We start from the raw sequence: 54786 nt of genomic DNA, 5'->3' as shown, positions 1-54786 counted from the left end.
CCCCGACGTGAAGATGAACTACCTCGCGTCGCCGCCGCTGGTCATCGCCTACGCGCTGGCCGGGACGATGGACTTCGACTTCGCGAACCAGCCGCTGGGCCAGGACACCGACGGCACCGACGTGTTCCTGAAGGACATCTGGCCGTCGCCGCAGGAGATCCAGGAGACCATCGACTCCTCGATCACGCAGGAGATGTTCACCAAGGACTACGCCGACGTCTTCGACGGTGGCGAGCGCTGGAAGGCGCTGCCCACCCCCGAGGGCAAGACCTTCGAGTGGGACGCCGAGTCCACCTACGTCCGGAAGCCCCCGTACTTCGACGGCATGACGCCGGAGCCGGCGGCGGTCACCGACATCTCCGGCGCGCGCGTGCTGGCGAAGCTGGGCGACTCGGTCACCACCGACCACATCTCCCCCGCCGGCGCGATCAAGCCGGGCACCCCGGCCGCGCAGTACCTCACCGAGCACGGCGTGGACAAGAAGGACTTCAACTCCTACGGCTCGCGGCGCGGCAACCACGAGGTGATGATCCGCGGCACCTTCGCGAACATCCGGCTGCGCAACCAGCTCCTGGACGACGTGCAGGGCGGCTACACCCGCGACTTCACCCAGGACGACGCCCCGCAGGCGTTCATCTACGACGCGGCGGAGAACTACGCCGCGGCCGGCACCCCGCTGGTCGTGCTGGGCGGCAAGGAGTACGGCTCGGGCTCGTCGCGTGACTGGGCGGCCAAGGGCACCTCGCTGCTGGGCGTCCGCGCGGTGATCACCGAGTCGTTCGAGCGCATCCACCGCTCGAACCTGATCGGCATGGGCGTCATCCCGCTGCAGTTCCCGGCGGGCGAATCGGCCGCGTCGCTGAAGCTGGACGGCACCGAGACGTTCGACATCTCCGGTATCACCAAGCTGAACGACGGCGAGACCCCGCGCACCGTGCACGTCACGGCCACCAAGGCGGACGGCAGCAAGGTGGAGTTCGAGGCGGACGTCCGCATCGACACTCCGGGTGAGGCGGACTACTACCGCAACGGCGGCATCCTGCAGTACGTGCTGCGGAAGATGACGAACGCGTAAGGGGTTTCCCCGCTTTCCGAAAAGGCCTCCCCGCTGGTTCCCGGCGGGGAGGCCTTTTTTCGGTACCGTGGCCGGCATGGGGGAACGCATCGACCTCGGCGACGGCCACCTGTCCTACGACGAACGCGGCGAAGGTCCGCCGGTGGTGTTCCTGCACGCGGGCGGGATGACCCGCGCGATGTGGGAAGAGCAGTTCAGCCGCTTCGCCCGCGACCACCGCGTGATCCGCTACGACGCCCGCGGCGCCGGTGGATCGTCGGACCCGTCAGGTCCCTTCTCCCATCGCGAAGACCTGGAAAAGCTCCTCGACACCTTGGCCGTGGAGCGCCCGGTGCTGGTCGGCTGCTCGCTCGGCAGCCGGGTGTTCCTCGACTTCGCCCTGGCCCACCCCGACCGGGCCGCCGGGCTGTTCCTGACCTCGCCGGGGATCAGCGGGATGGAGTTCCAGGACCCGTACGTCCTGCGTCTGCTGGCCGAAGCGGGCGCGGCTGCTCAGTTGGGCGACGGCGCCGCGGTGCTGGAGTGCGTCCTGCGGTTGTGGGTCGACGGCCCGCACCGCACGCCCGCGGAGGTGGACCCGGCGGTCCGCGCGCTCTGCCGGGACATGCTGGTCGCCAACTTCTCCCGGGGGCACGGCGCTCCCGCTCCGGGTGCCGAGCTGGGCGCGATCGGCCGGGTGCCCGAGATCGGGACGCGCGCGCTGGTCGTCACGGGCGACCTGGACTCCACCGACATCTTCGCCGTCGCCGACCTGATCGAACGCGAGGCACCGCACGCGCGCCGGGCCCGGGTGCCCGGCGCCGCGCACCTGGTGAACCTCGACCGCCCCGACCGGTTCGGCGAGCTGCTCGAGGAGTTCCTCGCTACACCGTGACGGCATCCCAGCGCACGCTCGACACCGCGGGCTCCAGCGACAGCCGGGACACCGCCGACTCCATCTGGGCGTCGTCGCGCTCGTCGGCGGCGAGTTCGGCGCGGACCTCGACCGTGCGGTCCTCCGGGCGGTCCGTGCTCAGCACCGACAGGAGACGGAAGTCCGTGCGTGCCAACGCTTGGACGAGCAAGGCCCGGACGTGGGCCTCGGAGTCGTCGCGGGTCACGGCCTGGAACTCGTAGCGGGCCGGGGTTTCGTCGCCCGAGTCCGGGCGGCGGTCGACGACGCGGCCGAGCGGCCGCAGCACCACGTTCACCCCGACCACGACCGCCGTCCCGGCCAGGGCCACCGCGTACAACCCCGATCCCGCAAGGGATCCCACGGCCGCCGAACACCACAGCGTCGCCGCCGTGTTGAGGCCGCGGACGTTGAGGCCGTCGCGCATGATCACGCCGGCACCGAGGAACCCGATGCCGGAGACGATCTGCGCGGCGACCCGGGTCGGGTCGGCGTCGGCGCTCGTGCTCAGCCCGCCGAAGCCGTGGGCGGACAACAAAACGAACAAGGTCGCGCCGACCGCGACGAGGGCGTTGGTGCGCAGCCCGGCCATCCGGGCGCGGAACTGGCGCTCGAACCCGATGACGGCACCCAGGCCGACGCCGGCGCCGACGCGCAACAGCATTTCGAAGATGGTCATGATCCGGCTCTTTCCGGCGTGCGCGCACTGCCGGACAGGAGGAGACCGGACGGGATCAGCCCAGCCGGAAGCCTCCGGTGAGCGCACGCCCGGTCGTCCGTTGACTGTCCGCTGGCATGTGCCGCTCACCTCGCTTCCGTTGCTCGTGGTTGATCAACCGCACCACTGTAACCGAGGCAGGCGGCCCCGGGCTGTGATGATCACTACGCCCAGTGCCGGCGCAGGTGCGGGACGAGGTCTTCGGGCCGCTCGTCGGGGAAGAACAGCTTCGCGCCGGGCACCTCGACGACCTCGGTGACGCCCGGGACGGCGTCGCGGAACCGGTACGCCCACTCGATCCCGAAGTTCGGGTCGCCGGTCCCCCACACCAGGAGCGTCGGCACCCGGAACTCCTTGAGGAGCGGCTCGATCGCGTCCAGCTCCTCGCCCCGGACCGACGTCAGCAGGCGCTCGAACTGCCGGGCCGCGTCGAGGGTCCCGAACACCGGGCGCGCGAACGCGTCCAGGACCTCGTCCGGCACCTGGTCCGGCCGCTCGTAACCCCCGCCGAGCGCCCCCGTGCGCGCCCGCCGCGGGTCCGCGGCGAGCCGGACCGCCAGTGGTGCGAGCTGCCCGCGTTCGGCCAGCTCGACGACCGGGCGGAACGCCTCGGGCGGCAGGTTCCCCTGCGTGTCGCAGTTGGTCAGGGTGAGCGTCCGGAGCCGGTCGGCGTGGCGCACGGCGAAGACCTGCGCGACCGCGCCGCCGGTGTCGTTGGCGACCAGGTCGAGCTCGCCCAGCTCCAGCGACTCGCAGAAGTCTTCGAGGAGCTGCGCCAGCCCGTTCAGGCTCAGGTCCTGCTCGGGCGTCACCGGTGAGGCGCCGTGGCCCGGCAGGTCGGGCGCGACGCACCGGCGCTCCCCCGCCAGCTCGGCCATCGCCTTGCGCCACAACAGGTTGTTCGTTCCCGCGCCGTGCACGAAGAGCGCGACCGGCCCTTCGCCGACGTCGGTGTAGCTCACGTCGCCGGACGCCGTCGACACGCGTCCGCGCTGGTCCTCCCAGGTTCGCAGATCCATCGGTACAGTCCCTCCAGAAGTAAACCGACTGACGGTCTAGTATGAACAGACCGTCAGTCGGTTTGTCAACGACGGAGGCTGCCGACCCGCATGAACAAGAAGATCGACCGGGGCCAGGCGACCCGCGAGCACCTCGTCGCGGTCGCCACCGGCCTGTTCACCGAACACGGCTACGACGGCACCTCGATCGAGGCCGTCCTGCGGGCCGCCGACGTGAGCCGGGGCGCGCTCTACCACCACTTCCCCGGCAAGGACGCGCTGTTCGCCGCGGTCCTGGACACCGTCTACGACCGCGTCGAAGCCGAGGGGGCGCGGGCCATCGAGGGCATGGACGACCCGGCGGTGGCGTTGCGCACCGCCTGCCTGACCTGGATCCGGAGCGCCGCGGACCCGGTGGTGCGGCAGGTGATGCTCATCGACGCGCCCGCCGTGCTGGGCTGGCAGCGCTGGCGCGAAGGCGACGAAGCCCGCACGCTCGGCAAGCTCAAGGCCGCCCTGCGGTTCGCGGCCGCCGAGGGCCGGATCGCGCCGATCCGCGTCGACTTCTTCGCGCACGTGCTGCTCGCCGGGCTGAACGAGATCGCGATGCTGATCGCCCGCGCCGAGGACCAGGCGAGCGCCGCCGCCGAGGGGGAAGCGGCCGCCGGGGACCTGCTCGACCGGTTGCTCGGGAAATGAAGAAGGGCCGGGGCGACCACCGTCGCCCCGGCCCGTTCTTCGTGGTTTACGCGGTTTCGAACGGCTGGACGTTCGGCTGGAACACCTGCCCGTTGGCCGGGACCTTGAGGTCGGTCAGGTAGTCCGCCACGGCCTTGTCGACGCCGAGGGCGTCGCCCAGGATGCAGTGGCCGAACGCGTCGACCGACAGCAGCCGGGTGTTGCCGAGCTCGGCCGCCATCCGCTGCGCGAACTTGTACTGCGTCGCCGGGTCGTAGTAGTTGCCGACCACGACCACCGGGACGTCGGTCTTGGCCCGCCACGGGCCGCGGTAGACGTCCGGCTTCTTCGCCGGCCACACCGGGCAGCCCGCCGTGTCGGCGAACGCCTGGTAGCGGCCGAAGGTGCGCGACTCGCGCTCCCACTTGGCGGCGATGTCCGGCACCTGCTCCTGCTTGATCTTGAACGGCTTGTCGGAGCAGTTGACGGCGAAGTACGAGTCGTCGCTGGTGTAGGGGCTGTCCGGGTTCTGGTCGGCCAGGCCCTGCTTGCCGCCGGTGAGCACCTTCAGCTGCTTGGCCCGCAGTGCCTGCGCCTGCGCACCGGCCGGGTGGATGACCTCGTACAGCACCTGCAGGTCCTCGGCCAGGCCGGGGAACGCCGCCGGCGAGTACAGGACGCTCGAGACCCCGCCGGTGAACGAGTTGATGTCCACGGAGCCGCCGCCGGGCATGGTGATCGGCTGCTTGCGGAGGTACTCGCGCAGTTCGTCGAACTTCGCCCGCGGGGTGCCGTCGCTGAACGCGCACTTCGCGCCGGCCTGGTCGCAGCGCTTGAGGAACCCCTCGAGCGAGATCTCGAAGCCCTGCGCGCGTTCCCGGTCGTACTGCACGCCGTCGCTGGTGCGCAGCGCCGGGTCGACGTTGCCGTCGATGACGATCGCGCGGGACTGCTTCGGGAACATCGACGTGTAGGTCGAGCCGATCAGCGTCCCGTAGGAGAAGCCGACGAAGGTCAGCTTCTGGTCGCCGACCGCCGCGCGCAGCGTGTCGAGGTCGCGCACGACGTCCTTGGTGGACATGTGGTTCAGCAGCGAACCCGCGTTGTTCTTGCAGAACTTGCCGTAGTCGCGGTAGCTGGCGAGGGTGCCGGAGATCTCGGCGCGGCTCAGCGGCACCGGGATCTGGGCGCCGAAGACCTCGTCGGCGTCCTCCTGCGTGGTGAAGCAGCGCAGCGGGTTGCTCTGGCCGACGCCGCGCGGGTCGAACCCGACGAGGTCGAACCGGTCGAGCACCTGCGGCTGGAAGTAGAACTGGCCGCCGATCGGCATCCGCAGGCCCGAGCCGCCGGGACCACCGGGGTTGAGGAACAGCGAGCCGACGCGCGCGTCCGGCGTGCGGGCGGCGCGCTTCAGCAGGGCGATGTCGATGGTGCCCAGCGTGGCGTTGTCGTGGTCGATCGGCACGCGGTAGCGCGCGCAGCTGTAGAACTTGACCTGGTCCGCGGGCACGCCGGCGAGGGTGTCGCTCGAGCAGGTGCCCCAGTTGACGGCGGCGGTCGCCCCGACGACGGCGGGCTTGGCCACCGCGTCTTCGGCCGCCGCGGCGGTACCGGCCGTCCCGGCCAGTCCCACGCCGGCCACGAGCGCCGCCACCAGTGCGAACGACCGCACCCGGCCCTGTGTGGATCTCGGCAAGACATCTCCTCCCTAGGTCACGCACATCGCCGCGCGATCAAGACATCACGGCGCGTTACCCGGGAGAGACTGGCACAAATCGGTGAAAGCCGTCACCGGCCGAAAGGATGGTGGGAACCTACCGAACGAGGTGAGTGAGTAGGAAAACGGGCAACGGCCTGCCCGCTTCCTTCTGCTCCATCGCATACCCCGGCCAGAACTCCAGCAGCTCCCGCCACATCGCGGCGTACTCCTCGCCCTGCAGCTCGCGCGCGACGACCTCGACCGGCTTTCCGGCGCGCGCCACCTGGCACTTCGGGTTCGCGCGCAGGTTGAGCGCCCACGCCGGGTCGTTCGGGCGGCCCCAGTTGGACGCCGTCAGCACCAGGTCGTCGCCGTGGGGGAAGCAGAGGAGGTTCGTGCTCCGGGGCAGGCCGCTCTTGCGACCGGTCGTCGTGAGGCGGAGGGACGGCAGCCCGGCGAGCGCCACGAGGCTCACCCGGCCGCCGAACGCCCGGTGCAGTTTCTTGTCCGCCCACACGACGAACCCGGCCGTGCGCATCAGCCACGGCTTGGTGCCGACGGCCCGGGCGAGCGCCCGGAGAGGATTAGCCACGCACAGATCTTGCCAGGCTCACCCCGAACCGCTGCTGCGAGTCGGTCCACCAGCGGTCGAGCGCGAACCCGGCCGCCGCCAGCTCGGCTTCGACGCCGCCCGGGCGGAACTTGGCCGAGATCTCCGTGCGGATGTGCTCCCCCTCGGCGAACTCCACCGTCAGGTCCGCGCCGGGGATCTCCACCGAAAGCGCGCGCCGGGCCCGCAGGCGCATCTCGATCCACTCGTTCTCCGCGTCCCAGTGCGAGACGTGCTCGAACTCGTCGACGTCGAAGTTCGCGCCCAGCCGGGTGTTGATCACCCGCAGCACGTTCTTGTCGAACTCGCCCGTGACGCCGGCCGCGTCGTCGTAGGCGCGCTCGAGGATGGCGGGGTCCTTGACCAGGTCGGTGCCGAGCAGCAGCCACTCCCCCTCGTCGAGCACCTCGCGCACCGACCGCAGGAAGGCCCCGCGCTCGGCGGGCAGGAAGTTGCCGATCGTGCCGCCGAGGAAGGCCACCACCCGCGGCTGGCCGCCGGGCAGCAGGGCCAGGTGCTGGGTGAAGTCGCCGACGACACCGCGGACGGCCAGCCCCGGGTAGTCCTTCGAGATCGCCTCGGCGGCCTCGGCGAGCGCGGACTCCGACACGTCGAGCGGCACGAACGCCTCCAGCGTCCCGTGCCCGGTGAGCGCGTCGAGCAGCAGCCGGGTCTTCTCGCTCGACCCGGACCCGAGCTCGACGAGCGTGTGCGCATCGGTCAGCTCCGCGACGTCCTTGGCGTGCGCGGCCAGCACCTCGCGCTCGCTGCGGGTCGGGTAGTACTCCGGCAGCTGGGTGATCTTCTCGAACAGCTCGCTGCCTTCGGCGTCGTAGAACCACTTGGGCGGCAGCCACTTCCGCTCGGCGGTGAGCCCGGCGACGACGTCCGCGCGCAGTTCCGCGGTGACGGTGTCGCCGGAGCGGTGGTGGTCGAGATCGACTTCGGTCATGGGTGAATGCCTTCCAGGGTCAGGGGAAGCAGTTCGACGCCGGCCGCGGTGGCGCGCACGGCGTGGTGGTCCGGGACGGGTTTCCAGCGCGGGTCGCCGTCCAGGGGTTCGGACGCCAGCAGCACGCCCGCCGGGGTCTCCAGCAGGGACAGCGCGTGCGTCCAGGCGGTGCCGATGAGGGTCGAGCCGTCGGTCAGCAGGAAGTTGAGCCGGGAGCCGGGGGCGGCCGCCTCGACGGCGGTCGTCAGCCCGGCCACCGCCGTCAGCGGGTCCTCCCCCGCCGCCAGCCGGGCCCGCAGCAGGGCCCAGAGCACCGCCGAATCCGTCGGCGCCTCCAGGGTCAGCAGTTCGGTGACGGGCAGGGTCTTGGCCTGCTCGGCGAGCGAACCCGGCCAGCCGCGGACGACGCCGTTGTGGCTGAACAGCCACTGCCCGGCGGTGAACGGCGCCGCGGCCGCCTCGGTCACCGGCATGCCGGTGGTGCCGTTGCGGACCGCGGCGACGAACGCGCCCGAGGCTACCGACGCGGCCAGCGGCGGCAGCGTCTCGTCCGTCCACAGTGGAGTGGACCGCCGGTGCCTGAGCGGCCCGGAGCCCGGGCCGGGGTACCACCCCAGCCCGAACCCGTCGGCGTTCACCGAGCCGCCGCCGCGCATGTCCGCCGGCGCGTAGGACTGCACCAGCAGCGAATGCGGCGCGCGAAAGAGCGCCTCGGCGGGCGGAACCGGCTCGCCGAGGTAGGCGATGTGCCTGCACATGGCGCCTAGCCCACCTCGCCGGGTGCCGCGTCGCGAGCCGTCCGGAAGCCGGCGAAGATCTGCCGCCGGATCGGGTAGTCCCAGTTGCGGAACGTGCCCCGGACCGCCGCCGAGTCGGTGCCGAACGAGCCGCCGCGCAGCACCTTGTGCTCCGGCCCGAAGAAGACCTCCGAGTACTCCCGGTACGGGAACGGCGCGAAGCCCGGGTAGCCGTGGAAGTCCGTGCTCGTCCACTCCCAGACGTCACCGATCAGCTGGTGCACGCCGGTCGGCGACGCGCCGGCCGGGTACGCCCCCGCCGGCGCCGGGCGCAGGTGCCGCTGGCCGAGGTTGGCGTGCTCGGCGGACGGCTCGTCGTCACCCCACGGGAACCGCCGCGAGCGGCCGGTCGCCGGGTCGAACCGCGCCGCCTTCTCCCACTCCGCCTCGGTCGGCAGCCGCCGCCCGGCCCAGGCCGCGTACGCCTCGGCCTCGAAGTAGGAGACGTGCACGACCGGCTCGCCGGCCGTGACGCGCTCGTAGGCCCCGAACCGGGTCCGCCACCAGCCGTCCTGCTCCCGCTTCCAGAAGCGCGGCGCGGTGATGCCGCTTTCGGTCCGGTAGGCCCACCCGGCCGGGCTCCACCACTGCTCGTCGTCGTAGCCGCCGCTGTCGAGGAACTCGGCGTACGCCCCGCAGGTCACCGGGGTCGTGTCCAGCCAGAACGCCTCGACGGCGATCTCGTGCGCCGGGCGCTCGTTGTCCAGCGCCCACGGCTCGGCCGAGGTGCCCATGGTGAACGCGCCGCCCGGGACCAGCACCTCGGCGGCGAGGGTGCCTGACCGCGCGGGCGGCGGCTCCGGCGCATGCAGCACCGGGTCGCCCTGGCGCAGCTGGTGGGTGGCCAGCATGGTCTCGTCGTGCTGCTGTTCGTGCTGGGTGATCATGCCGAACGCGAACGCCTGCTCGGTCAGCCTGCTGCCTTGCAGCGGGACGCGTTCCAGCACGTCGAACGCCTTTTCGCGGACCTGCTTGACGTAGGCGCGCGCCTCGGCCGGGCCGAGCAGCGGCAGCTCCGGCCGGTCGGCGCGGGCGTGCTGGAAGGCGTCGTAGATGTCGTCGATGTCCGGACGCAGCGGCTCCCGGCCGCCGACGTCGCGGACCAGCCACAGCTCCTCCTGGACGCCGATGTGCGCCAGGTCCCAGACCAGCGGCGACATCAGCTTGGAGTGCTGGCGGACCAGGTCCTCGTCGTCGACCGCGTCGGTCAGCGCGACGCTGCGCGCGCGGGCCCGGGTCAGTGCTTCGGCGGCCCGGGCGCGCAGGTCCTGCGCGCTCAGGCCGGCAAGTGCCTCAGCTGTGTTCGCTTCGGTACTCATGCTTCGCTCCTCGATCGATACGCGCGCCCCTGCACGCTCTCGCTGATCTCGGTGATCGACTCCTCCGCCAGCCCCGTCGCGCCCAGCTCGGCGCAGCCGAGGTCGGCCAGCGCCGCCGCGGTGGCCGCCAGAGCCGGGTCCGCCAGGCCGCGCCGCGCCGCCGTGGTCCAGCGGCCGGCGACCGGTGCGCACAGGTCGCGCACCTTTTCCACGGTGGACGGACGGGCGAGCAGCGCGGTGACCAGGGCCACCGGTGGCAGCCACTCGCCGGGCGGCTGCGCGTCGAGGTACCGGATCTCCAGGTACCCCTGCGGGCGGACCGGGGTGAACATCGTGGTGAGGTGGTAGTCGAGGTCCGCCGTCGTCGGTTTCGGCAGCAGGGCGGCCGCGCCCCTGCCGTCGATCCAGTCGGCGAACGTCAGCCCGTCCGGCGCGTCCCACGGCCGGCCGCCGCGCGGCAGCACCATCAGGGGGACGTCCATCAGGCGCCCGGCCCATTCCGCGGCCGGGTCGTCGTCCGCCACGCGCGCCGTGCGGGTGCGGACCGCTTCCGTGTCGTGCACCGCCAGCCACCGGGCGGAAGCGCGCCCGGTGTCGCGGCCGGCGTGGAGGCGTGCGTTGGCGAAGAGGGCGAGCAGCGGCGGGCCCATCGCGTGGGCCGCCGACCACCGGGCCGCGTACTGCTCCGGCTCTCCCGCGTCGACGCAGACCTGCAGGCCGGCGGTGCTGCACATCATCGTGATGCCACCCCGGCCGATCGGCGCGAACCGGCGCTCCATCGCCGCGTAGCGCGGCGTGCGCAGGATCCGGCGGGGCGCCCGGTGGGCGTCGATGCCGGTTTCGCCCAGCACGAGGCCGTGCCGGGTGAGGCGGTCGCGCAGGTGGTGGAGGTCGGCCGTGACGGCTGCGTCGAGGTCGCGCAGGGAGGCCTGGGGAAGAGCGGAGATTTCGACCTGTCCCCCGGGCTCGAGGCTCACTGGGGAGCCTGCCGGGAGCGGCGTTGCGGGGCTGTCGGGGCGGAGCGTCCGCGGGGTGTGCGGACCCAGCGCCGTGGCGAGGACATCGGGATCGAGGGGTCTGGCCGGGTCGTCGGCGTGGTGCACGATGAACTCCAGCTCGACGCCGGTCAGGCGCGGTGGCCCGTGCTTGAAGCACACCGATGCGACGTACGCCTCCCCGGCCGCGCGGTCCGCGAGGACCCGCGCCGTACGGTTCGACGCACTACCCGACTTCTCGGGAAACTCGTGCACCGTAGACACTTCTGTCATGTCCGTCCTGTTCCGTGTGGTGGAACTTCTTGACTTCGGACGCTACACGCGGGGTACGACAAAATCAGGCCGGATCTTGCGCTGCGGGACCGGTTCACCACTCCGTAAGAAGTCCCGGATCAGGGCAAAGCGGACTCGGTGCCCAGCCCCAGCTCGGCCGCGGAGGCCCGGACGGCCTCGATCACCAGGTGCAACGCCGGTCGCCGGAACGCGGTGCGCCGGTAGGCGATCGACACCGTCCGCAGCAGCGGTGTGGTGAGCGCGACGACGTCGATCCCGGGCGGCCGCAGCAGCCGCAGGCCCAGGTCCGAGACCAGGGTGACGCCGAGCCCGGCGCCCACCATGGCCATCGCCGTGGATTGCTCTTCGACCTCGTGGTTGATCTTCGGGGAGAAGCCGTGCCGCCGGCAGGCCGTGCGCATCGCCCGGCCGAAGTGCGACTTCGGGCTGGCCAGGATCCACGGGTGCTCGGCGAGCTCGTCCAGGGAGGCCGACCCCGAGGGCACCGCGCCCCGCGGCACCGCGGCGTGCAGCCGCTCCACGGCCACGACGGCGCGTTCCAGCCCGCTGTCCCACGTCGTCGGCGCGTCGGAGTAGTCGATCACGAACGACAGGTCGAGCGTGCCGTCGCGGACGGCCTCGGCGGTGTCCTCCGGCGCCAGCTCACGCGTGCGCACCTCGATGCCGGGGTGTTCGCCGGCCAGCGCGGTCAGCGCCGTCGGGAGCAGCCCCGAGGCCACCGACGCCCACACGCCGGCGACCAGCCGGACCGTGCGGGACTCCTGGGCCTCCTCCAAGGCGAGGGTCGCGCGCTCCACCGAGCCGAGGATCTCCTCGGCGTGCTCGGTGAGCAGGTTGCCCAGCTCGGTCAGCTGGACGCGCCGCCCGAGCCGTTCGAAGAGCTTGGCTCCCACGTCCCGCTCCAGCTGCGCGAGCTGCTGCGACACCGCCGAAGCGGTGTAGTGCAGAGCCGCCGCGGCCGCGGTGACGGTGCCTCGGCGGTGCAGCTCGCGGAGCATCCTCAACCGATGCAACGAAAGCTCCATACACCAAACCTAAACGACATCGTGCAGCAGCGTTAAATGGACGCGAGGGCCACCCGGGGCGCACGCTCGGAAGAGGCGGTCGCCGGACCGCCCCGGAACTTCCCTGGAGGTGAGTGGCCCCGATGACCCCCCGCAACGCCGAGCCGCTGATGCGACTGACGTGGACCGATCCCATCACCGGCGCGAACGGCTACCTGGTCGTGCACAGCCTGGTCTCCGGCGTCGCCACCGGCGGCACCCGGATGCGCGCGGGCTGCACGATGAGCGAGGTGGAGGACCTCGCCCGGGGCATGGCCAACAAGACCGCGACCTTCAACCTGCCGGTCGGCGGGGCGAAGGGCGGCATCGACTTCGACCCGAAGGACCCGCGGGCGTTCGGCGTGCTGAAGCGGTTCTGCGCGTTCCTGCGGCCGTGGCTGGACGCGCACTGGGTGACCGCCGAGGACCTCGGCGTGCCGCAGCACCTGATCGACGAGGTGTTCGCCGAGCTCGGGCTCGAGCAGTCGTACCACGCGGCGATCGCCCGTTCGGCCGACCCGGCGCGCACCCTGCGCCGGGTGCAGGCCGGCCTCAACGCGCCGGTGCCCGGCGGGCTGCTGCTCGGCGACGTCGTCGGCGGCTACGGCGTGGCGCAGGCGTGCCTCGGCGTCGCGGCGGCGTGGGACTGGGACGTGCACGAGACGACCGTGGCGATCCAGGGCATCGGCACCATGGGCGGCGGCGCGGCCTGGTACCTGCACGAAGCCGGCATGAAGGTGGTCGCGGTGGCCGACGCCGCGGGCACGCTGTACGACCCGGTGGGCCTCGACGTCCCGGCGCTGCTGGAACTGCGCGACCGCTTCGGCGAGGTGGACCGCACCCGGCTGCCCGCCGGAGTGCGTTCGCTCCCCCGCGAGACGGTCGTCGGCATCGACGCCGACATCTTCGTGCCGGCCGCGATCTCGTACGCCCTGCGGACGGACAACGAGAACCTCGTCAAGGCGGCGGTGGTCGTCGAGGCCGCCAACGCGGCGACGACGCCGGAAGCGGAAGCGGCGCTTTCGGCACGCGGTGTCGCGGTCGTGCCGGACTTCGTCGCCAACGCGGGCGCGGCGGCGTGGGCGTGGTGGCTGCTGCTGGGCGAGGTCGGCGCGGACCCGGCCGACTCGTTCCTGCGGCTGCGCACCGAGATGCAGGCCAAGGTCGCGCTCCTGCTGACCGGCTGGAACATGGACCGGCTGCCGCTGCGCGTCACCGGGCTGCGGCTGGCCGAGACCACCCGGGCCCAGCGTGCCGAGGCGGCGCTCGCGCCCGAGGGTGAGCCGAGCCTGCTCATCCCGTGAGCCGGGGTCCGCGCGGCTCGGTGTGAACGGAGACGACCCGGGAGTCCGCGCGGCGCTTCGTCGGGGAAGCGCCGCGCGGAAGCCTTCAGCCCGCGAACCGGTCGGTCGCCCCGACCAGGACGTCCTGCATCGGGGCGTTCCCCGTGGAGTGCCCGACGTTGTCGAGCATGACCAGCTCGCTGCCCGGCCAGCCGTGGTGCAGCAGCCACGGCGTGCCGACGATGTTGCTCGTGTCGAGCACGCCCTGGGCGAGCACGGCCGGGATGCCCGCGAGCTTGCCGAGGTTGCGCAGGATCTCGCCGTCGGGCAGGAACGCCCGGTTGCTGAAGTAGTGCGTGACGAGCCGCGCGAAGCAGAGCCGGTAGGCCGGGTCCTCGAAGACGTCGTGCGGCGGGACGCCGGGGAGCATGGCGTCCTCCCAAGCGCACCAATCGGCCGCCGCCTTGTGGTGGACCTCGGGGTCCGGGTCCATCAGCAGCCGGTGGTAGGCCGCGGAGAGGTCGCCGTCCCGCTCGTTCTCGGGCACGCCTTCGCGGAACTTCGCGAAGCCCTCGGGGAAGTACGCGCCGAGGCCGCGGATGAGCATCTCGATCTCGAGGAAGCGGTCGGTGGCCAGGCCCATCAGGATCAGCTCGCTGACCCGGCCGGGGTGGCGCAGCGCGTAGGTCAAGCTCAGCACGCACCCCCAGGAACCGCCGAACAGCAGCCACTTTTCGATGCCCAGCCGGGTGCGCAGCAGCTCGAAGTCGGCCACCAGGTGCTCGGTCGTGTTCGCGGACATATCGGCGACCGCGGCACCGGCGTGCGGGGTGCTGCGGCCGCAGCCACGCTGGTCGACGAGCACGACCCGGTACTTCGCCGGGTCGAAGTACCGGCGGAGGTTCGTCGAACAGCCCGAGCCCGGGCCACCGTGCACGACCAGCGCCGGCTTGCCGTCCGGGTTCCCGCAGGTCTCCCAGTAGATCTCGTGCCCGTCGCCGACGTCGAGCATGGCGTGTTCGTACGGTTCGACCTCGGGGTACAGCCCAGCCATCAGCGCGTCCTTCCACCGGAATACAACAGCGCTGTCACATTACCGCCGGAGGTCAAGCCTGCGCGCCCCTTTTTCGCCGCCGCCGCTACTCAGACGAGGGTGTCGGCCAGCTCCAGCAGCGTGTCGGCCAGCTCGCGCGGGCCCGCCGGGCCGATGTGGATGACGGCGTCGTCGCCCGCGCCGGAGGTGTAGCTGAGGTAGCGGCCCCAGTCCGTGTCGGCGTAGTGCAGCGGCTGCCGCAGGCAGGTGTGGCGCCCGATGTCGTCCCGGCGGCCGACGTAGAGCTCCCCGCTGCCCGAAACCGGGCGCTGGACGAGGCTGATGACGTCGGCGACCGCCGGGTGAAGCGGGTACGCGTCCTGACCGCGGCGAGCCGCCTCGGTCAGGTCCGCCACCCGGACGGTGCGCGGGTGGCCGCCGCCCGCGCCCATCGGCGGCAGCTGCTCGACGAGCGACTCGGCGAGCCGGTTCCGGTCGATCTCCTGGACGCCGACCTGCCTCCCGTCGGAGACCGCCAGGATCGCCTGGAGGCCCTTCGCGGCGGCGAGCACGCCGTAGGTCCGGCCGTCGACACCCACCCAGCCGTAGCACTCCCGCGCCGGGTTCACCAGCAGCGGGAGCCAGTCGAGGAAGTCGACGGAGGCCCGGCCGCGCGCGTCGACCAGCCCGGCCTCGGCCAACGCGGCGTCGACCCGCTTGCCGGCCTCCTCGCGCTCCTCGTCCGAAAGCCACAGCGGCTCCGGGCGGAGGGTGAGGTGCAGCTGACCGAGCTGCTCGCGCTCGGCCAGTGCGGCCAGCGCCTCGACCGGAACGTCCACCCGGCCTGTTGCCACGTCCACCCGCCTACTCCCCGATGACCGGCGGACTGGTCCGCTGGTCGGTGCCGAAGATCGCGTCCGGGTCCGCTTCGATCAGGAAGTCCGGGCGCTGGTGTTCATCGTCTTCCTCGCCTTCGCCGCGGCGGCCCCCGGCCCCCATGGGTCCCATCTGCCCGGACCGCCCCGCGGCCGACCGCGCGGCGGCGGCCTCCGCGGCGGCCGCGTTGCCGAGGCTGCCCATGCCGGAGCCGCGGCCGCTGCCGAGCCCGCGCTCCCCCGCGGCGCCGGACCCGGCACCGGACCCGGCACCGGACCCGGCACCGCGACCGGAGCCGCTTCCGGATTCGCTGCCGCTGCCGCTGCCGCTGATGGGCCGGCCGTTCGAATCGAGCAGCCGGCTTCCGGCGTTCCCGCTGGTCGGCCCGCGGCCGCCGGTGCTCGAGTTGGGGTCGTTGCCGAAGGTGTTCGAGTAGTTCTGACCGCCCCCGCCGCCGGTGTTGGTCGGGTAGAAGTCGATCCCGTCGGTGCCGGGCGGCGTCTTGCCCGGCCGGTCGGTGATCTGCCCCGGGCGGGTGGTCGTCGTGGTCGGACGGCCGGTGCCGGTCGTGTGGGTGTCGTCGCCGGGGGTGTCGGTCGTACCGGGCCGGTCCGTGCCACCGGGCCGGTCGGTGCCACCGGGACGATCCGTGCCGCCAGGGCGATCCGTGCCGCCCGGGCGGTCGGTACCGCCCGGCTGGTCGGGGCCACCGGTGTGCGTGGTGTCGACGCTGGAGGTCGAGGTGTGGTCGTCGGACTCGTTGTTCGGCGGCGGCTCCGGGTTCCACCGGTGCCGGTCGACGATGATCGGGCCGGGACCGTCGGGCTTGTTCACGGAGATGGCGGCGCCGTCGGACTCGAGCACGCCGTAGTCGGTCGGCAGCGCCGACCTGGTGCTGTCGGTGGCGCTGCTGTACTGGTCCATCACGCGGACGTTGGTTTCGTTCGCCGCGTTGTACTTCGCGATGCCCTCTTGGTAGTTGTCGATGTCGTCCTTGGCCATGAAGGGCCCGGCGATCGGGATCGCGGCCTTCAGGCCGACGCTCCAGGCGCTGGGCTTCTCCGGCTTCGGCGGCACCTCGACGACGCTGTAGCTCGAGTCGTCGAACACCGCGGCCTGGGTCTTCACGGAAGCCGTGGTCGCGTCCAGGGGCGCGGCGCTGTCGCGGAACGCTTGTTCCATCGGCCCCGCGCCGGCGTTCGCGGCGGCCGCGGCGTCGCCACTCCAGGACTCCACCATGCGAGCCTGGAGTGCCTTGATGCTCGCACCGCGCTCCATGTACGCGTCGGACAGCTCCTGGACCGTCTCCGCGGTCATCTGCAGCCCGCTGGTGTCGCCCTGTCTGAAGTTGTCGAAGATCTGCTTGCCGTCCACTCGTCAGGCCCCCTTGAGCGTCTTGATGATGTCGGACGCCACCTGCGTGGCCACCCCGCAGGAGTCGTCCGCTCCTTGGTAACCCTGGGCGTACACGTCGAATGCGAGGTCGTCGGCGATGCCGACGCCGAGGCCGCAGGAACCCATCGGCCGCTCGTCGATGGCGCCGAAGTAGATCGCCGGATAGCCCTCGACGTCCGGAGCGCGCTCGAGGAACCGGATCAACGTCTTGGTGCGGTAGCCCGAGTAAAGGCCGGCCAGGCCTCCCGCGCCCTCGTCGCGATTTCCCGTCCCGATCCCCACGGAGAGGCCGATGCCCTCGCCCCGCAGCTTCCACAGGCAGGAAGGCCCCGACTTGGTGAACAGCGAATCGTTGCTCTGTGCCTGGAATTCACCCGGGTCGGTGTAACGCAGAGAGGCGAGGACGTCCTTCGAGACGATCGCGCAGGCGTCTCCGACGTACTTGCTCGCGTCCAGCGGGACGGAGACCTTCGGCACTTCGGGATCCGCCGATGGCGCGTCCGTGCTCGACGATCCCGCGGCCGACGGGGATGCCGTGCCCGTGGTCGTCGTCGTGCACGCGGTCGCGAGGCCTGCGGCAACAGTCACGAGGACTGCCAGGACACCCAGTTTGGTTCGGGACAAGATCGGTTCGCCTATGCCTTGAAGGTGTCGGACAGGTCCTGGTCGGTGACCACCGTCTTCGACTGCGCTTCCTTGAGCTTCTTGATGTACTCCTGCGCGTACTTCCGCATGGACGTGTTCTGGCTCAGCAGCGCGACGATCGAGTCCGAGCTGGTCGAGACGTAGCTCCCGCTGACCGGATCCTTGCCGGGCGCGTTGCCGCTCTCGACCACGAGACGCTCGATCTTGTGCCCGTCGTCGACGATCTTGTCGAGGACGTCCTCCCACTGGCCGATGACCGCGGCCAGCTCTTCGGGGTCCATCTTGAACTGGCCACCCTTGCCGCCGCCGTAGACCCGGCCCGGGGTGTCGAAGACGTCACCCCAGAGCGCCTGCGCCGCCTGCCCGGCTTCGCCGATGATCACGCCCCGCACCTGCCCCTCAGTTCACCCACCGTGATGGTGCAAAGATTAGCCAACTGTCTCGCGCCGTGTCAGCGAATCGCCGCAACGTTCCGACGATGGGGTCTGCGGTTCGGTTCCCGGGCACTCCGGGTCACAGTACGTACGTACGGATTGCGAGATCCCGGTCCGCGGTGCCAGGATTTCAGGATGCCACGCGTAAGCCAGGATCACCTCGACGCAAGACGGCGCCAGATCCTTGACGGCTCGCGCGTGTGCTTCGCACGCTACGGCTACGAAGGTGCCACAGTCCGGCGCCTGGAGGAAGCCACCGGGCTGTCGCGCGGGGCCATCTTCCACCATTTTCGCGACAAGGAGTCGCTCTTCCTCGCCCTCGCCGAGGACGACGCCATCCGGATGGCCGACGTGGTCGCCGAACAAGGCCTGGTCCAGGTGATGCGGGACCTCCTCGCCGGCGGTGACCACCCCGCCGACTGGCTCGGCACCCGCCTCGAGGTCTCCCGACGGCTGCGCACCGACCCCGAGTTCCGCGCCCGCTGGGCCGAGCGCTCCGAGCAGCTGACCACCGCCACCCGCCTGCGCCTGCTGCGCCAGCGGGAGGCCGGGATCCTCCGCGACGACGTCGATGTCGACGTCCTCACCGCGTTCCTCGAGCTCGTCCTCGAAGGCCTGGTCTCGCACCTGGCCATGGGCCTGCCGGCGGCCGGCCTCGGCCCGGTGCTCGACCTCGTCGAGGAGACCGTGCGACGGCACCGGCCGGGCACCACCTGATCCGCCGTGGTCAAATGGCCCGCGTGGATCTTCTCGAGGCGCACGGCCAGGCGTTGCGGGCCTTCGGCGACGCGGTGCACGCGGCCGGGGACACCGCCTGGGGCCGCCGGACGCCGTGCACCGAGTGGACCGTCCGCGACCTCGTGAACCACCTCGTCGCCGAGCAGCTCTGGGCGCCGTCCCTGCTGGCCGGGGCCACATTGGACGACGTGGGCGACCGCTTCGACGGCGACGTCCTCGGCGACGACCCGGTGTCCGCCTGGGACACGGCCGCCGAGGCCGCCCGCGAGTCCTTCCTCGACGACGGCGTGCTGGAACGCGCGGTGCACGTGTCGACCGGGCTGCTCCCCGCCCGCGAGTACGGCTGGCAGATGACGATCGACGCGGCCGTGCACGCGTGGGACCTCGCGACGGCGCTGGGCCTGCCCAGTCCGGTGACGGCGGAACTCGCCGAACGGCTCCTCGAAGTCGTCCGGCCGTGGGTGGACGAGTGGCAGGGGCTCGGCATCTTCGACCCACCGGTCCCGGTCCCCCGCGGCGCGGGCCCGGCCGCCCGGCTCGTGGCCCTGCTCGGGCGCCGGCCGCGGTGAATCACCCGTGGCGGGGCTGCCCGAGCCCTGCTCGGGCGGCCTCCGGGGCGAATCACCCATCGAGGTGAGCGCGCCGACACACCGATATCCCGGCGGGCGCGGGCAGGGACACGTTAAACTCATCCGCATATTCGCAGTACACGCCGATTTCCTGCTGGGAGTGACCGTTTCGTGCGCGCAGCGCAGTCACCTGGTGACAGTACCGAGCCGGGTGACCGACCCGGCTGTCCGATAGGTTCATCCCCCGCCGACCGGGCGGGCCCGGAATGACCCAGATCCTCTTCGCCGTCCTCGGCGTCCTCCTCTTCTTGCTGCTGACCGTCGGCACCGGGCTCGCCGTCGCGGCCGAGTTCTCGCTGACCGCGCTCGAACGCAGCACCGTGGACGCCAACGTCCGCCAGGTCGGCGACCGCCGGGCGCTGACCGTCCAGAAAGCCCACCGGACGCTGTCCTTCCAGCTCTCCGGCGCCCAGGTCGCGATCACGCTCACCACGCTGATCACCGGGTACCTGGCCGAGCCGCTGATCGGCGAGCTCGTCCGGCCCGTGCTCACCGCGATCGGGCTGTCCGACTCCTTCGCCGCCGGCGCGTCGATCGTGCTCGCCCTGATCATCGCCACCTCGCTGTCGATGATCCTCGGCGAAATGGTGCCGAAGAACCTCGCCATCGCCCGGCCGCTGCCGACCGCGCGCGCCGTCGCCGGCTACCACTCGCGGTTCTCCGCGCTCTTCCGGTGGCTCATCACGCTGATGAACAACAGCGCGAACTTCCTCGTGCGCAAGTTCGGCGTCGAGCCCCAGGAGGAGCTGCGGTCCGCGCGCTCGCCGCAGGAGCTGGGCTCGATCGTGCGGTCCAGCGCCGAAAGCGGCACGCTCGACACGTCGACCGCCGAGCTGCTGGACCGCTCGCTGCGGTTCGGCGAGCGCACCGCGGAGGAGCTCATGACCCCGCGCGTGCAGCTTGAGTCGCTCGCGATCGACGACACCATCGAGGACCTCATCGACATCTCGCGCCGCACCGGCTTCTCGCGGTTCCCGGTGCACGCCGAGGATCTCGACGACGTCCGCGGCGCCGTGCACGTCAAGCAGGCCTTCGCGGTGCCCGCCGCCGACCGGGCCGCGGTGCCGATCGGCTCGGTCATGCGGCCGGTGCCGACGGTGCCCGAGTCCCTGCCCGGCGACGACCTGCTCAACCGGCTGCGCGACTCCCGCTTCCAGCTGGCGATCGTCGTCGACGAGTACGGCGGCACGGCCGGGCTCGTGACCCTGGAAGACGTCGTCGAGGAGATCATCGGCGACGTCCGCGACGAGCACGACGACCGCGAGGCGCCGGCGGCGCAGCAGGTCGGCACCGACAGCTGGCTGGTGTCCGGGCAGCTGCGCGCCGACGAGGTCACCGACGTCACCGGGTTCCGGATGCCCGACGGCGACTACGAGACCATCGCCGGGCTGATCCTCGAGCGGCTGGGCAAGATCCCCGCCGAGGGTGACGCCGCGGAGGTCGACGGCTGGCGGCTCACCGTCACCACGATGGACAAGCGCCGGATCGCCGAGGTCGAAGTGGCCCCGGTCCGGGCGTCCGAAGAAGCCGCGGCACCCGCGGCAGCCGAGGTGGTCTCGTGAGCGACTGGCTGAACATCGCCCTCGTCGTGGTCCTGCTGCTGACCAACGCCTTCTTCGTCGGCGCGGAGTTCACCCTGATCTCCTCGCGGCGCGACAGGCTCGAAGCGTTGCTGGAGCAGGGCAAGACGCGCGCGAAGATCGTGATCAACGCGAGCAAGCACGTGTCGCTGATGCTGGCCGGCGCGCAGCTGGGCATCACCATCTGCTCGCTGCTGCTCGGCCGCCTCGGCGAGCCCGCGATCGCGCACCGGCTCTCGGCGTTCTTCGACCTGTTGGGCCTGCCCGAGACGCTGCTGCACGCGGTCTCGTTCGCCATCGCGCTCGCGTTCATCACCGTGCTGCACGTGCTGATCGGCGAGATGGTGCCGAAGAACCTCGCGATCGCCGAGCCCGAGCGGCTCGCGCTGTGGCTGGTGCCGGTGCACGTCGGGTGGGTCAAGCTCGCCAACCCGTTCATCTGGCTGCTGAACTTCGTCGCCAACTCGCTGCTGCGCGCGGTGAACGTCGAGCCGAAGGACGAGCTCGAGACGGCCTACACCTCCGACGAGCTCGCCGAGCTGCTCAGCGAGTCGCGGCGGGAAGGCCTGATCGACCAGTCCGAGCACCGGCGGCTCACCCAGACGCTGTCGTCGGTGCAGAAGACCGTGGCCGACGTGCTGGTGCCCACCGCGGAGCTGACGACCCTGCCCTGCGGGCCGACCGTCGGCGACGTCGAGCGGGCGGTGTCCTCCACCGGCTTCTCGCGGTTCCCGGTGTGCACCGACGACGGGCGGCTGACCGGCTACATCCACGTGAAGGACGTCCTCGACCTGGCCGGGCACGACCCGGCGACGATCGTGCCGACGGCCAAGACGCGGGCGCTCACCGAGCTGCGGGCCGACGCTCGCCTCGACGTCGCGCTTTCGGCCATGCGCAAGGAAGGCAGCCACCTGGCGCGGGCGCTCGACACCGCGGGCAACGCCGTCGGCGTCGTCGCGCTCGAGGACCTCGTCGAGGAGTACGTGGGCACCGTGCGCGACGGAACCCACGTCGGCGCATGACCGGCGTCGAGGTGCTCGCCGAACCGGACTGGCTGGCCCGGGAGGCGGCGCACGTCGCGCGGATGCGGCGGTGGACGGTCCCGCACCAGGAGCGGCGCTCGCGGGGCGAGAAGCACCCGGTGCTGGACTTCCTGTTCACCTACTACTCGTACCGGCCTTCGCACCTCGAACGGTGGCAGCCCGGGCCCGGCGTCGCGCTCGCCGGGCCCGTGGCGCGGCGCTTCCTGGACCGCAAGGGGTACGCCGAGACCGCCGACGGCGTGGTCCTCGACCCGGCGGGCTTCACCGAGGGCAAGGCGCGGACGGCCGAGTTCGTCCTCGCCCTGCTGACCGCGACGGCGTCCCGCGCACCGCGGCTGAGCTGCTTCGGGCTGCACGAGTGGGCGATGGTCTACCGCGAGCCGGCCGACTCGGTGCGGCACAACCAGGTCCCGCTCCGGCTGGGCTCGGCGGGAACCGACGCCGTCGTCGAGTCGTCGGACATTCGGTGCGGGCACTTCGACGCTTTCCGGTTCTTCACCGACGACGCCCGGCCGCGCAACGAGCTGACGCCGGCCCGGGAGACGCAGGTCGCACTCGAGCAGCCCGGGTGCCTGCACGCGAACATGGATCTGTTCAAGTGGGCGTACAAGCTCGATCCGTTCGTGCCCGCGGAGCTCGTGGCGGACGCGTTCGAGCTGGCTGTCGAGATCCGGACGCTGGACATGCGGGCGAGCCCGTACGATCTGACCGCGCTGGGCTACCCGCCGGTGCGGATCGAGACAGCCGGGGGCCGAGCGGAGTACGCCCGGGCCCAGGGCGGCTTCGCCCGGCGGGCGGCACCGGTACGTGCTCGGCTGATCGCGCACTGCCATCGCCTGGTCAGCGCAGCACCCTGAGTACGCGCCACTGTGAGTCAGATTATTCTCTCACCGATACTCACCTGTTAGGGTGATAACGGTTTCATTGCATCGCAGCGCGTGCTTGACATGCGCAGACGCCGAAAGGACGACGATGGGGCGACATGCCCGGGACGACGAGCCCGTGCCGCACCCTGAGGACCGTGCCGGGGCGCCGGGCGGACGCCGCCCGCACCCGGACGAGGCCGCGGGTTCCCCCCGCGCCGCGGGTCGCGGTGAGGCCTCCGGCGCGTACCCGGTCGCCGGCCAGGGCTCCTCCCGGACCTCGAAGCGCAGCTCCATCTCCGCGGCGTTCGGGATCGCCGGCCGCGGTGCCGCCGCTCGTGGTGAATCGTCGGGTTACTTCGTCTCCGGGGGCGGCGAGCCCTCCGGCTCCCACCCCGCCGCCGGGCGCGGCGAGTCGTCGCCTGCCGCCCGCCGTGGTGAAGCTTCCGGTACCTACCCCGTCGCGGGGCGCGGCGAGTCGTCGCCTGCCGCCCGCCGTGGTGAAGCTTCCGGTACCTACCCCGTCGCGGGGCGCGGCGAGCCGACCGGCTCGCACCCTGCCGCCCGCCGTGGTGAGGCCTCCGGCTCCTATCCCGCCGTCGGCCTCGGCGAACCTTCCGGTTCCCACCCCGCCGCGGGGCGCGGCGAGCCGTCGCCCGCAGCCCGCCGCGGGGAAGCTTCCGGCTCCTACCCCGTCGTCGGTCGTGGCGAAGCTCCCGGCCGCCGTGGTGCGGCCCCCGGTGCCCAACCGGGCCGCCGAGGCGAAGCCGGCGGGCGCCGCCGAGGCAAGGCCCCCGCCGTCCGCCCGGAAGAGTCCGCCGCCGAGCGGACCGAGGTCATCACCCGGCACGGCGAGACCTCCGGCGACTACCCGATCACCGCCCGGAACGAGCCCGCCGGCTCCCCCCGCACCCTCGAACGCGAAGCAGCCGACGGCGAAGGCACCTCGCGCCGCGGCCGCCGTCGCACCGAAGCCGCCGACGGGGAGACCCCCGGCCGTCGCCGCGTCCCCGGCCGCACCGACACCACCGCACCCGCCGCCAAGAGCGAAGCCACCGGCTCGCACCGGACCCTCGGCAAGGGCGAGGCCACCGGGTCGCACCGGATCGTCGGCAAGAAGGCCCCGCGGCGCCGGATCGCCGGCTGGCCGATCGCCTGCGCCGTGCTCGCCGCCCTGATCGGGCTCGGCGTGATCGGCTGGAACTGGGCCGACAGCGAGCTCAACAGCCGCGCCGAGGCACAGGCCGCCAGCTGTTCCAGCGGCACCTCCCACATGCGGATCCTCGTCACCCCGAGCGTGCAGAAGCCCCTCACCGCCGCGGCCGACCGCTGGAACCAGGCCGCGACCGTCGTCCACGGCCAGTGCGTGCACGTGATGATCGAGGCCAAGCCCTCCGCGCAGGTGCTCGACGCGCTGGTCGGCCGGACGAACGTCGACTCGATCGGCGGGCTCCCGGCCGCGTGGCTGCCCGAGTCGTCGTACTGGGTCAGCGAGCTCACCACCAAGAAGCCCGAGCTGATCGGCTCGCCCGCGCAGTCGGTGGCGAACGCGCGGTCGGCGGACTACCCGTTCATCGGGCTCACCGGGCAGGGCATCGACGACACCGTGCTCCGCGCCGCCCAGACCTTCCGCGAGTACCTCGAACAGCCGGCCCAGCAGGCCGACTTCGCCGCCGCCGGGATCAAGTCGACCTAGACCCGCGTGCCGTTGTCGAGCTCGGCCACCACGGCGAGGTCGTCCTCGGCCAGCTCGAAGTCGAAGATCCCGAAGTTCTCGCGGGTCCGGGTCGTCGTGGCCGAGGCCGCCACGGCGACCGTGTCCGCCTGCAGGTGCCACCGCAGCACGATCTGGGCCGGGGTCTTGCCGTACTTCGCGGCGAGCGCGGTGACCGTCTCGTCGGCCAGCAGGCCGGTGTTCGCGGCCGGGCTCGACGCGGCGGTCACGATGCCGCGCTCGGCGTGGAACTCCCGCAGCGGCAGCTGCTGCAGCCACGGGTGCAGCTCGACCTGGTTCAGCACCGGGACCGCGCCGGTGGCGTCGATCAGCCGGCGCAGCTCCGAGACGCCGAACCCGGCGACGCCGACCGCGCGGACCCGGCCGTCGGCGCGAAGCCGGCTCAGGGCGCGCCAGGTGTCGGTGAACGCGCCTTTCGTGCCGTCCAGGAGGCACAGGTCGGCCTGCTCGACCTGGAGCGCGGCCAGCGCCTGGTCGGCGGCCCGGCGGGCGGTGTCGTAGCCCTGTGCGGGCACCTTGACGCTGACGAACAGCTCTTCGCGCGGCACTCCGGCGAGCGCGTCGCCCACCGCCGCCTCGGTCCCCGGCGCGGTGTCGAAGCCCCGGTAGCCGGTGTCGAGGGCGATGCGGACGGCCCGGCCGGTTTCGGCCGCGGTCAGCCCCGCGACGCCGAACAGCAGCTGGGGGATGCGGACTCCGTCGGACAGGGCGAGCGAAGGCGGGACGGCCATCTGCCGGTGATCCTCACGTCGGATGCTGCGCGGGTGTCCCCCATCATTCCACCGACGCGGCCCGCTCGCGCAGGTACGCGGCGGTCGCCGGGTCGGCCGGGAAGAACGACTCGATCACCAGTTCCGCGACCGTGACGTCCAGTGGCGTGCCGAACGTGGCCACCGTGCTGAAGAACGTCAGGTCGGTGCCCTCGTGGCGGAACTTCAGCGGCACGAAGATGTCACCCGGTCCAGGGACCTCCACCTCGGGCACCGGCTGGGCGCACGGGTAGCCGCGCAGCTCGTCCAGGAGCTCGGTGAGCCCGGGGTCCGCGGTCTGGCCCACCTGGCGACGGAGCCGGCCCAGGAGGTGGGCGCGCCATTCCCCCAGGTTGAGGACGTGCGGGGCCATGCCGTCGGGGTGCAGGGTCGCACGCAGGACGTTGGTGGTCAGCTCGGGCGGGATCCCGGCGACGAACAGGCGGATGGCGGCGTTGGCGTCGACGAGGTTCCAGTTCCGGTCGACCACGGCGGCCGGGTAGGGCTCGTGGCTCGCGAGCAGCTGCCGCACGGCCTGGCGGACGGCGCTCATTTCCGGGTCCCCCAGCGCGTTCTCGGTGTAGGCGGGCGCGAACCCGGCGGCCAGCAGCAGCCGGTTGCGTTCGCGCAGCGGCACGTCGAGGTGTTCGCCGAGACGCAGCACCATGTCCCGGCTCGGCCGGGAGCGCCCGGTTTCCACGAAGCTGAGGTGGCGGGTCGAGATGTCCGCCGAGATCGCGAGGTCGAGCTGGCTGATCCGGCGCCGGTCGCGCCATTCCCGCAGCAGCTCCCCGACGGGCCGCTGCCGCGCGGTCACCTGCACCGTAGTCGTCACGCGAGCGACGCTACGGCGATCACCGGGTCGCTGCCATTACTTCGGGGGTAATGCCCGCGCGCGGCTCGCTCGCCGCCGTGGGATTACCTCTCGCGTAATCGACGGGCCGCCGCTCGTCCGCCAGAGTCGGTCTCAGCGCAGGACGACGAAAAACCGTTGTCCCCCAACCCAAGGAGCACTCCATGAGCGACGTCCGCACCATCGTCGAGCAGTACATCGCCGTGTGGAACGAGACCGACGGCGACAAGCGGCGGGCCCTCATCGCCGACCTCTTCACCGACGGTGCCGGCTACACCGACCCGCTCGGGGCCGTCACCGGGCACGACGGGATCGACCAGTTCGTCGGCGGGGCGCAGCAGCAGTTCGCCGGGCTGAGCTTCAGCCTGCCCGCCGACCCCGACGCGCACCACGACCTCGCGCGGTTCCAGTGGTACCTCGGCACGCCCGGCGCCGAGCCGGTCGCCATCGGGTTCGACGTCGTCGAGCTCGAAGACGGGAAGATCGCGAAGGTGCACGGCTTCCTGGACAAGCTGCCCAGCTGAGTTCCACCGGGGCTTCGCCCCGGGCCGGGGGCTCCGCCACCCGGACCCCCGAAAAGCAGCTGTAACGACAGCGTGCGGGCTCCCAGGCAGGGGAGCCCGCACGCCGCCCGCACCGCTAGCCCTTCAGCGCGCCCCGCCAGCGCACGGTCGGGCGCAGCTTCTCCGGGTTCACCCGGTGCTTGTTGGCGCCCACGATGTCGAACATCGACTCGATCAGCGTGTCCGAGAGCAGGTGCGGCTCCAGCCCCAGCCCGACCAGTCCGGTGTGCTGCACGTTGTAGTAGTGCTCCGGCGCCTCGGAGCGCGGGTTCTCCAGCTGCTCGATCTGCACCGGGCCGGGGAACCGTTCGGCGACGAGGTCGGCGATCGCGGCCACCGACATGCTCTCGGTCATCTGGTTGAAGACCCGGAACTCCCCCGCCCCGGCCGGGTTCTCCACGGCGAGCCGGATGCATTCGACGGTGTCGCGGATGTCGATCAGGCCGCGCGTCTGGGTGCCCTTGCCGTACACGGTCAGCGGCTGGCCCAGCACCGCCTGGATGACGAACCGGTTCAGCACCGTGCCGAACACGGCGTCGTAGTCGAAGCGGGTCGCCAGCCGCGGGTCGAGCGCCGTCTGCGGCGTCTGCTGGCCGTACACCACGCCCTGGTTGAGGTCCGTCGCCCGCAGCCCCCAGGCGCGGCACGTGAATTCGATGTTGTGCGAATCGTGGACCTTCGTCAGGTGGTAGAACGACCCCGGTCGCTTCGGGAACAGCACCCGGTCTTTGCGCCCGTTGTGTTCGAGGTCCAGCCAGCCTTCTTCGATGTCGACGTTCGGCGTGCCGTATTCGCCCATCGTGCCCAGTTTGACCAGATGGATCGCCGGGTCGATCTCGGCGATCGCGTACAACAGGTTCAGGTTGCCGATCACGTTGTTGTGCTGGGTGTACACCGCGTGCTCGCGGTCGATCATCGAGTACGGCGCGGACCGCTGCTCGGCGTAGTGCACCACCGTGTCCGGACCGAAGTCGCGCACCGCTCCGAACAGGAACTCCGCGTCCAGCAGGTCGCCTTCGTAGCTGGTGATCGTCCGCCCGGAGACCTCGTGCCACGCCGCGATGCGGTCGGCCAGTGACTCGATCGGAACGAGGCTGTCGACGCCGAGCTCGACGTCGTAGCCGCGGCGGGCGAAATTGTCGAGAACGGCTACCTCGTGGCCTTTGTCCGATAAGTGCAAAGCGGTCGGCCAACCCAGATATCCGTCACCGCCGAGAACCAGCACTCGCATTGTGCCGCCTTTCCTGCTCGTTTACGCCACCCGACGTTATCGATCACGTGCTGATGAGCACCTGGCAATGAGCTGTGAATCTCCTATGCGTAGGGGACCCGGACGGCGGCGCGACGGGCCCGCGGGGAGGATGGGGGCATGACGACCGTAACCAACGGCGTGCGGCCCCGCACGACGGAGAAGACCCGCCGCCGCGGCTGGGCCCGGCTGGCGCGCGCCGCGGCGACGTCCGTCGCGGCCACGGTCCTCAGCCAGGTCGTCTTGCTCGTGGTCCTCGCCACCGGCGGCGCCGCGGCCCTGGCGAGCACGCTGGCCTGGGCGGCCGGCGCGGTGCTCAACTTCGTGGTCACCCGCCGCTGGGTGTGGGGCCGGACCGGGCGCCCGCGCGTCCGCCGCGAGCTGCTGCCCTACCTGGTCGTGATCGGCCTCGGCGGCCTCGCGTCCATCGGCCTGACGACCCTGGCGGGCTCGCTGCTGACGCCGCTGAACCTGCCGCACGTCTGGTGGGTCGTGCTCGTCGACGCCACGTACGTGGCCAGTTACGCGCTGGTGTTCGTCGTCAAGTTCACCCTGCTCGACCGGCTCGTGTTCGGCCGCGGCGCAGCACGTACCCCCGCCACCACGTCCCCGTCATGACCCGGGCGTAGTTCGCGCCGTAGACGACGCTGCCGCCCTTCTTGCTCTTGCCCGCCTTGCGCAGGCGCATGCTCATCGGCAGCTCGACGACCCGGGAACCGCGCGCGGTCACGCCGAGCATCAGCTCCGACGACTGGTACTGCGGCTCGTTGAGCGGGACCGAGCACGCCAGGTCCGCCCGCATCGCGCGGAAGCCGAACGACGTGTCGGTGATCCGCCGCGCGGTCAGCACCGACGCGAGCACGGCGAACACGCGCACGCCCAGCCACCGGACGCGGCTGTCGGCCTCTTCGTGCCCGAGTCGCCGGGACCCGGTGACGAAGTCGGCGGTGCCGTCGACGACCGGGCTGACCAGGGCTTCGAGCTCGCTGTTGTCGTACTGGCCGTCGGCGTCGGTCGTCACGACGTACTCGGCGCCCGACTCGGCGGCGAGGTGGTAGCCCAGGCGCAGCGCGGCGCCCTGGCCGCGGTTGCGGGGCGCGACGCAGACGTACGCACCGTGCTCCTCGGCGATCGCCGCCGTGTCGTCGGTGCCGCCGTCGACCACGACGAGCACGTCGACCCGCATGCCGAGGCACTCGTCCGGCATCTTCTCCAGGACTTCGCCGATGCCGCCGGCTTCGTTGTAGGCCGCGATGACCACGGTCAGCGGGGCCAGCTCCAGGCCGGGGTGCCGGCCGCGGAAGTCGTCGAGGGCGCCTTGGTCGACGTCGTCGGGGAACGCGGCGAGGCGTTTCCGGCTGGCCGAGGTGAGGGTGGTGAAGCCGAGCGCCCCGGCCACCGGCAGCAGCACGAGGGCGGGGATCTGGTAGCGCCAGGAGAACTGGAACACCGCCGAGGCGAAGAGCAGCACGAGCGCGCTCGACGCCGCGAGCAGCGCCCCCGCCCGCGCCGGGTCCAGGGGCCTCTTGCGACGGAACACCGTCAGCAGGCCCAGCAGCGCGCCGATGCCGAGCACGGCGCCCGGGACGTATCCGCCGCCGAGCTGGTAGTCGCGCAGGAACTTGGCCAGGGGCTGGTCGACACTCGCGACGACGCCGTCGTTCTGCTGGGTGACCAGGTCGATCAGCGACTGGTCGGCCCACTGCGGGTAGGTGAGCTGGAACTGCCACCGGTCCAGGGGGACGTCGGTCGGGTCCTGCTTGCGCGTCCAGGCGAAGCTCTTGGAGAAGTCCTTCAGGACCGCTTCCGCGACGTCGCCGGGCTGCTCCTTCAGGACGTCGACGGCGAACTCGTGGGCCAGCGCAGCCTTGTCGGCGCCCGGAGGCAGCGGGCCCGGCCAGTTGGGGTCGAGGTCGGCGTGGGTGTAGTTGTCCACGAGCCGGGTCTCGCGCGGCTCGGTCGGGCAGAAGACCCGCAACGTCGCGTCGAGGTGGAGGTTCGGGCAGTCGGCGACGGCGGCGGTGCGGCCGTAGAGCATGTTCCCGGACGGCCCGGTCAGCCCCCATTTGCCGGTCTCCGAGTGCACCCGCACCGAGTACGGCACGAGCACGACGAGCAGGCCCAGGACGCCGGCGCCCGCCCGGCGCCAGCCCAGCCACTGCCGCCACGCGCCCCCGGCGACGACCAGGAACACCAGCAGGGGCAGGGCGACGGAGATCCCGACCAGCCGCGTCAGCACGCCGAAGCCGAGCAGCAGTCCCGCGACGCCGGCGCGCTTCCAGCCCGGGGTGCCCCAGCCGAGCAGCAGCCAGAGGAGCCCGAGCAGCACCGCCTCGAAGACGACCTCGGACATGATGTTCTGCTCGATCTGCAGCTGGTACGCGTCGAGCAGCACGGGCACCGCGGCGAGCGCGCCGGCCCACGGCCGGCCGCCGAGGCGCAGGACCAGCGCGTACACGCCGATCGCGATCAGGATTCCGCCGACGTGCTGCACCGCCGCGACCCAGGCGAGCCCGCCGACCGCGAGCAGCGGGCGCAGCACCAGGTCGTAGCCGATCGGGTCGAGCTGGTCGGCGCGCAGCGCGTGCAGGTTGTCGATGTAGCGGAACGAATCGATGTACAGCAGCGCCGGCCGGTAGGCCAGCCAGGTCAGCACCCGGAGCGTGATCGCCGGGACGAGGAGCAGGAGCAGCAGCCAGTGCCGGTGCAGGAAAGCACTCACGGTGTCGCGTTTGGACGGTCGAGGCCGGAGAAGTACTTCCACGCCGTCGCCAGGCCGTCGGTCAGCGAGACGGACGGCTCGTAGCCGATCGTCTCCGCGCTGGCCGAGACGTCGACGACCACCGCGGGCATCTCCCCCGCCGGCGCCTCGACGTGCTCGACGGGCAGCTCGGCGCCGGTCACCTCGCGCACGGCCTCGACCATCTCCAGCACGGAGACCGAGCGCCCGGCGCCGACGATGGCGCGGCCGGTGTGGCCGCTGCCGAGGGCCAGCAGGAGGGCGCGGACGACGTCGTCGACGTGCACGAGGTCGCGGCGCTGGCGGCCGTCGCCGTAGATCTTGATGCCGGTGCCGGTGAGCGCGGCGCGCATCATGCGCGGCACGAAACTGTCCTTATGGGACATTCCGGGACCGTAGACGTTGGTGAACCGCAACGCACACGTCGTCATGCCGTACGCGCCGGCGTAGCCCGAGAGCAGCATTTCGCACGCCGCCTTGGTGGCGCCGTAGGGCGTCAGCGGCCGCAGCGGCAGGTCCGGGGTGATCGTCGCGGTGCCGACGTTGCCGATCACGGCGTTGGTTGACGCGAGCAGGAACTTCGGCACTTCGCGGCGGCGCGCGAGCTCCAGCAGCTCCTGGGTGACCAGGACGTTATCGGCGAAGGTGTCCTCGGGCAGCTCGACCGACTTCAGCACCGAGGTCAGCGCGGCGAGGTGCACGATCCCGGCGGTCTCACGCGTCACGGCCTCTTCGCGGACGGCGGCGTCGCGGAGGTCGCCGGTCACCACGCGGACGCCGTCGCCGTCGCCGTCGTCCGGGAACGGGACCCGGTCCACGACGGTGACCGGGACGTCCCGGTCGCGAAGGGCGCGCACGACGGCCCGGCCGATGAAGCCGCTGCCGCCGGTCACGACCACGGACGTCCGATCGGGACCGTGCGCACTCGACATGGCGTCAACCTACCTGCCGTCCCTGTGCGGGCCGGGCCCGGCGTACACCCGTCAGGCGAACGCCTCCGGGGGCGGGCACGAGCAGACGAGGTTCCGGTCGCCCGCCGCGCCGTCGATGCGGCGGACCGGCGGCCAGATCTTCGCCGCACCCGTCCCGGCCGGGAACACCGCCGTCTCGCGGCTGTAGGGCCGGTCCCACTCGCCCGCGATGCAGCCCGCCGTGTGCGGAGCCTGCCGCAGCGGCGAGTCCGCCAGGGCCCACTCCCCCGCCGCCACGCGGTCGATCTCCGCGCGGATCGCGATCATCGCGGCGCAGAACCGGTCCAGCTCGGCCAGGTCCTCGCTCTCGGTCGGCTCCACCATGAGCGTGCCCGCGACCGGGAACGACATCGTCGGCGCGTGCAGGCCGTAGTCCGCCAGCCGCTTCGCGACGTCGTCGACCGTCACTCCGGTCGCCTTCGTCAGCGGCCGCAGGTCGAGGACGCACTCGTGCGCGACGAGCCCGTCGTGTCCCGCGTACAGCACCGGGTAGTGCTCCCCGAGCCGCCGCGCGACGTAGTTCGCGTTGGCCACCGCCACGAGCGTCGCCCGGCGCAGGCCGGCCGCACCCATCATCCGGACGTACGCCCACGAGATCGGCAGGATCGACGCGCTGCCCCACGGCGCCGCGCTGACCGGCCCGACCCCGGTCTCCGGACCGGCCGCCGGCTGCAGCGGGTGGTTCGGCAGGAACGGCGCCAGGTGCGCGCGGACCCCGATCGGCCCGATCCCGGGTCCGCCGCCGCCGTGCGGGATGCAGAAGGTCTTGTGCAGGTTGAGGTGCGAGACGTCGGCGCCGAACCGGCCGTACTGGGCGACGCCGATGAGCGCGTTCAGGTTGGCGCCGTCGACGTACACCTGCCCGCCCGCGTCGTGCACCAGCGCGCACACCTCGCCGACGGTGTCTTCGTAGACCCCGTGCGTCGACGGGTAGGTGATCATGATCGCGGCCAGGTCCGCCCGATGGCCGTCCACAGTGGACCGCAGGTGCGCGAGGTCGATGTTGCCGGCGTCGTCGCAGCGGACCACGACCACCCGCATGCCGGCCATCACGGCGCTCGCCGCGTTCGTGCCGTGGGCGCTCGCCGGGATGAGGCAGACGTCGCGCTCGCCCTCGCCGCGTGAACGGTGGTAGGCGCGGATGGCCAGCAGCCCGGCGAACTCGCCCTGGCTGCCCGCGTTGGGCTGCAGGGAAACCGTGTCGTAGCCGGTGATCCGGGCGAGCCAGGCGCCGAGGTCGGCGACCACCTCCAGGAGACCGGCGGCGTCGTCGGCGGGCGCGAACGGGTGCAGCCCGGCGAACTCCGGCCAGGTGACCGGCTCCATCTCGGCGGTGGCGTTGAGCTTCATGGTGCACGAGCCGAGCGGGATCATGCTGCGGTCGAGCGCGACGTCCTGGTCGGCCAGCTGCCGCAGGTACCGCAGCAGCGCGGTTTCCGAGCGGTGGGCGTGGAACACCGGGTGCGCGAGGAAACCGCTGGTGCGCCGCAGCGGCGCCGGGAGCGCGTCCGCGGTGTCCGCGTCGAGGCCGTCCACATCGGACACCGAGACGCCGAACGCCTTCCACACGCAGGAAAGCCGTTCGCGGGTGGTCGTCTCGTCGCAGGCGACGCCGACGTGGTCGTCGTCGACGAGCCGCAGGTTCACGCCGAGGTCGCGGGCCGCCGCGACGACCGCGCCCGCCCGGCCGGGCACCGCCGCGGTGATCGTGTCGAAGAACTCGCCGTGCACGACCTCGACCCCGCCCTCGCAGAGGCCGGCCGCGAGCACGGTCGCCATCCGGTGGGCGCGCAGCGCGATCCCGCGCAGTCCCTCGGGCCCGTGGTACACCGCGTACATCGACGCCATCACCGCCAGCAGGACCTGCGCGGTGCAGATGTTCGACGTCGCCTTCTCGCGGCGGATGTGCTGCTCCCGGGTCTGCAGGGCGAGCCGGTACGCGGGTGCGCCGTCGGCGTCCTTCGAGACGCCGACCAGCCGGCCCGGCAGCTGCCGCTCCAGGCCCTTCCGGACCGCGAGGTAGGCCGCGTGCGGGCCACCGAAGCCGAGCGGGACGCCGAACCGCTGCGTCGACCCGACGGCGACGTCGGCGCCGAGCTCCCCCGGCGGCCGCAGCAGGGTCAGGGCCAGCGGATCGGCCGCGACGATCACCGCCGCGCCGTGCTTCTTCGCGTCGGCGATCGTCAGGTCAAGCTCCCACACCGCACCCGACGCGCCCGGGTAGGACAGCAGGATCCCGAAGAAGTCACCGCCGAGCCCGAGCCCGGTCAGCCCTTGGGACAGGTCTTCGACGACCAGCTCGATGCCGAGGGGCTCGGCCCGGGTCCGGAGCACGGCGAGGGTCTGCGGCAGGGTGTCCCGGTCGACGACGAACCGGTTCGACGCGGACTTCCCGGCCCGGCGCACGAGGGTCATCGCCTCGGCGGCCGCGGTGGCCTCGTCGAGCATCGACGCGTTCGCGACCGGCAGCCCGGTCAGGTCGGCGACCACGGTCTGGAAGTTGAGCAGCGCCTCGAGCCGTCCTTGCGAGATCTCGGGCTGGTAGGGCGTGTAGGCGGTGTACCAGGCGGGGTTCTCGAGCACGTTGCGCCGGATCACGGGCGGGGTGACGGTGTCGTGGTAGCCGAGCCCGATCATCTGGGCCATGGGCCGGTTGCGCTCGGCGAGCGCCCGGAGTTCGGCGAGCGCTTGGGCCTCGGTGGCCGGGGGCGGCAGTTCGAGCGGGCCGGCGGAGGCGCGCAGCGACTCGGGAACGGCACGTTCGGAGAGCTCGTCGAGAGAAGCGACGCCGATGACGTCGAGGATGCGGCGAAGTTCGTCCGGCCCGGGCCCGATGTGCCGCTCGACGAAAGGGATCCCTTGCTCGAGAGAGGCGAGTGACAAGTCCACGATGGCCTCCTCCGAACGGCGGTGTTTCCACCCAGCTAACCGGACCGAAGAACGGAAGGCGACCACGGCCGGGGTCCGGGGGCGGAGCCCGCCGGGCGGGGTGTGGGGGTTGCACCCCCACAAGACACTCCGGAGGGTTCAGGCGAGCGCTCTCCGCGAGCACAGCTCACCCAAACCCGGAGGCCGTACCCTCCCCACTCTGTCCGTACCCGCGAAACGGGCGCCTGAGAGTTTCGCCCGAGGTTGAGCCGGGCTTGCACCGTCGGCGGGGCCATCAGGTTGTGTCCTGACGACCCGCTTTCCAGAGGCGTCTCGTCCGCGCGGTCCAGGGTGCCTGAGAGGTTCCGGGGAGGACTTGCTCCTTCGGCGCCGGACTCGAGGTTGTGGTCCGGACTCTCCCGCGCGGATTCGTCGACCGCAGGGGGGACCTTACTCGCCTCCCCGCAGCGATGATCACCCGGTCTTGCGGGCGTTGCGGCGCTGGGTCAGCTCGTCCGGCCCGTGCTGCTCGACGATCCCGCCGTCGGCGCGTTCGGCCTGGAACTCGTGGATGGTGCCGCTGATCTCCTGCATGGCTCCGCTGACGGCGATGCCGAAGACGCCCTGGCCGCCCTGGAGCAGGTCGACGATCTCCTCCGGCGAGGTGCACTCGTAGACGGTGGTGCCGTCGGAGAACAGCGTCACGCGCGCGAGGTCGCGGACGCCGCGGAGGCGGAGGTGGTCGACCGCGACCCGGATGTTCTGCAGGGAGACCCCGGTGTCCAGCAGCCGCTTGACGACCTTGAGGACCAGGATGTCCTTGAACGAGTACAGCCGCTGCGAGCCGGAGCCGTGTGCCGTGCGGATGCTGGGTGCGACCAGCTTCGTCCGGGCCCAGTAGTCGAGCTGGCGGTAGGTGATCCCCGCGATCTGGCACGCGGCGGGGCCGCGGTAGCCCACCAGCTCGTCGGGCAGTGAGTCGTCGGGGAACAGTTCACCCTGCTCACCAGCCGCGACCTGAACAGGCTGCTTCTCGGAACCAGCCTCGACCACGCAAGCCTCCCTTCGCCCGACCGGACGGCCGGCGAATGACAGCCGGACGGTCCCAGGAGCGGGACCCGCCGGAGATCAACCACCACGACCCGGCCCCAGACCGTGAATCACATCGTGGCGATTTACCTCCTTCGACGGTAAGCGCCAGGAGAACACCGGTCAACGCGACGCGCGGCAAGCCTCAACGGTCGGATGAGCCTTTGAGCCGTTCGCCGTACCCCGGAGGCAGTGGTTCAAACCTCTTGCGCTCTTTTACTCACTCGTGTAATTTTTTACTCATGCAAGTAAACACCGATCTCATGGCCGAGATGGGCCTCAGCGTGACCGAGGCGGCGCGGCGCGCGCAGATCATCGGCGCGACCATCGGCGTCATCGCCGACCTCGGCTACCGGAAAGCCACGTTCGCCAAGATCAAGGAACGCGCCGGGCTCAGCAGCACCCGGATGATCTCGTACCACTTCACCAACAAGGCCGGCCTGATGCAGGCCGTGCTCAGCACGGTGGTCGAGACGAAGAACGAGTTCCTGAAGGAGCGCACCGGCGGCGGGGTCGACCCCGCCGACCGGCCCGGCTACCTGCGGGCGCACATCGAGACGTCGATCGCGTTCCTGCGCTCGTACCCCGAGTGCGTCCGGGTGCTGACGGAGATGGCCGCCAACGCCGACGACGCCGAGGGCTGGATGATGACGAAGATCCTGGTCGACGACATGCGCGTGCACGGCCTGGCCCGCCAGCTCAAGCAGGGCCAGGCGGAAGGACTGTTCGGCGGCTTCACGCCGGAGGTGATGGCGATGTCCGTCGCGCAGGCGATCGACGGGGTCGCCGCGGCCTACGCGGCGGACCCGTCGCTGGACCTCGATCAGTACGGCCGGGAGGTCGCCGACACCTTCGTGAAGGCGACTGCTCCCTAGAGGGCCTGGTCGAGGCGCTCCTCGATCCGGGCCTTCGGGTAGGCCCCGACGATCGTCGTCACCGGCTCGCCGCCCGAGAAGAGGATCATCGTCGGCAGGGACATGACCTGGTACGACCGGGTCGTCTCCGGGTTCTCGTCGGCGTTGACCTTCCGCACGGCGAGCTTCCCGGCCCGCTCGGTGGCCAGCTGGGCCAGCACCGGCCCCACCATCCGGCACGGCCCGCACCAGGTGGCCCAGAACTCGACCAGCACGGGCACGTCACTGCCGAGGACCTCGGCGGCGAACGTCGCGTCGGTGACGTCGGAAACGGCGACAGCGGTCACTTCGGGCATGACAAGCTCCTTCACGGGCGCGGGGCGTCGGGAACGACACAGGGATCGGGTGCCTGCCGGGCGAGGGCACCGGCGAGCTTCGCGGCCAGCTCGCCACGGATTCCGCCGAGCCGCGCCAAGAGCGCGTCGGCCTCTTCGAGCTTGCGGCGGTAGACCTCGATCGAACTCGCGCAGGAATCGCCGGTCTCGTGGCCGCTGCGCAGGCAGTCGACGAACGGGCGGGTCTCGTCGAGGGTCAGGCCGACCGTCTGCAGGGTCTGGATCTCCTCGACCAGCTGCAGGTCGTCCTCGTCGTACTCGCGGTAGCCGTTCGCCGAGCGACGGGCCGGCAGCAGGCCCTGCGCCTCATAAAAACGCAGCGCACGGGTGGTGACACCCGTGCGCTGCGCAAGCTCTCCGATCCGCATACCACCGACGCTAGACGTTGACGTCCGCGTCAAGGCAAGGTCTTCAGGTATCGGCTCCCCGGAAGTCCTCGGGCGACACGGAGTCGAGGAACTCGCGGAACTTCTCGACCTCGTCCTCCTGCTCGTCCGGGATGATCAGGCCGGCCTCTTCCAGCACCGCGTCCACGGCGTGGATGGGAACGCCGATCCGCAGGGCCAGCGCGACCGAGTCGCTCGGCCGGGCGGACACCCTGATGTCACCGTCGAAGACGAGTTCGGCGAAGAACGTGCCTTCCTTGAGGTCGGTGATCACGACCTGCTCGAGCTCGCGGCCCAACGCCCCGATGACCTCTTTCAGCAGGTCATGGGTGAGCGGACGGGCGGGACGGACCCCCTGCTGCTCCAACGCGATGGCGGTCGCTTCGACCGAGCCGATCCAGATCGGCAGGTACCGTTCGCCCTCGGTCTCCCGCAGCAACAAGATCGGCTGATTCGCGGGCAGCTCGACCCGCACACCGACGACGCGCATTTCGCTCATCGGGCTTCGCCTCCCTCTCGTGCACACGGGCTTCAGCGCTGGAACCGCCTCGCGCCGTTCACTCCCGACGCTACCCGTCATCCGTGCGCTGTGCTCGCTGTCGGACACTCTCGGCTCGCCTACCGCAAACCGTTGTTCTCACGGTACGGCATGAGGTGCCGAACATTCAGTCATTGACATGGGACCGCAAAGAGGATCTCACCGCCCGTTACGGCTCAACAACCCGTGGCGCCACGGATTCCGGCCTTCACGAGGAGCGTGTGCAGGGTCACGGACAGTGCCGCGAGCTCTCGCACCACTTCATCGGCCCTCGACTTGGCCTCCGGGTCACGGTGCCGATACACCGGGGTCACGATCTGCTCCAGCAACCCGACCTCGCGGTCGGCCGCGGCGCGGAAGGCGCGCAGATGTCTCGGCTCGATACCGAATTCGGTCATCGCCTTCACCGTCCGCGCGACCAGCACCGCGTCCGGGTCGAAGAACCCCGCGGGACCGGGGCGGACCAGGCCGTACTGCTGCAGCTCGGCCAGCGCGGCGGCGTCGATGCCGGCCTGCTCCAAGAGCTCCTCCTGGGTCAGGCGCAGCTCCTTGCCGGGGGCGAAGTCCTCCGCGACCGGCAAGCCGACGTTCTCCGCCGCGGTGTCGATCGGCACCAGCCGGCGCGGCGGGCGGGGCAGGGCCGTGACGGGCCCGGCTCCCGAGTCCGCCGCGTCCAGCTGCTCCTTGATGACCTTCAACGGGAGGTAGTGGTCCCGCTGGGCGGCCAGGACGAACCTCAGGCGCTCCACGTCCGCCGCGGCGAACTGCCGGTACCCCGAAGCCGTCCGGCCCGGCTGGACCAGGCCTTCGGCTTCGAGGAACCGGATCTTGGAGATGGTGACATCGGGGAAGTCCGAGCGCAGCTGCGCCAGCACGGCCCCGATGCTCAGTCCATGGTTCTGTGGCCGCCCGGCCGCCGTCACTGCGCCCCCTGGCCCCCGTGACCCGGACCGGTCAGGAAGACCAGGCGGAACTTCCCGATCTGCACCTCGTCGCCGCCCGCGAGGACGGCCTGGTCGACCGGCTCGCGGTTGACGTAGGTGCCGTTGAGGCTGCCGACGTCGATGACGACGAACTCGCCGCCCTCACGCCGGAACTCGGCGTGCCGCCGGGAGACCGTGACGTCGTCCAGGAAGATGTCGCTGTCCGGGTGCCGCCCCGCGCTGGTGGTGTCGCGGTCGAGCAGGAACCGCGAACCCGCGTTGGGCCCGCGCTTCACGACCAGGAGCGCCGAACCCGCCGGCAGGGCGTCGACGCCCTGCACCGGTGCCTCCGCGGCGGGGGCGGACTCGTGGCCTTCGGCTTCGGCCAGGAAGTCGGCCCGGAAGACAGAGGTCCGCTCCGGAGACTGCTCCGGGGGAACGCCGCCGGGCCCGTCGTTCGTGCTCACCTGAGCTCTCCTCCACACATGCTGTGTTGCCTAGTACTCAAGAACGTGTAGCTGCCAACGTACCGTGCCTGATCGATTCTCCGAGCCCCGGCTCCCCGAACCGGCGCAGTGCCGGTCCGGGCGGCCCGGAGCGGGGTTCAGCCCTTGGTCAGGGCGTCGTACGCCTCGGCTTCCAGCAGGGCTTCGAGCCCCGCCGGGTCGTCGAGCCGGATCTCGATCAGCCAGCCCTCGCCGTAGGGGTCGCTGTTGATCAGCTCGGGCGAGTCGGCGACCGCGTCGTTGACCGAGACGACCTCGCCGTCGACCGGCGCGAACAGCTCGGACACGCTCTTCGTCGACTCGACCTCGCCGAAGACGTCGCCCGCGCTCACCTGGCGGCCGACCTCGGGCAGGTCGACGAACACGACGTCGCCGAGCTGGTCCTGCGCGTACTCGGTGATGCCGATGCGGACGAGGGTGTCCTCGCCGCGGGTGGCGACCCACTCGTGTTCCTCGGTGTAGCGAAGCTCTTCAGGAGCGGACACCGCCGGTCCCCTTTCATGCCCTCACTGGCGAAAACGTGCTGGGCGAAGTCTTACACCCACACGGCGCAGCGGCGGGCTCGACCCGGGGAAAACCGTCGCGCTCAGTTGTCGCCGGCGCCGCGCAGGGCGTTGCGCGCCTGCACGACGTAGAGCACGCCGGACCAGACGTAGAGGACCCCGCCCCAGATGGTGAAGGCGTAGCCGATCGGCCGGGCGACCGCGGCGATGTCCGAGCCACCCTGCGCGAGCAGCAGGAACGGGAAGGCGTACATCAGCACGAAGGTCGCGCCCTTGCCGATGTAGGTGACCTCCGGCGGGGCGAACCCGCGGCGGCGCAGCGTCAGCACGCAGACGCCGAGCACGGCTTCGCGCACCAGGAGCGGCACCACGACCCACCAGGGGATGATCTCCCGGACCAGGAACGCGATGAGCGTCGCGAGGATGTAGAGCCGGTCGGCCGCCGGGTCGAGCAGCTGGCCCAGCCGGGACATCTGGTTGAGCCAGCGGGCCAGCTTGCCGTCGAGCCAGTCGGTCAGCGCGCTGAAGACCAGCAGCGCGAGCGCCCAGCCGTCCTCTTCCGGACCCAGCAGCAGCCAGAGGAACACCGGCACGCCGGCGAGCCGCAGCAGCGACAGCATGTTGGGGACGTTGAAGGCCTGCCTCAGCAGGGACGGCTCGGCGGCGCTCGCCTGCGCGGCTGGTTCGGGGGCGGCTGTGCTCACCCGGCCAGCGTAGTCAGCACGCCCGGCGGCGGCTCCAGCCGCGTCGCTGCAGTTCGGCGCTGCTCAGCGCCTCGGGGCGGCCGCGGTAGTCGGTGCCCATCCAGCGGGCGCGGCCGGGGCGCGCCTCCAGGACGTACGGGCGTCCGCAGCACCACACGACGCTGCTGGGGACGGTCGGCGGGCCGGCCGGGCCGGTGGTCTCGTCGGTGCTGGCTTCGGGGCTGGTCACAGCGTCGGCGTTCATCGCTCTCACGGGATCGGGACGGGGGTCGGGGACGGGAAGCTCGTCAGCCTCCACCAAGATCTTCGGCTCGCGGGGCCGGGATGTTAACCGTCCCGGCCGGAATTAGACCGATCGATTCTTGATGGCAGCGTGAGGTTTCGGAGCGTGAACGGAATGTTAATTGTCCATTGTGGACGGTGTTCCGGTGGCCACCGGGCCGGGCCGCCACCCGGCTGGAGTAATCTGCCGCACACCTGTGGGCGAGTCGGTCCACGCGGCCCCGGCCCGGATGGGCCAGAATGACCGGGCCAGCCTGACCGGGGAGGAAACGATCGCGGTGCCCCACCCGACCACCACGAGGACGTGGCGGCCGTTGCTCGCCGCCTGCCTCGCCGTGCCCGCGCTCGCGGCCTGCTCCGGCGAGCCGGCCGCGCAGGCGCCGCCCTCATCGCCTCCCCCGGCGACCTCCTCCGCCGCGCCGACGTCCACCGGGACGCCTCCGCCACCGCCCGCCGGCGGCAGTTCCTCCGCGCCCGCGCCGGTGACGAAGCCGTCCGGGGCGCCGCCGTCGGTACCCGGGTCGTGCGGCACCGTGACCGCCGCGAGCGGGCTGACGCTCTACGTGTTCGACAGCGGCTCCGCCGGCGTCACCTGCGTCGCGGCGACGAAGCTCGTCGGCGACTTCCACCGCAAGATCGCCGGGCGCCAGGGCGCCGGCTCGAACGACGCGGTGAACGAGACCGTCGACGGCTGGCTGTGCACGTCCGGGCCACCGGCCGCCCAGGGCGGCACCACCTGCACGAAGGGCGAGCAGACGGTCTTCGCCGCCGTCGTGCCGTCCGAGTGACCTCTCCCGATCCGTTTCCGCTCCTGAAGGGCCCATGAAGACACTCGCCTACCCCCTGCTGCTCGTCGCCGCGACCGCCGTGCTGGCCGGCTGCGGCGGTGACCCGGCGCCCGCGGCGCCGTCCCCGACCGGCTCCGAGCCCGTCCCCGCCGCGGCCGCGGCGGCCGGGTCGACGGCGCCGGGCGTGCCGTGCGGCGACGTCCCCGGCACGAGCGGCGCGAAGACGGCGGTCGTCGCGCACGGCCAGGTCGACTGCGCCGCGGCGACGAAGCTGCTGAAGGACTACTTCGCCAAGCTGACCCCGGCCGACGCGGCCTCCGCCGACGGCCCGGGCCCGGTCGTCCTCGACGAGTGGACGTGCGGCAGCGGCCCGAACGACCCGGTGACGGCGTGCTCGACGGAGGACGGCCGCCAGGTCGAGGGCACCCGCGCCTGAGCAGTCGTGAGTGAGAAACAGCGTTCTAACACTGTTTCTCACTCACGACCCGCACTTGCCGTCAGGACTTGAGGTCGGGGAAGTCCTCTTCGCGGAACTCCGTGCCCGCGCCGCGGGCCGGGTCGCTCTCGCGGCCGCGCAGCTCGACGCGGCGGATCTTGCCCGAGATCGTCTTCGGCAGGTCCGCGAACTCGAGCCGCCGGATCCGCTTGTACGGCGCCAGGTGCTCGCGGCAGTACGCCAAGATCGCCTTCGCCGTCTCCGGGGTCGGCTCGTGGCCGGCGGCCAGCACGACGTACGCCTTCGGCACCGCGAGCCGGATCGGGTCGGGGGCCGGGACCACTGCCGCCTCCGCCACCGCCTCGTGCTCGATCAGCACGCTCTCCAGCTCGAACGGCGAGATGCGGTAGTCCGACGCCTTGAACACGTCGTCCGTGCGTCCGACATACGTGATGTAGCCGCGTTCGTCGATCGAACCGACGTCACCGGTGTGGTAGTAGCCGCCGCTGAACGCCGCCGACGTGCGCTCGTCGTCGCCGGTGTACCCGGTCATCAGGCCCACCGGGCGGTGCTGCAGGTCGAGGCAGATCTCGCCCTCCGCCGCGCGTTCGCCGCTGACCGGGTCGACCAGCGCCACCACGAACCCGGGCAGCGGGCGGCCCATCGAGCCGGGCACCACGTCCTGGCCGGGGGTGTTGGCGATCTGGACGCTGCTCTCGGTCTGGCCGAAGCCGTCGCGGATGGTGACCCCCCACGACTTCTGCACCTGCTCGATCACCTCGGGGTTGAGCGGCTCCCCCGCCCCGACGACCTTCTTCGGCGGCGTCTTCAGCGCCGTCAGGTCCGCTTGGATGAGCATCCGCCACACCGTCGGCGGCGCGCAGAAGCTCGTGACGCCGCACCGGTCCATCTGGGCCATCAGCGCGTTCGCGTCGAACCGGTTGTAGTTGTAGAGGAACACCGTGGCCTCGGCGTTGAACGGAGCGAAGAAGTTGCTCCACGCGTGCTTCGCCCAGCCGGGCGAGGAGATGTTCAGGTGGACGTCACCCGGTTCCAGCCCGATCCAGTACATCGTGGACAGGTGGCCCACCGGGTACGAGACGTGGGTGTGCTGCACCAGCTTCGGCTTCGCCGTCGTGCCGGAGGTGAAGTAGAGCAGCAGCGGGTCGCCGGCCTTCGTCGGGCCGTCCGGGCGGTACTCCGGCGACTCGGCGAACGCGGCCGAGTACGAGTGCCAGCCCTCGACCGGCTCCCCCACCGCGATCCGCGTGTAGTCACCGCCGACGTCGGCGAACTTCTCCGCGTCCACCGAGCGGACCACGACGTGCTTGGCCGCGCCGCGCTCCACGCGGTCGGTCAGGTCGGCCGGGCCGAGCAGGGTGGACGCCGGGATGATCACGGCACCGAGCTTGATCGCGGCGAGGATGGTCTCCCACAGCTCGCCCTGGTTGCCCAGCATGAGGATCAGCCGATCACCGCGGCGGACGCCGAGGCCGCGCAGCCAGTTCGCCACCTGGTTGGACCGGCCGGACAGCTCCGGGTAGGTCCAGCGGTTCTCGGTGCCGTCCTCCTCGACGATCCACAGCGCGTACCGCTCGGCGTTGTCGGGGTCGTGCGCGACGACATCGAACCAGTCGATCGCCCAGTTGAAGTGGTCGAACTCCGGCCAGGCGAAGTCGCGGTACGCCGTGTCGTAGTCCTCGCGGTGGGTCTGCAGGTAGTCCCGTGCCACGCGGAACGCGTGGTGGACTTCCGAAGCGCCGTTGCTCACCCTGCCTCCTTGCCTATTCGCCTATTCGCCCTTGAACTCCGGCGCGCGACGCTCCATGAACGCCTGGACCGCCTCGCCGAGGTCCTTGCTGGGCAGGAACGCCGAGTTCCACGCCGCGACGTACCGGAGGCCGTCGGCGACCTGGCGCTCGGTGTTCGTCGCCAGTACCTGCTTCGTACCCTGCACCACGAGCGGCGGGTTCGCAGCGATCGCCCCGGCGAGTTCCCGCGTGGCGGCCAGCAGCGCGTCCTGGTCCGCGTAGACATCGTTGACGAGCCCGATCTTCTCGGCGCGCGCGGCGTCGATGTCCTTGCCGGTCAGGGCGAGCTCGCGCAGGTGGCCTTCGCCGACGATCGAGGCGAGCCGCTGCAGGCTGCCGAGGTCCGCCACGATGGCGACGCGCACCTCGCGGACGCTGAACTTGGCGTCCGCGCTGGCCAGGCGGATATCCGCGGCGGCGACCACGTCGACCCCGCCGCCGATGCACCAGCCCGAAACGGCCGCGACGACCGGTTTGCGGCATTCCGCGATCGAGCTGACCGCCGCCTGCAGCGACCGCACCTGGTCGAGGAACGCGGTGCGCGGTCCGGCCAGGTTGTCCCCGCCCAGCATCGGCGCCCAGTCGCCCATCATCGCCGGCAGGTCGAGGCCGTAGGAGAAGTGCGCCCCGCTGCCGGTCAGCACCACGGCCCTGACCTGCGGGTCGACGTCCAGCGCGCGGAAGACCAGCGGCAGCTCACGCCAGAAGTCCGGCCCCATCGCGTTGCCCTTCGACGGGCCGAGGAGCGTCACTTCGGCCACGGGGCCGTCGACGTCGACCTTCAGGGAGACGAGGTCGGGCAGACTGTCAGCAGTAGCGGTCATGAGGTCATCTTGACCCATGCCCGCGACGAGCCGCCATTGGCACGTTGTCAATTGACGCGCGAGTCACTGTCGGGATCCACTGTGCCAACGTGGTCATGGGATGTTTTCCTGGACGTAGGTGACCACGACGCGGGGAGGACGGTGGGAGATGAGCCCGGCCGGCAGCGCGACCCTGATCGAGCCGGAGCCCCCGGCCCCGCCCACCCGGCGTGCCTCCCGCCCGATCGAGCTGACCGGCTCGTTCGACCACGAGGGCCACCGGCTCTGGTACACGGAGTTCGGCAGCGGCGACCAGGTCGTCGTCCTCACCCACGGCATCATGCTCACCCGCCGGATGCACGCCCCGCTCGCGCGCCGGCTGGCCCGCGCGGGGTTCCGGGTGGTCACGCTCGACCTGCTCGGCCACGGCGACTCCGACCGGCCGACCGAGTCGTGGCTCTACTCGATGCCCTCGTTCGCCGAGCAGACGCTGGCGCTGCTCGACCACCTCGAAGTCTCGTCCGCGGTGATCGGCGGGACATCCCTGGGTGCGAACGTCTCCCTCGAGGTGGCGGTGCAGGCGCCGGAGCGGGCCCGCGGCCTGATCGTCGAGATGCCGGTATTGGACAACGCGATCGTCGCCGGGCTGTTCACGTTCGCGCCGCTGCTGATGGCGGCCCGGTTCCTCCCGGTGACGGTCCAGGCGGTGGCGCTGGCGGCGTCCCTGGTCCCGCACGGCAACCAGTGGGTCGACGTCGTCACGGACACGCTGTCGCAGCGCCCGGCCCCGATGGCGGCGCTGCTGCACGGCGTGCTGTTCGGCCGCATCGCCCCACCGAAGTCGGTGCGCCGCAAGATCACGACGCGGGCGCTGGTGATCGGCCACCAGGGTGACCCGATCCACCCGTTCGGCGACGCGGACACGCTGGCGGTCGACATGCCGGACGCGGAGTTCGTCCAGGCGCGCAGCCCGGTCGAGCTCCGCCTCGACCCGACCCGCCTGTCGGACGCGATCCGGGACTTCGCCGCGAGCTGCTACGAGGACTGAACCGGTGCGAGGCCGGCGACCGGGCCGATCACGATCACCGCGGGCGGCCGGACTCCCGACGCCGCCGCGTCCGTGACCACCGTGTCCAAAGTGGACCGCAGCACCCGCTGGGTGCGCATCGTGCCGTCCTCGACGATCGCCACCGGGGTGTCCGAGGGGCGGCCGCCGTCCAGCAGCGCCTTCGCGAACTGCGGCAGCCGCTCCACGCCCATCATCAGCACGATCGTCCCGCGCATGCGGGCCAGCAGCTCCCAGTCGACCAGGGACCGGTCGTCGCCCGGGGCGACGTGGCCGGAGACCACCACGACCTCGTGCGCGACCCCGCGGTGGGTCACCGGGACGTCCGCCACCGCCGGCACCGCGAACGCGCTGGTGATGCCCGGGACCATCGTCACCGGGACGCCCGCCTCGGCGCAGGCCAGCACCTCTTCGAAGCCGCGGCCGAACAGGTACGGGTCGCCGCCCTTGAGCCGGACGACGAACTTGCCCTCCTTGGCCTTCTCGATCAGCGTGCGGTTGATGACGTCCTGGCTGGCCGCGCGGCCGTACGGGATCTTCGCCGCGTCGACGATCTCGACCTCGGGCGCGAGCTCGTCGAGCAGCTCGCGGGGTGCCAGCCGGTCGACGACCACGACGTCCGCGCGCGACAGCAGCCGGCGGCCGCGGACCGTGATCAGCTCCGGGTCGCCGGGGCCGCCGCCGACCAGCGCGACGCCGGGCAGGGAGCCCTCGGGGTGCGGCCGTCGGCCGTCCTCGATCGTGCCGTTGTGCAGGCCGTCGAGCATCGAGTCGCGGACCGCGGCCGAGCGCAGCGGCTCACCGCCGGACAGGACGCCGAACAGCAGGCCGCCGTGCCGGCCCGACGCCGGGGTCACCGCGGAACCCGACTCGCCTTCGTCGGCGCGGACGCAGAACACCCGCTCGCGCTCGGCCTCGGCGCAGATCGCGGCGTTCACGTCGGGGTCGTTGGTGCAGGCCAGCGCGTACCAGGCGGCTCGCAGGTCGCCCTCGGCGTAGGGGCGTTCGTGCCAGACGAGCTCCCCCGCGTCCACCATCCCCTGCACCGACGGCGTCGTGTGCGGTGACACCAGTTCGACGCGGGCGCCCGAGCCGATGAGCCGGGGCAGCCGCCGCTGAGCGACCGAGCCACCGCCGAACATCACGACGCGGCGGCCGGACAGCTGGAGGCCGGAGAGGTAGTGCGGGTCGTCCATGGGCGGGAGTTTATTGACGGTGCGCGCCCGCACCAGCCGGGCGTGCGAAGAGTCACCGTTCGAGCAGGACCAGCAGCTCCGTGGGGGCCGCTGAGCGGGCGAGCGCACCCACCCAGCGGTCCCCACCCGGATTTCAGCTCGCGCGCCCCGAGGCCGGGTACGGCAGCAGGGCCATCTCGCGCGCGTTCTTGATCGCCGTGGCGACCTGTTTCTGTTGCTGCGGAGTCAATCCGGTGACGCGGCGGGCGCGGATCTTGCCGCGGTCGGAGATGAACTTCCGCAGCAGGTCGACGTCCTTCCAGTCGACCTCGGTGACCTTGCCGGCGCGCAACAGGTTCACCTTGCGCTTGGCGGGACGGTCGCGGTTCGGCTTCGGCATCCTGCTCACCAGCTCGACTTCGTGACGCCGGGCAGCTCGCCGCGGTGCGCGGCCTGGCGCATCTTCACCCGCGACAGCCCGAACTTCCGCAGGTACCCGCGCGGACGCCCGTCTACCGCGTCGCGGTTGCGGATGCGCGTCGGGCTCGCGTCGCGCGGCAGCTTCTGCAGCGCGACGACCGCTTCGCCCTTCTCCTCCGGGGACGCCGAGGGCGACGCGACGACGGCCTTGAGCGCGCGACGGCGTTCGACGTACCGCGCGGCGACCACCTTCCGCTGCTCGTTCTTCGCGATCTTCGACTTCTTCGCCATCAGCGCTCTTCCTTGAACTCGACGTGCTTGCGCGCGACCGGGTCGTACTTGCGCAGGACCATCCGGTCGGGGTCGTTCCGCCGGTTCTTCTTCGTGACGTACGTGTAGCCGGTGCCCGCGGTGGACCGCAGCTTGATGATCGGCCGGACGTCGGTGCTCTTCGCCATTACAGCTTCACTCCCCTTGCCTTCAGTTCGGCGACCACGGACTCGATGCCGCGCTTGTCGATCGTCTTCATCCCCTTGACGGAGACGCGCAGGCGCACCCAGCGGCCTTCGCCGGGCACGAAGTAGCGGCGGTTCTGCAGGTTCGGCTCCCACCGCCGGGACGTACGGCGGTGCGAGTGCGAGACCTGCTTGCCGTACCCCGGCTTGCGGCCGGTGACCTGGCACACGGCGGACACGGACCCTCCCGAGTTGATAGTGGTTGTCGTTTTCATTTACTCTTACGCACCGTACCCCGCCCGTATTCCTGGAGCCGCCGTGACCCCCAAGCAGACCCACCCACCCCGCGTCCCGCTCGTCCTCGTCAGCGGCCTCGCCCCGGGACCGAACGCCGAACTCGCCGAACTGCTGCGCGTCGCCGGCCCCGGCACCGCCGTCGTCCACCACGACCTGCGCGAGATCCACTCCGGTGTCGTCCGCCGCCGGCTGCGGCTGGAGCAGCGCGACCAGCTGACCGTCCTCGAACTGGCGCACGGCTGCGTGTCGTGCACCCTGCGCGAGGACCTGCTCCCGCTGCTGCGCCACCTCGCCCGGATGCCGCAGGTCCGCCGGATCGTCGTCCGCCTCGACGAGGCCATGGAGCCGGAGCCGGTGAGCTGGGCGATCCGGAACGTCCTGGTCGGCGACCACCCGGTGAGCGACGACGTCGACCTGCGCGCGGTGCTCACCGTCGTGCACTGTGCGACCTGGCTGGCCGACGTGACCGGCGACGACGTGCTCGCCGAGCGGAACCTGCAGGCCAGCCCGGAGGACGAACGCACCGTCGCCCAGGTGGCGCTGTCCCAGGCCGAGTTCGCCGACGTCCTCGTGCTGGCCGGCGCCGCCACCGACGCGTGGACCGCCGCGAAGGCGTCCGCGATCCTCGACCGGGTCGCGCCGTCGGTCCCCCGCGTCGAGCTGAACCGGATCGACGGGCACAGCGTGCTCGACGCGGTACCGCAGGACGCCCGCCGCGGCGAGGTCACCGACATGCACGGCGCCCTGCTGCGCGGCGAGCCGCCGCTGCACCCCGACTGCGGCATCGGCGTCGTCACCTTCACCGCGCAGCGGCCGTTCCACCCCGAGCGGCTCCACGACGCCCTCGACGTCCTGCTCGACGGCGTCGTCCGCACCCGTGGGCGCGCGTGGGTGGCCAGCCAGCCGGACGTCGCGTTCTGGATCGAGTCGGCCGGGGGCGGGCTGGGCATCGGCCACGCCGGCCCGTGGCTCGCCTCGCCGGACGGTCCGGCGTGGACGGACGTCTCCCCCGAGCGCCGGACCCTGGCGTCCCTGCGCTGGGACCCGGTGCACGGCGACCGCGCGCAGGAGCTCGTCGTGGTGACGGACCAGACAACCCCCGACGAGATCGACGCGGCCCTGCGCGGCGCTCTACTCACCGAAGAGGAACTGGCCGCCGGCCCCGAGGAGTGGCTCCGCTACCCCGACCCGTTCGGCGACTGGCACGAAGAGCCGTGCGAGGACACCGAAACCGGCCCGGCGCGCCACGACGCGACCGCGGCGAACCGAAAGGAAGACCAGTGAAGAACGGCATCCACCCCGACTACCACCCCGTGGTGTTCAAGGACTCGTCCACCGGCGACGCGTTCCTGACCCGCTCCACCCTCACCTCCGACAAGACCGTCGAGTGGTCCGACGGACAGAGCTACCCGCTCGTCATGGTCGACATCAGCTCGTGGTCGCACCCGTTCTGGACCGGCACCCAGCGGATCATGGACAGCGCCGGCCAGGTCGAGAAGTTCCACCGCCGCTACGGCAAGCGGGGGACGCGCTGATGGCCGTCCCGAAGCGCAAGAAGTCGCGGAGCACCACTCGTTCCCGGCGTTCGCAGTGGAAGGCCGCGGTCCCGGACCTGGTCCCGATCGAGGTCGGCGGCGAGACGAAGCTCGTCCCGCGTCGCCTGATGCGGTTCTTCCACTCGTGACCGTCCCGGTCACGGTCCTGTCCGGGTTCCTCGGCGCCGGCAAGACGACGCTGCTCAACCGCATCCTCGCCAACCGGGCGGGGCCGCGGGTGGCGGTGATCGTCAACGACATGAGCGAGGTCAACATCGACGCGGCGCTCGTGCGCTCGCAGGAGCGCCTCGTCGAGCTGACCAACGGGTGCATCTGCTGCACCCTGCGGGAGGACCTCCTCGAGGAGGTGGCCGCGCTGTGTTCGGACGACCGCTTCGACCACGTGCTGATCGAGTCGAGCGGGATCTCCGAGCCGATGCCGGTGGCGGCGACGTTCACGTTCCTGGACAAGGTGGCTCGCCTCGACACGATGGTGACGGTGGTGGACGCGGCGAACTTCGCCCGTGAACTGGCCGCCGGCGACTCCCTCGTGGAGCGCCGGCTGGACCAGTACGAAGACGACGAGCGGACGGTCAGCGACCTGCTCATGGACCAGGTCGAGTTCGCCGATGTCCTGCTGGTGAACAAGACCGACCTGATCTCCGCGCCTGAATCGGAGCGCCTGGTGGCGACGCTGCGGCGGCTCAACCCCGCCGCGGACGTCGTCACCGGCAGTTTCGGCGAGGTGCCTCTCGACCGGGTCTTCGGCACTGGCCGGTACGACGCGGTGAAGGCGCAGGAAGCGCCCGGCTGGGTCGCCGAACTGAACGGCGACCACGTGCCGGAGACCGAGGAATACGGGATCTCCAGTGTGGTGTTCCGCGCGTCCCGGGCGTTCGACCCGGCGGCGCTGTGGGACTTCGTCGCGCGGCGGCTGGACTCCGGCGAGTTCGGGACCGTGCTGCGGTCCAAGGGGTTCTTCGCGCTGGCGTCCCGGCCCGGGGTGACCGGCCTGTGGTCCCAGGCCGGGACGGTCGCGCGGTTCGAGCCCCAGGGCGTGGCGGACGAGCCGCGTCAGGAGCTGGTGTTCATCGGCGTCGAGCTGGCGAAGGAAGCACTCCTGACGGCACTGGACGGCTGCCTGGGCGACGCGACCGGGCCGGACCCGTTCCCGGAGTGGGAGCCGGTGCCCTAGTTCACCACGATGAAGTAGTCGCGGCCGCGGTTCGACTGGGCGCCGCCGGCGGTCCGGCTGTAGACCTGCATGGGGTAGAAACCCGACGCGTCGGGGGTGAAGGTGAAGCTCGCCCGGCCGTCGGCGTCGGCCGGGACCACGGTCGGATTGTCCCAGTCCTCGTTGAAGTAGTAGACGTACTCGACGACGCCCGGCGTGCGGGGAGTCAAGGTGAAGACGCCGGGGATGCCGGGGCCGCCGCTGCCCACGAAGTCCGGGTAGTCGGTGCTCGCCACGAGGGGAGCCTCACTGGCCGTGTAGCTCGGGTCGGCGGTGCCGGACCGCAAGCCCGTGCTGGTCGTGCTCCACACGTTGAGCCGGTGGGACCCCGGGTTCGCGGTGACGATGTTCGCGGTCGCGGTTCCGTCGGCCGAGGCCGCGACGGTGGTCTCGGGCCCGTTGTCGATCCGGTAGGTGTACGAGACGACATCGGCCATGCCGGGCGAGAAGCGGACCTCGGCCGGGACTCCGACACCGGTTTCACGAGGCGCGTCGACCCGAGGCTCCGTCGACTGCACGTAGAAGTGGTGGATGTGGTTCGGCGACCGGTTGCCCGCGTTGTCGACGCTCGCCACGTAGAGATCGTTGGGCCCGGACGCCTGCGGCGTGTAGGAAACAGTCGCCGACCCGCCAGGGTGGTCCGCCGCCACGAAGGTGCCGGCCGGATCGGTGTTTCCGTAGTAGAACCCGACGACCGCGTCCTCGCCTGCGGCGGCGGTGAAGGTGAACGAGCCCGGCACCCCGGCACCGGGGTGCCAGGCACCGTCGTCGGGGTACTCGGCCGACGTCACGGTCGGTTCGGCGATCGGGGTGGCGGCACTCGCGTGGGCCGGTACGGCGCCGAACGCCATCGCCCCGACGGCCAGAAGCACGGTGATTCTACGACGAACTCGCATCGGATACCCCCCAGGTGAATCCTGCTGTCCCGCTCCAGCTAAGCACAATTTCGTGCTGGGCGGTCGTTTTCGCTCGGTTCAGGCAAAACGTCCGAGTTGATCACCCCAGATTTATCAGTCTAGGTTGATGAATATGACGGACGAGGAGCTGCTCCAAGCGAGCACCGACCTGCGCGTCGCGCTCGGCCGGCTGGTCCGGCGGCTGCGCCAGGGATACGTCGTCGGCGAACTGACCCTGCCCGAACGGTCGGTGCTCTCCCGGCTCGACCGGGAGGGCCCGGCCACGCCGGGCTGCCTCGCCGACCTCGAACGCGTCAAGCCGCAGGCCATGGGGGTCACGCTCGCCGGGCTGGTCGACCGCGGGCTCGTGGAGCGGCGCAAGGACGACTCCGACGGCCGCAAGGTGCTGATGTCGGTCACCGACACCGGCGTCCAGCTGCTCACCGATCGCCGGTCCCGGACCACGCAGAAGATGGCGACCGCGCTGGCGGAGAAGTTCACCGCGGCCGAGCAGCGCGAGCTCGTCGCCGCCATCCCGCTGATCGAGCGCCTGGCGGACGAGCTGTGACGGCGACGCAGACCACGAGCGGCCGCTACAAGTGGGTCGCGCTCTCCAACACCACGCTCGGCGTGCTGATGTCCGCCCTCGACGGCTCGATCGTCATCATCTCGCTGCCGGCGATCTTCCGCGGCATCGGCCTCGACCCGCTCGCCCCGGGCAACATCGGCTACCTGCTCTGGATGATCCTCGGCTACCTGCTGGTGCAGGCCGTGCTGGTGGTGACGCTCGGGCGGCTCGGCGACATGTTCGGCCGGGTCAAGATGTACAACCTCGGCTTCGTCGTCTTCAGCGTCGCGTCGGTGGCGCTGTCGTTCGACCCGTTCCACGCCGGCGGCGGCGCGCTGTGGCTGATCGGCTGGCGGATCGTGCAGGCTGTCGGCGGGTCGATGCTGACCGCGAACTCGGCCGCCATCCTCACCGACGCCTTCCCCACCGAGCAGCGCGGCATGGCGCTCGGCGTCAACCAGATCACCGCGCTGGCCGGGCAGTTCCTCGGCCTGGTCGTCGGCGGGCTGCTGGCCGAGATCGACTGGCGCGCGGTGTTCTGGGTGAGCGTCCCGTTCGGGCTGCTCGGCACGATCTGGTCGATCCGCAGCCTCCGCGAGGTCGGCACGCCCAAGCGCGCGAAAGTCGACTGGGGCGGCAACATCACCTTCGCCGCCGGCACGGCGATCCTGCTGGCCGGGATCACCTACGGCATCCAGCCCTACGGCGGCGCCGCGACCGGCTGGGGCAACCCGCTGGTGCTCGGCGGCATCGGTGGCGGCGTGCTGCTGCTCGTGGCGTTCGGCATCATCGAGACGCGGGTCGCCGCGCCGATGTTCCACCTCGGGCTGTTCAAGATCCGCGCGTTCGCCGCGGGCAACATCGCCGCGTTGCTGACTTCGGTCGCCCGTGGTGGCATGCAGTTCATGCTCATCATCTGGCTGCAGGGCATCTGGCTGCCCCTGCACGGCTTCGACTACGAGCGGACGCCGTTGTGGGCGGGCATCTACATGCTGCCGCTGACCGTCGGGTTCCTCCTGGCGGGGCCGGTGTCGGGCTACCTGTCCGACCGGTTCGGGGCGCGGCTGTTCTCGACCGGCGGGCTGCTGCTGGTCGCGGGGGCGTTCCTCGGCCTGCTGGCGCTGCCGGTGAACTTCCCGTACCCGGCGTTCGCCACGTTGCTGGTGGTCAGCGGGATCGGCCAGGGCATGTTCTCCGCGCCGAACACTTCGGCGATCATGAGCAGCGTGCCGACCGAACAGCGCGGGGTCGCCTCCGGGATGCGGGCGACGTTCCAGAACTCCGGGACGTCGCTGTCGATCGGCGTGTTCTTCTCGCTGATGATCGCCGGGCTGGCTTCGTCGCTGCCGCAGACGCTGACCAGCGGCCTGCAAGCCCACGGCGTCCCGGCGTCCGTCGCCGACGGCGTCGCCCAGCTGCCGCCGGTGAGCACGTTGTTCGCCGCGTTCCTCGGCAGCAACCCGGTCGGGCACCTGCTCGGCCCGGACGTCCTGGCCGGGCTCTCCCCGGCCGACCGCTCGGCGCTGACCGGCGGGGAGTTCTTCCCGCAGCTGGTGTCCGGTCCGTTCCACCACGGCCTGGTGGTCGTGTTCACGGCGGCCGCGGTGATGGCCGTCGTCGCCGCGGTGGCTTCCGCTTCGCGCGGCGCGCGTTACTTCCACACCCCCGAGGGATCGAAGGAGAACCGATGACCGACGAGATCGTCGCCGGGACCGTCACCATCACCGGCCACGGCGGTGACGAGCTCGAGGCCTACCTGGCCAAGCCGACCGACGCGACCCCGCGCGGCGGCGTCGTGGTGATCCACCACATGCCCGGCTACGACGCGGCGACGAAGGAGATCGTGCGGCGCTTCGCGGTCGAGGGCTACAACGCGCTCTGCCCGAACCTGTACTTCCGGGAGGCGCCGGGCGCGGACCCGGACGACGCGGCCGCGACGGTCCGCGCGTCCGGCGGCGTCCCCGACGACCGCCTGGTCGGCGACGTCTCCGGCGCCGCCGACTACCTTCGCGCACTCGAGAACGCGAACGGTCGCGTCGGCGTCATCGGGCACTGCTCGGGCGGGCGCCAGGCGTTCCTTTCCGGTTGCTCGCTCGACATCGACGCGGCGGTCGACTGCTACGGCGCGTTCGTCGTCGCCGACCCGCCCGAGGCCATGAAGCAGATGAAGCCGCTGCTCGGCCTGGCACCGCAGCTGTCGTGCCCGCTGCTGGGCATCTTCGGCGCGGACGACCAGTTCCCCAGCCCCGACGAGGTCGCGGTGCTCGCGGCCGAGCTGGAGAAGCTGGGCAAGGAGCACGAGTTCCACACGTACGCGGGCGCGGGCCACTCGTTCTTCTCCGTCGACCGCCCGAGCTACCGCCCCGAAGCCGCGAAGGACGGCTGGGAACGCATCCTCGACTTCTACTCCCGCACACTCACGGCCTGAGAGAGGACCCGCTCATGTGCACCTACCTGACCGAGAAGTTCGCGCTCGAAGGCAGCGGCAAGGGCGCCCGCGGCTGGTTCCGCCTGAACGAGGGAACCGTGTACGTCGACCACCCGGTCCACGCGCCGTACGGGCACACGGTGAACATCGACTTCCGCAACCCGGACTTGGGCGCTTCGGCCCGGGTCGCCCTCGAACTCACCGAGGAGGACGCGCTGGCGCTGGCTGATGCGATCGTCGCGGCGGTCAAGTCCGCCCCCGCGGGTCTCGCTTCCCGCAACCAGTAGCAAAAGCCGTGAAGGCCTCCTTACCGGCCATAAGAGCCGGTAAGGAGGCCTTCACGGCTTTTCACGGGGTGTAGAGGGCGCCGAGGAACA

General features: G+C 71.5%; 62 protein-coding genes and 1 riboswitch (1 of these 63 only partly in view). Of the genes, 24 read left to right on the top strand and 38 right to left on the bottom strand.

All coding sequences use genetic code 11. The annotated features are described in order from the left end of the window. Both AB0C38_RS44995 and AB0C38_RS44990 read left to right on the top strand, forming a co-directional pair. Positions 1–1075: the final stretch of an aconitate hydratase gene (locus tag AB0C38_RS44995; RefSeq protein WP_360686147.1), read on the top strand. The gene continues 1739 nt to the left of window position 1, outside the view; the window shows 1075 of its 2814 coding nt (coding positions 1740–2814); the start codon falls outside the window, past its left edge; the stop codon is at positions 1073–1075. 76 nt (positions 1076–1151) lie between these two features. Continuing rightward, positions 1152–1949 carry an alpha/beta fold hydrolase gene (locus tag AB0C38_RS44990; RefSeq protein WP_360686144.1) on the top strand — a complete coding sequence of 266 codons (798 nt, stop codon included), beginning with the start codon at positions 1152–1154 and terminating at the stop codon, positions 1947–1949. Here AB0C38_RS44990 and AB0C38_RS44985 read toward each other — a convergent pair. Both AB0C38_RS44985 and AB0C38_RS44980 read right to left on the bottom strand, forming a co-directional pair. Further along, positions 1939–2646 (bottom strand): MgtC/SapB family protein, encoded by a 708-nt coding sequence (locus AB0C38_RS44985; protein ID WP_360686140.1) that lies wholly within the window; start codon positions 2644–2646, stop codon positions 1939–1941. The genes AB0C38_RS44990 and AB0C38_RS44985 overlap by 11 nt on opposite strands. 203 nt (positions 2647–2849) lie before the next feature. Further along, a complete protein-coding gene (locus tag AB0C38_RS44980; protein WP_360686137.1) occupies positions 2850–3704 on the bottom strand; it encodes an alpha/beta hydrolase in 855 nt (284 codons plus the stop codon). Between the two features lie 90 nt (positions 3705–3794). Between AB0C38_RS44980 and AB0C38_RS44975 the strand changes: the two genes are divergently transcribed. Then, positions 3795–4382, top strand: a complete 588-nt coding sequence (locus tag AB0C38_RS44975; RefSeq protein WP_360686134.1) for a TetR/AcrR family transcriptional regulator — start codon at positions 3795–3797, stop codon at positions 4380–4382. Positions 4383–4428: 46 nt separating this feature from the next. On the opposite strand, the gene AB0C38_RS44970 is transcribed toward AB0C38_RS44975, so the two are convergent. From AB0C38_RS44970 to AB0C38_RS44940, 7 genes are all read right to left on the bottom strand, one after another. Next, complete coding sequence (locus tag AB0C38_RS44970; protein ID WP_360686210.1) at positions 4429–6033, bottom strand: alpha/beta hydrolase; 1605 nt, start codon at positions 6031–6033, stop codon at positions 4429–4431. 142 nt (positions 6034–6175) lie between these two features. Then, a complete protein-coding gene (locus AB0C38_RS44965) occupies positions 6176–6598 on the bottom strand; it encodes a nitroreductase family deazaflavin-dependent oxidoreductase (RefSeq protein WP_360686207.1) in 423 nt (140 codons plus the stop codon). Positions 6599–6644: 46 nt separating this feature from the next. Continuing rightward, positions 6645–7622, bottom strand: a complete 978-nt coding sequence (gene egtD / locus AB0C38_RS44960) for an L-histidine N(alpha)-methyltransferase (RefSeq protein ID WP_360686131.1) — start codon at positions 7620–7622, stop codon at positions 6645–6647. Then, positions 7619–8380 (bottom strand): ergothioneine biosynthesis protein EgtC, encoded by a 762-nt coding sequence (gene egtC / locus AB0C38_RS44955; RefSeq protein WP_360686128.1) that lies wholly within the window; start codon positions 8378–8380, stop codon positions 7619–7621. Before egtC ends, egtD begins: the two co-directional genes overlap by 4 nt. Positions 8381–8385: 5 nt before the next feature. Next, positions 8386–9738: an ergothioneine biosynthesis protein EgtB gene (gene egtB, locus AB0C38_RS44950; protein ID WP_360686125.1), complete on the bottom strand. Its 1353-nt coding sequence runs from the start codon at positions 9736–9738 to the stop codon at positions 8386–8388. Then, positions 9735–10997: a glutamate-cysteine ligase family protein gene (locus AB0C38_RS44945; RefSeq protein WP_360686204.1), complete on the bottom strand. Its 1263-nt coding sequence runs from the start codon at positions 10995–10997 to the stop codon at positions 9735–9737. The genes egtB and AB0C38_RS44945 overlap by 4 nt, the downstream gene beginning before the upstream one ends. A gap of 128 nt (positions 10998–11125) precedes the next feature. Beyond that, positions 11126–12052 (bottom strand): LysR substrate-binding domain-containing protein, encoded by a 927-nt coding sequence (locus AB0C38_RS44940; RefSeq protein WP_360686122.1) that lies wholly within the window; start codon positions 12050–12052, stop codon positions 11126–11128. A 122-nt stretch (positions 12053–12174) separates the two neighbouring features. Here AB0C38_RS44940 and AB0C38_RS44935 point away from each other — a divergent pair, with 122 nt between their 5' ends. Next, positions 12175–13374 (top strand): Glu/Leu/Phe/Val dehydrogenase dimerization domain-containing protein, encoded by a 1200-nt coding sequence (locus AB0C38_RS44935; RefSeq protein ID WP_360686119.1) that lies wholly within the window; start codon positions 12175–12177, stop codon positions 13372–13374. 85 nt (positions 13375–13459) lie between these two features. Here the strand turns inward: AB0C38_RS44935 and pip are convergent, their stop codons facing one another. The 5 genes from pip to AB0C38_RS44910 all read right to left on the bottom strand — a co-directional run bounded on the left by pip (position 13460) and on the right by AB0C38_RS44910 (position 17685). Further along, positions 13460–14407 (bottom strand): prolyl aminopeptidase, encoded by a 948-nt coding sequence (gene pip / locus AB0C38_RS44930; protein WP_360686116.1) that lies wholly within the window; start codon positions 14405–14407, stop codon positions 13460–13462. Between the two features lie 89 nt (positions 14408–14496). Then, entirely contained in the window at positions 14497–15225 is a 729-nt protein-coding gene (locus AB0C38_RS44925; RefSeq protein WP_360686201.1) for an ESX secretion-associated protein EspG, read from the bottom strand. A 25-nt stretch (positions 15226–15250) separates the two neighbouring features. Further along, the gene (locus AB0C38_RS44920; protein ID WP_360686113.1) at positions 15251–16636 is read right to left on the bottom strand and encodes a hypothetical protein; all 1386 of its coding nucleotides are present in this window, start codon (positions 16634–16636) and stop codon (positions 15251–15253) included. Positions 16637–16639: 3 nt separating this feature from the next. Further along, positions 16640–17245: a DUF3558 domain-containing protein gene (locus AB0C38_RS44915; protein ID WP_360686110.1), complete on the bottom strand. Its 606-nt coding sequence runs from the start codon at positions 17243–17245 to the stop codon at positions 16640–16642. A gap of 47 nt (positions 17246–17292) precedes the next feature. Continuing rightward, positions 17293–17685, bottom strand: coding sequence for a hypothetical protein (locus AB0C38_RS44910; protein WP_360686107.1), 393 nt, complete (start codon positions 17683–17685; stop codon positions 17293–17295). Between the two features lie 186 nt (positions 17686–17871). Between AB0C38_RS44910 and AB0C38_RS44905 the strand changes: the two genes are divergently transcribed. The 6 genes from AB0C38_RS44905 to AB0C38_RS44880 all read left to right on the top strand — a co-directional run bounded on the left by AB0C38_RS44905 (position 17872) and on the right by AB0C38_RS44880 (position 24285). Then, positions 17872–18453 (top strand): TetR/AcrR family transcriptional regulator, encoded by a 582-nt coding sequence (locus AB0C38_RS44905; RefSeq protein WP_086673969.1) that lies wholly within the window; start codon positions 17872–17874, stop codon positions 18451–18453. 23 nt (positions 18454–18476) lie between these two features. Next, positions 18477–19043, top strand: coding sequence for a TIGR03086 family metal-binding protein (locus tag AB0C38_RS44900; protein ID WP_360686104.1), 567 nt, complete (start codon positions 18477–18479; stop codon positions 19041–19043). 266 nt (positions 19044–19309) lie between these two features. After that, complete coding sequence (locus AB0C38_RS44895; RefSeq protein ID WP_360686101.1) at positions 19310–20665, top strand: hemolysin family protein; 1356 nt, start codon at positions 19310–19312, stop codon at positions 20663–20665. Then, the gene (locus AB0C38_RS44890) at positions 20662–21705 is read left to right on the top strand and encodes a hemolysin family protein (RefSeq protein WP_360686098.1); all 1044 of its coding nucleotides are present in this window, start codon (positions 20662–20664) and stop codon (positions 21703–21705) included. The genes AB0C38_RS44895 and AB0C38_RS44890 overlap by 4 nt, the downstream gene beginning before the upstream one ends. Further along, entirely contained in the window at positions 21702–22583 is an 882-nt protein-coding gene (locus AB0C38_RS44885; RefSeq protein ID WP_360686096.1) for a 3-methyladenine DNA glycosylase, read from the top strand. Before AB0C38_RS44890 ends, AB0C38_RS44885 begins: the two co-directional genes overlap by 4 nt. A 115-nt stretch (positions 22584–22698) precedes the next feature. Next, positions 22699–24285, top strand: coding sequence for a hypothetical protein (locus tag AB0C38_RS44880; protein ID WP_360686094.1), 1587 nt, complete (start codon positions 22699–22701; stop codon positions 24283–24285). On the opposite strand, the gene AB0C38_RS44875 is transcribed toward AB0C38_RS44880, so the two are convergent. Both AB0C38_RS44875 and AB0C38_RS44870 read right to left on the bottom strand, forming a co-directional pair. After that, the gene (locus AB0C38_RS44875) at positions 24282–25055 is read right to left on the bottom strand and encodes an aldo/keto reductase (RefSeq protein WP_360686091.1); all 774 of its coding nucleotides are present in this window, start codon (positions 25053–25055) and stop codon (positions 24282–24284) included. The two genes, AB0C38_RS44880 and AB0C38_RS44875, sit on opposite strands and share 4 nt — an antisense overlap. 43 nt (positions 25056–25098) lie before the next feature. Further along, positions 25099–25908 (bottom strand): helix-turn-helix transcriptional regulator, encoded by an 810-nt coding sequence (locus tag AB0C38_RS44870; protein WP_360686088.1) that lies wholly within the window; start codon positions 25906–25908, stop codon positions 25099–25101. Between the two features lie 182 nt (positions 25909–26090). Here AB0C38_RS44870 and AB0C38_RS44865 point away from each other — a divergent pair, with 182 nt between their 5' ends. After that, positions 26091–26450 carry a nuclear transport factor 2 family protein gene (locus AB0C38_RS44865; protein ID WP_360686085.1) on the top strand — a complete coding sequence of 120 codons (360 nt, stop codon included), beginning with the start codon at positions 26091–26093 and terminating at the stop codon, positions 26448–26450. Positions 26451–26565: 115 nt separating this feature from the next. On the opposite strand, the gene AB0C38_RS44860 is transcribed toward AB0C38_RS44865, so the two are convergent. After that, complete coding sequence (locus AB0C38_RS44860; RefSeq protein WP_360686082.1) at positions 26566–27720, bottom strand: NAD-dependent epimerase/dehydratase family protein; 1155 nt, start codon at positions 27718–27720, stop codon at positions 26566–26568. 138 nt (positions 27721–27858) lie between these two features. Between AB0C38_RS44860 and AB0C38_RS44855 the strand changes: the two genes are divergently transcribed. After that, the gene (locus tag AB0C38_RS44855; protein WP_360686079.1) at positions 27859–28356 is read left to right on the top strand and encodes a GtrA family protein; all 498 of its coding nucleotides are present in this window, start codon (positions 27859–27861) and stop codon (positions 28354–28356) included. Here AB0C38_RS44855 and AB0C38_RS44850 read toward each other — a convergent pair. From AB0C38_RS44850 to AB0C38_RS44835, 4 genes are all read right to left on the bottom strand, one after another. Then, complete coding sequence (locus tag AB0C38_RS44850) at positions 28286–30460, bottom strand: glycosyltransferase family 2 protein (protein WP_360686076.1); 2175 nt, start codon at positions 30458–30460, stop codon at positions 28286–28288. The two genes, AB0C38_RS44855 and AB0C38_RS44850, sit on opposite strands and share 71 nt — an antisense overlap. Further along, complete coding sequence (locus tag AB0C38_RS44845) at positions 30457–31410, bottom strand: NAD-dependent epimerase/dehydratase family protein (RefSeq protein WP_360686073.1); 954 nt, start codon at positions 31408–31410, stop codon at positions 30457–30459. The genes AB0C38_RS44850 and AB0C38_RS44845 overlap by 4 nt, the downstream gene beginning before the upstream one ends. A 51-nt stretch (positions 31411–31461) precedes the next feature. Continuing rightward, positions 31462–34341: an aminomethyl-transferring glycine dehydrogenase gene (gene gcvP, locus AB0C38_RS44840; protein ID WP_360686197.1), complete on the bottom strand. Its 2880-nt coding sequence runs from the start codon at positions 34339–34341 to the stop codon at positions 31462–31464. 308 nt (positions 34342–34649) lie between these two features. After that, positions 34650–34749: riboswitch (glycine riboswitch) on the bottom strand. Between the two features lie 42 nt (positions 34750–34791). Next, positions 34792–35370 carry a MerR family transcriptional regulator gene (locus AB0C38_RS44835; protein WP_360686070.1) on the bottom strand — a complete coding sequence of 193 codons (579 nt, stop codon included), beginning with the start codon at positions 35368–35370 and terminating at the stop codon, positions 34792–34794. 278 nt (positions 35371–35648) lie between these two features. Here AB0C38_RS44835 and AB0C38_RS44830 point away from each other — a divergent pair, with 278 nt between their 5' ends. Further along, positions 35649–36281, top strand: coding sequence for a TetR/AcrR family transcriptional regulator (locus tag AB0C38_RS44830; RefSeq protein ID WP_360686067.1), 633 nt, complete (start codon positions 35649–35651; stop codon positions 36279–36281). Here AB0C38_RS44830 and trxA read toward each other — a convergent pair. The 9 genes from trxA to AB0C38_RS44785 all read right to left on the bottom strand — a co-directional run bounded on the left by trxA (position 36278) and on the right by AB0C38_RS44785 (position 41029). Continuing rightward, entirely contained in the window at positions 36278–36616 is a 339-nt protein-coding gene (gene trxA / locus AB0C38_RS44825) for a thioredoxin (protein WP_360686064.1), read from the bottom strand. The two genes, AB0C38_RS44830 and trxA, sit on opposite strands and share 4 nt — an antisense overlap. Before the next feature lie 11 nt (positions 36617–36627). After that, the gene (locus tag AB0C38_RS44820) at positions 36628–37023 is read right to left on the bottom strand and encodes a MerR family transcriptional regulator (RefSeq protein ID WP_360686061.1); all 396 of its coding nucleotides are present in this window, start codon (positions 37021–37023) and stop codon (positions 36628–36630) included. A 43-nt stretch (positions 37024–37066) separates the two neighbouring features. After that, the gene (locus tag AB0C38_RS44815; RefSeq protein WP_009078856.1) at positions 37067–37540 is read right to left on the bottom strand and encodes a bifunctional nuclease family protein; all 474 of its coding nucleotides are present in this window, start codon (positions 37538–37540) and stop codon (positions 37067–37069) included. A gap of 215 nt (positions 37541–37755) precedes the next feature. After that, entirely contained in the window at positions 37756–38502 is a 747-nt protein-coding gene (locus AB0C38_RS44810; protein ID WP_360686058.1) for a MerR family transcriptional regulator, read from the bottom strand. Then, entirely contained in the window at positions 38499–38969 is a 471-nt protein-coding gene (gene garA / locus AB0C38_RS44805) for a glycogen accumulation regulator GarA (RefSeq protein ID WP_284750621.1), read from the bottom strand. Before garA ends, AB0C38_RS44810 begins: the two co-directional genes overlap by 4 nt. Before the next feature lie 137 nt (positions 38970–39106). Continuing rightward, positions 39107–39493 carry a glycine cleavage system protein GcvH gene (gene gcvH / locus AB0C38_RS44800; protein WP_285996464.1) on the bottom strand — a complete coding sequence of 129 codons (387 nt, stop codon included), beginning with the start codon at positions 39491–39493 and terminating at the stop codon, positions 39107–39109. Between the two features lie 101 nt (positions 39494–39594). After that, entirely contained in the window at positions 39595–40215 is a 621-nt protein-coding gene (locus tag AB0C38_RS44795; protein WP_360686053.1) for a CDP-alcohol phosphatidyltransferase family protein, read from the bottom strand. A gap of 13 nt (positions 40216–40228) precedes the next feature. Further along, positions 40229–40459, bottom strand: coding sequence for a hypothetical protein (locus AB0C38_RS44790; protein WP_360686050.1), 231 nt, complete (start codon positions 40457–40459; stop codon positions 40229–40231). Positions 40460–40615: 156 nt separating this feature from the next. Next, positions 40616–41029, bottom strand: a complete 414-nt coding sequence (locus AB0C38_RS44785) for a hypothetical protein (RefSeq protein WP_360686047.1) — start codon at positions 41027–41029, stop codon at positions 40616–40618. 1 nt (position 41030) lies between these two features. On the opposite strand from AB0C38_RS44785, the gene AB0C38_RS44780 reads away from it, so the two are divergent. Together AB0C38_RS44780 and AB0C38_RS44775 are read left to right on the top strand one after the other, a co-directional pair. After that, entirely contained in the window at positions 41031–41285 is a 255-nt protein-coding gene (locus AB0C38_RS44780; RefSeq protein ID WP_360686045.1) for a hypothetical protein, read from the top strand. A gap of 34 nt (positions 41286–41319) precedes the next feature. Beyond that, positions 41320–41721, top strand: a complete 402-nt coding sequence (locus AB0C38_RS44775) for a hypothetical protein (protein ID WP_360686042.1) — start codon at positions 41320–41322, stop codon at positions 41719–41721. A 61-nt stretch (positions 41722–41782) separates the two neighbouring features. Here AB0C38_RS44775 and AB0C38_RS44770 read toward each other — a convergent pair whose 3' ends face one another. Continuing rightward, complete coding sequence (locus AB0C38_RS44770; RefSeq protein ID WP_360686040.1) at positions 41783–43492, bottom strand: AMP-binding protein; 1710 nt, start codon at positions 43490–43492, stop codon at positions 41783–41785. A 21-nt stretch (positions 43493–43513) separates the two neighbouring features. Further along, complete coding sequence (locus AB0C38_RS44765) at positions 43514–44356, bottom strand: crotonase/enoyl-CoA hydratase family protein (protein ID WP_360686037.1); 843 nt, start codon at positions 44354–44356, stop codon at positions 43514–43516. Positions 44357–44504: 148 nt separating this feature from the next. Between AB0C38_RS44765 and AB0C38_RS44760 the strand changes: the two genes are divergently transcribed. Continuing rightward, a complete protein-coding gene (locus AB0C38_RS44760) occupies positions 44505–45383 on the top strand; it encodes an alpha/beta hydrolase (RefSeq protein WP_360686194.1) in 879 nt (292 codons plus the stop codon). On the opposite strand, the gene cobA is transcribed toward AB0C38_RS44760, so the two are convergent. From cobA to rpmB, 5 genes are all read right to left on the bottom strand, one after another. After that, the gene (cobA, locus tag AB0C38_RS44755) at positions 45371–46597 is read right to left on the bottom strand and encodes a uroporphyrinogen-III C-methyltransferase (protein WP_360686034.1); all 1227 of its coding nucleotides are present in this window, start codon (positions 46595–46597) and stop codon (positions 45371–45373) included. The two genes, AB0C38_RS44760 and cobA, sit on opposite strands and share 13 nt — an antisense overlap. A gap of 133 nt (positions 46598–46730) precedes the next feature. Beyond that, complete coding sequence (gene rpsR, locus AB0C38_RS44750; RefSeq protein ID WP_360686031.1) at positions 46731–46985, bottom strand: 30S ribosomal protein S18; 255 nt, start codon at positions 46983–46985, stop codon at positions 46731–46733. Continuing rightward, positions 46982–47287, bottom strand: a complete 306-nt coding sequence (gene rpsN, locus AB0C38_RS44745; protein WP_360686028.1) for a 30S ribosomal protein S14 — start codon at positions 47285–47287, stop codon at positions 46982–46984. The genes rpsR and rpsN overlap by 4 nt, the downstream gene beginning before the upstream one ends. Continuing rightward, positions 47287–47454 (bottom strand): 50S ribosomal protein L33, encoded by a 168-nt coding sequence (rpmG, locus tag AB0C38_RS44740; RefSeq protein ID WP_003091682.1) that lies wholly within the window; start codon positions 47452–47454, stop codon positions 47287–47289. The genes rpsN and rpmG overlap by 1 nt, the downstream gene beginning before the upstream one ends. Next, positions 47454–47690 carry a 50S ribosomal protein L28 gene (rpmB, locus tag AB0C38_RS44735; RefSeq protein WP_360686024.1) on the bottom strand — a complete coding sequence of 79 codons (237 nt, stop codon included), beginning with the start codon at positions 47688–47690 and terminating at the stop codon, positions 47454–47456. Before rpmB ends, rpmG begins: the two co-directional genes overlap by 1 nt. Before the next feature lie 79 nt (positions 47691–47769). Between rpmB and AB0C38_RS44730 the strand changes: the two genes are divergently transcribed. Genes AB0C38_RS44730 through AB0C38_RS44715 form a run of 4 tightly spaced genes read left to right on the top strand, consistent with a single transcriptional unit; the run spans position 47770 to position 50478 of the window. Beyond that, positions 47770–49032, top strand: coding sequence for a GTP-binding protein (locus AB0C38_RS44730; protein ID WP_360686022.1), 1263 nt, complete (start codon positions 47770–47772; stop codon positions 49030–49032). After that, complete coding sequence (locus tag AB0C38_RS44725) at positions 49029–49283, top strand: type B 50S ribosomal protein L31 (RefSeq protein WP_360686019.1); 255 nt, start codon at positions 49029–49031, stop codon at positions 49281–49283. Before AB0C38_RS44730 ends, AB0C38_RS44725 begins: the two co-directional genes overlap by 4 nt. Continuing rightward, the gene (rpmF, locus tag AB0C38_RS44720) at positions 49283–49432 is read left to right on the top strand and encodes a 50S ribosomal protein L32 (protein ID WP_360686017.1); all 150 of its coding nucleotides are present in this window, start codon (positions 49283–49285) and stop codon (positions 49430–49432) included. Before AB0C38_RS44725 ends, rpmF begins: the two co-directional genes overlap by 1 nt. Continuing rightward, positions 49429–50478: a GTP-binding protein gene (locus tag AB0C38_RS44715; protein ID WP_360686014.1), complete on the top strand. Its 1050-nt coding sequence runs from the start codon at positions 49429–49431 to the stop codon at positions 50476–50478. Before rpmF ends, AB0C38_RS44715 begins: the two co-directional genes overlap by 4 nt. Here the strand turns inward: AB0C38_RS44715 and AB0C38_RS44710 are convergent. Then, complete coding sequence (locus tag AB0C38_RS44710) at positions 50475–51389, bottom strand: hypothetical protein (RefSeq protein WP_360686011.1); 915 nt, start codon at positions 51387–51389, stop codon at positions 50475–50477. The two genes, AB0C38_RS44715 and AB0C38_RS44710, sit on opposite strands and share 4 nt — an antisense overlap. Positions 51390–51546: 157 nt before the next feature. Here AB0C38_RS44710 and AB0C38_RS44705 point away from each other — a divergent pair, with 157 nt between their 5' ends. From AB0C38_RS44705 to AB0C38_RS44690, 4 genes are read left to right on the top strand one after another with little or no spacing between them, the layout of a single operon-like run. Next, the gene (locus AB0C38_RS44705; RefSeq protein ID WP_360686008.1) at positions 51547–51981 is read left to right on the top strand and encodes a MarR family transcriptional regulator; all 435 of its coding nucleotides are present in this window, start codon (positions 51547–51549) and stop codon (positions 51979–51981) included. Then, positions 51978–53672: an MFS transporter gene (locus AB0C38_RS44700; protein ID WP_360686006.1), complete on the top strand. Its 1695-nt coding sequence runs from the start codon at positions 51978–51980 to the stop codon at positions 53670–53672. The genes AB0C38_RS44705 and AB0C38_RS44700 overlap by 4 nt, the downstream gene beginning before the upstream one ends. Further along, positions 53669–54409: a dienelactone hydrolase family protein gene (locus tag AB0C38_RS44695; protein WP_360686003.1), complete on the top strand. Its 741-nt coding sequence runs from the start codon at positions 53669–53671 to the stop codon at positions 54407–54409. Before AB0C38_RS44700 ends, AB0C38_RS44695 begins: the two co-directional genes overlap by 4 nt. 14 nt (positions 54410–54423) lie before the next feature. Beyond that, positions 54424–54696, top strand: coding sequence for a DUF6295 family protein (locus tag AB0C38_RS44690; RefSeq protein WP_360686000.1), 273 nt, complete (start codon positions 54424–54426; stop codon positions 54694–54696). Positions 54697–54786: the final 90 nt, after the last annotated feature.

It is taken from the genome of Amycolatopsis sp. NPDC048633 (assembly GCF_040650695.1).
Classification (GTDB): Bacteria; Actinomycetota; Actinomycetes; order Mycobacteriales; family Pseudonocardiaceae; genus Amycolatopsis.
Note: the sequence above shows the minus strand (reverse complement) of the source record. Positions and strands in the feature narration are given on the sequence as shown.

Bases quoted from the DNA above. Each gene is read 5' to 3' on its own strand.
- AB0C38_RS44990 (WP_360686144.1), top strand. From the start codon at position 1,152: ATGGGGGAACGCATCGACCTCGGCGACGGCCACCTGTCCTACGACGAA.
- AB0C38_RS44985 (WP_360686140.1), bottom strand. From the start codon at position 2,646: ATGACCATCTTCGAAATGCTGTTGCGCGTCGGCGCCGGCGTCGGCCTG.
- AB0C38_RS44980 (WP_360686137.1), bottom strand. From the start codon at position 3,704: ATGGATCTGCGAACCTGGGAGGACCAGCGCGGACGCGTGTCGACGGCG.
- AB0C38_RS44975 (WP_360686134.1), top strand. From the start codon at position 3,795: ATGAACAAGAAGATCGACCGGGGCCAGGCGACCCGCGAGCACCTCGTC.
- AB0C38_RS44965 (WP_360686207.1), bottom strand. From the start codon at position 6,598: ATGCGCACGGCCGGGTTCGTCGTGTGGGCGGACAAGAAACTGCACCGG.
- egtD (WP_360686131.1), bottom strand. From the start codon at position 7,622: ATGACCGAAGTCGATCTCGACCACCACCGCTCCGGCGACACCGTCACC.
- egtC (WP_360686128.1), bottom strand. From the start codon at position 8,380: ATGTGCAGGCACATCGCCTACCTCGGCGAGCCGGTTCCGCCCGCCGAG.
- egtB (WP_360686125.1), bottom strand. From the start codon at position 9,738: ATGAGTACCGAAGCGAACACAGCTGAGGCACTTGCCGGCCTGAGCGCG.
- AB0C38_RS44940 (WP_360686122.1), bottom strand. From the start codon at position 12,052: ATGGAGCTTTCGTTGCATCGGTTGAGGATGCTCCGCGAGCTGCACCGC.
- AB0C38_RS44935 (WP_360686119.1), top strand. From the start codon at position 12,175: ATGACCCCCCGCAACGCCGAGCCGCTGATGCGACTGACGTGGACCGAT.
- pip (WP_360686116.1), bottom strand. From the start codon at position 14,407: ATGGCTGGGCTGTACCCCGAGGTCGAACCGTACGAACACGCCATGCTC.
- AB0C38_RS44905 (WP_086673969.1), top strand. From the start codon at position 17,872: ATGCCACGCGTAAGCCAGGATCACCTCGACGCAAGACGGCGCCAGATC.
- AB0C38_RS44895 (WP_360686101.1), top strand. From the start codon at position 19,310: ATGACCCAGATCCTCTTCGCCGTCCTCGGCGTCCTCCTCTTCTTGCTG.
- AB0C38_RS44885 (WP_360686096.1), top strand. From the start codon at position 21,702: ATGACCGGCGTCGAGGTGCTCGCCGAACCGGACTGGCTGGCCCGGGAG.
- AB0C38_RS44880 (WP_360686094.1), top strand. From the start codon at position 22,699: ATGGGGCGACATGCCCGGGACGACGAGCCCGTGCCGCACCCTGAGGAC.
- AB0C38_RS44875 (WP_360686091.1), bottom strand. From the start codon at position 25,055: ATGGCCGTCCCGCCTTCGCTCGCCCTGTCCGACGGAGTCCGCATCCCC.
- AB0C38_RS44865 (WP_360686085.1), top strand. From the start codon at position 26,091: ATGAGCGACGTCCGCACCATCGTCGAGCAGTACATCGCCGTGTGGAAC.
- AB0C38_RS44860 (WP_360686082.1), bottom strand. From the start codon at position 27,720: ATGCGAGTGCTGGTTCTCGGCGGTGACGGATATCTGGGTTGGCCGACC.
- AB0C38_RS44855 (WP_360686079.1), top strand. From the start codon at position 27,859: ATGACGACCGTAACCAACGGCGTGCGGCCCCGCACGACGGAGAAGACC.
- AB0C38_RS44845 (WP_360686073.1), bottom strand. From the start codon at position 31,410: ATGTCGAGTGCGCACGGTCCCGATCGGACGTCCGTGGTCGTGACCGGC.
- AB0C38_RS44830 (WP_360686067.1), top strand. From the start codon at position 35,649: ATGCAAGTAAACACCGATCTCATGGCCGAGATGGGCCTCAGCGTGACC.
- trxA (WP_360686064.1), bottom strand. From the start codon at position 36,616: ATGCCCGAAGTGACCGCTGTCGCCGTTTCCGACGTCACCGACGCGACG.
- AB0C38_RS44820 (WP_360686061.1), bottom strand. From the start codon at position 37,023: ATGCGGATCGGAGAGCTTGCGCAGCGCACGGGTGTCACCACCCGTGCG.
- AB0C38_RS44815 (WP_009078856.1), bottom strand. From the start codon at position 37,540: ATGAGCGAAATGCGCGTCGTCGGTGTGCGGGTCGAGCTGCCCGCGAAT.
- AB0C38_RS44790 (WP_360686050.1), bottom strand. From the start codon at position 40,459: ATGAACGCCGACGCTGTGACCAGCCCCGAAGCCAGCACCGACGAGACC.
- AB0C38_RS44775 (WP_360686042.1), top strand. From the start codon at position 41,320: ATGAAGACACTCGCCTACCCCCTGCTGCTCGTCGCCGCGACCGCCGTG.
- AB0C38_RS44765 (WP_360686037.1), bottom strand. From the start codon at position 44,356: ATGACCGCTACTGCTGACAGTCTGCCCGACCTCGTCTCCCTGAAGGTC.
- AB0C38_RS44760 (WP_360686194.1), top strand. From the start codon at position 44,505: ATGAGCCCGGCCGGCAGCGCGACCCTGATCGAGCCGGAGCCCCCGGCC.
- cobA (WP_360686034.1), bottom strand. From the start codon at position 46,597: ATGGACGACCCGCACTACCTCTCCGGCCTCCAGCTGTCCGGCCGCCGC.
- rpsN (WP_360686028.1), bottom strand. From the start codon at position 47,287: ATGGCGAAGAAGTCGAAGATCGCGAAGAACGAGCAGCGGAAGGTGGTC.
- rpmG (WP_003091682.1), bottom strand. From the start codon at position 47,454: ATGGCGAAGAGCACCGACGTCCGGCCGATCATCAAGCTGCGGTCCACC.
- rpmF (WP_360686017.1), top strand. From the start codon at position 49,283: ATGGCCGTCCCGAAGCGCAAGAAGTCGCGGAGCACCACTCGTTCCCGG.
- AB0C38_RS44705 (WP_360686008.1), top strand. From the start codon at position 51,547: ATGACGGACGAGGAGCTGCTCCAAGCGAGCACCGACCTGCGCGTCGCG.
- AB0C38_RS44695 (WP_360686003.1), top strand. From the start codon at position 53,669: ATGACCGACGAGATCGTCGCCGGGACCGTCACCATCACCGGCCACGGC.
- AB0C38_RS44690 (WP_360686000.1), top strand. From the start codon at position 54,424: ATGTGCACCTACCTGACCGAGAAGTTCGCGCTCGAAGGCAGCGGCAAG.